At 68.1% G+C, this 57,671-nt stretch carries 50 protein-coding genes and 3 tRNA genes (2 of these 53 only partly in view); 37 read left to right on the forward strand and 16 right to left on the reverse strand.

Annotation, left to right across the window (positions count from 1 at the left end; translation table 11 throughout):
* Both AB5J53_RS28760 and AB5J53_RS28765 read left to right on the forward strand, forming a co-directional pair.
* Window positions 1-177, forward strand: the 3' portion of a protein-coding gene (locus AB5J53_RS28760) for a hypothetical protein (RefSeq protein ID WP_369248543.1). The gene continues 435 nt to the left of window position 1, outside the view; only the last 177 of its 612 coding nucleotides appear in the window; its start codon lies off the left edge, out of view; it ends in the stop codon at window positions 175-177.
* Window positions 178-181: 4 nt separating this feature from the next.
* Window positions 182-394 carry a hypothetical protein gene (locus AB5J53_RS28765; protein WP_369248544.1) on the forward strand — a complete coding sequence of 71 codons (213 nt, stop codon included), beginning with the start codon at window positions 182-184 and terminating at the stop codon, window positions 392-394.
* Window positions 395-523: 129 nt separating this feature from the next.
* On the opposite strand, the gene AB5J53_RS28770 is transcribed toward AB5J53_RS28765, so the two are convergent.
* Window positions 524-1,180 (reverse strand): SDR family oxidoreductase, encoded by a 657-nt coding sequence (locus AB5J53_RS28770; RefSeq protein ID WP_369248545.1) that lies wholly within the window; start codon window positions 1,178-1,180, stop codon window positions 524-526.
* A 65-nt stretch (window positions 1,181-1,245) separates the two neighbouring features.
* Between AB5J53_RS28770 and AB5J53_RS28775 the strand changes: the two genes are divergently transcribed.
* Window positions 1,246-2,373: a hypothetical protein gene (locus AB5J53_RS28775; protein ID WP_369248546.1), complete on the forward strand. Its 1,128-nt coding sequence runs from the start codon at window positions 1,246-1,248 to the stop codon at window positions 2,371-2,373.
* 223 nt (window positions 2,374-2,596) lie between these two features.
* On the opposite strand, the gene AB5J53_RS28780 is transcribed toward AB5J53_RS28775, so the two are convergent.
* Window positions 2,597-3,847 (reverse strand): amidohydrolase family protein, encoded by a 1,251-nt coding sequence (locus AB5J53_RS28780; protein WP_369248547.1) that lies wholly within the window; start codon window positions 3,845-3,847, stop codon window positions 2,597-2,599.
* Between the two features lie 403 nt (window positions 3,848-4,250).
* On the opposite strand from AB5J53_RS28780, the gene AB5J53_RS28785 reads away from it, so the two are divergent.
* The 8 genes from AB5J53_RS28785 to AB5J53_RS28820 all read left to right on the forward strand — a co-directional run bounded on the left by AB5J53_RS28785 (window position 4,251) and on the right by AB5J53_RS28820 (window position 9,495).
* Window positions 4,251-4,323: transfer RNA gene (locus AB5J53_RS28785), tRNA-Thr, on the forward strand.
* Between the two features lie 46 nt (window positions 4,324-4,369).
* Window positions 4,370-4,442 (forward strand) — tRNA-Met (locus AB5J53_RS28790).
* 87 nt (window positions 4,443-4,529) lie between these two features.
* A complete protein-coding gene (gene rpmG, locus AB5J53_RS28795) occupies window positions 4,530-4,694 on the forward strand; it encodes a 50S ribosomal protein L33 (RefSeq protein ID WP_004571794.1) in 165 nt (54 codons plus the stop codon).
* 159 nt (window positions 4,695-4,853) lie between these two features.
* Window positions 4,854-5,306 carry a MaoC family dehydratase N-terminal domain-containing protein gene (locus AB5J53_RS28800; protein ID WP_369248548.1) on the forward strand — a complete coding sequence of 151 codons (453 nt, stop codon included), beginning with the start codon at window positions 4,854-4,856 and terminating at the stop codon, window positions 5,304-5,306.
* 1 nt (window position 5,307) lies between these two features.
* Complete coding sequence (locus tag AB5J53_RS28805; protein ID WP_369248549.1) at window positions 5,308-5,736, forward strand: MaoC family dehydratase; 429 nt, start codon at window positions 5,308-5,310, stop codon at window positions 5,734-5,736.
* A gap of 343 nt (window positions 5,737-6,079) precedes the next feature.
* A complete protein-coding gene (locus AB5J53_RS28810) occupies window positions 6,080-6,649 on the forward strand; it encodes a TetR/AcrR family transcriptional regulator (RefSeq protein WP_369248550.1) in 570 nt (189 codons plus the stop codon).
* 97 nt (window positions 6,650-6,746) lie between these two features.
* A complete protein-coding gene (locus AB5J53_RS28815; protein ID WP_369248551.1) occupies window positions 6,747-8,186 on the forward strand; it encodes a DHA2 family efflux MFS transporter permease subunit in 1,440 nt (479 codons plus the stop codon).
* A 253-nt stretch (window positions 8,187-8,439) separates the two neighbouring features.
* On the forward strand, window positions 8,440-9,495 hold the full coding sequence (locus AB5J53_RS28820; protein ID WP_369248552.1) for a UDP-N-acetylmuramate dehydrogenase: 1,056 nt from the start codon (window positions 8,440-8,442) through the stop codon (window positions 9,493-9,495).
* A gap of 64 nt (window positions 9,496-9,559) precedes the next feature.
* Here AB5J53_RS28820 and AB5J53_RS28825 read toward each other — a convergent pair whose 3' ends face one another.
* Window positions 9,560-10,192 carry an NAD(P)-dependent oxidoreductase gene (locus tag AB5J53_RS28825; protein ID WP_369248553.1) on the reverse strand — a complete coding sequence of 211 codons (633 nt, stop codon included), beginning with the start codon at window positions 10,190-10,192 and terminating at the stop codon, window positions 9,560-9,562.
* A 115-nt stretch (window positions 10,193-10,307) separates the two neighbouring features.
* Between AB5J53_RS28825 and AB5J53_RS28830 the strand changes: the two genes are divergently transcribed.
* Window positions 10,308-10,919 carry a TetR/AcrR family transcriptional regulator gene (locus AB5J53_RS28830; protein ID WP_369248554.1) on the forward strand — a complete coding sequence of 204 codons (612 nt, stop codon included), beginning with the start codon at window positions 10,308-10,310 and terminating at the stop codon, window positions 10,917-10,919.
* Window positions 10,920-10,949: 30 nt separating this feature from the next.
* Window positions 10,950-11,624, forward strand: coding sequence for a hypothetical protein (locus tag AB5J53_RS28835; RefSeq protein WP_369248555.1), 675 nt, complete (start codon window positions 10,950-10,952; stop codon window positions 11,622-11,624).
* Here the strand turns inward: AB5J53_RS28835 and AB5J53_RS28840 are convergent.
* Entirely contained in the window at window positions 11,605-12,633 is a 1,029-nt protein-coding gene (locus AB5J53_RS28840) for an adenosine deaminase (protein ID WP_369248556.1), read from the reverse strand. The two genes, AB5J53_RS28835 and AB5J53_RS28840, sit on opposite strands and share 20 nt — an antisense overlap.
* Before the next feature lie 129 nt (window positions 12,634-12,762).
* Window positions 12,763-13,989 carry a pyridoxal phosphate-dependent aminotransferase gene (locus tag AB5J53_RS28845; RefSeq protein ID WP_369248557.1) on the reverse strand — a complete coding sequence of 409 codons (1,227 nt, stop codon included), beginning with the start codon at window positions 13,987-13,989 and terminating at the stop codon, window positions 12,763-12,765.
* 248 nt (window positions 13,990-14,237) lie between these two features.
* Here AB5J53_RS28845 and AB5J53_RS28850 point away from each other — a divergent pair.
* The 11 genes from AB5J53_RS28850 (at window position 14,238) to AB5J53_RS28900 (ending at window position 28,576) form a co-directional block, all read left to right on the forward strand.
* A tRNA-Trp gene (locus AB5J53_RS28850) sits at window positions 14,238-14,310 on the forward strand.
* Between the two features lie 108 nt (window positions 14,311-14,418).
* Entirely contained in the window at window positions 14,419-14,700 is a 282-nt protein-coding gene (secE, locus tag AB5J53_RS28855) for a preprotein translocase subunit SecE (protein WP_189190363.1), read from the forward strand.
* 77 nt (window positions 14,701-14,777) lie between these two features.
* The gene (nusG, locus tag AB5J53_RS28860) at window positions 14,778-15,638 is read left to right on the forward strand and encodes a transcription termination/antitermination protein NusG (RefSeq protein ID WP_369248558.1); all 861 of its coding nucleotides are present in this window, start codon (window positions 14,778-14,780) and stop codon (window positions 15,636-15,638) included.
* A 190-nt stretch (window positions 15,639-15,828) separates the two neighbouring features.
* Complete coding sequence (gene rplK / locus AB5J53_RS28865; RefSeq protein WP_016645192.1) at window positions 15,829-16,263, forward strand: 50S ribosomal protein L11; 435 nt, start codon at window positions 15,829-15,831, stop codon at window positions 16,261-16,263.
* Between the two features lie 76 nt (window positions 16,264-16,339).
* On the forward strand, window positions 16,340-17,065 hold the full coding sequence (gene rplA / locus AB5J53_RS28870; protein ID WP_369248559.1) for a 50S ribosomal protein L1: 726 nt from the start codon (window positions 16,340-16,342) through the stop codon (window positions 17,063-17,065).
* A 167-nt stretch (window positions 17,066-17,232) separates the two neighbouring features.
* On the forward strand, window positions 17,233-18,147 hold the full coding sequence (locus AB5J53_RS28875; RefSeq protein ID WP_369248560.1) for a hypothetical protein: 915 nt from the start codon (window positions 17,233-17,235) through the stop codon (window positions 18,145-18,147).
* 92 nt (window positions 18,148-18,239) lie between these two features.
* A complete protein-coding gene (locus tag AB5J53_RS28880) occupies window positions 18,240-19,100 on the forward strand; it encodes a DUF1396 domain-containing protein (protein WP_369248561.1) in 861 nt (286 codons plus the stop codon).
* Between the two features lie 300 nt (window positions 19,101-19,400).
* On the forward strand, window positions 19,401-19,931 hold the full coding sequence (rplJ, locus tag AB5J53_RS28885) for a 50S ribosomal protein L10 (protein ID WP_362018884.1): 531 nt from the start codon (window positions 19,401-19,403) through the stop codon (window positions 19,929-19,931).
* 113 nt (window positions 19,932-20,044) lie between these two features.
* On the forward strand, window positions 20,045-20,428 hold the full coding sequence (gene rplL, locus AB5J53_RS28890) for a 50S ribosomal protein L7/L12 (RefSeq protein WP_362065392.1): 384 nt from the start codon (window positions 20,045-20,047) through the stop codon (window positions 20,426-20,428).
* Between the two features lie 659 nt (window positions 20,429-21,087).
* Window positions 21,088-24,576, forward strand: a complete 3,489-nt coding sequence (rpoB, locus tag AB5J53_RS28895) for a DNA-directed RNA polymerase subunit beta (RefSeq protein WP_369248562.1) — start codon at window positions 21,088-21,090, stop codon at window positions 24,574-24,576.
* Window positions 24,577-24,676: 100 nt separating this feature from the next.
* A complete protein-coding gene (locus AB5J53_RS28900) occupies window positions 24,677-28,576 on the forward strand; it encodes a DNA-directed RNA polymerase subunit beta' (RefSeq protein WP_369248563.1) in 3,900 nt (1,299 codons plus the stop codon).
* A 67-nt stretch (window positions 28,577-28,643) separates the two neighbouring features.
* Here the strand turns inward: AB5J53_RS28900 and AB5J53_RS28905 are convergent, their stop codons facing one another.
* The 6 genes from AB5J53_RS28905 to AB5J53_RS28930 form a co-directional block, all read right to left on the reverse strand.
* Window positions 28,644-29,975, reverse strand: a complete 1,332-nt coding sequence (locus AB5J53_RS28905) for a M48 family metalloprotease (protein WP_369248564.1) — start codon at window positions 29,973-29,975, stop codon at window positions 28,644-28,646.
* Between the two features lie 24 nt (window positions 29,976-29,999).
* On the reverse strand, window positions 30,000-30,512 hold the full coding sequence (locus AB5J53_RS28910) for a Pycsar system effector family protein (protein ID WP_369248565.1): 513 nt from the start codon (window positions 30,510-30,512) through the stop codon (window positions 30,000-30,002).
* A complete protein-coding gene (locus AB5J53_RS28915; RefSeq protein WP_369248566.1) occupies window positions 30,509-31,921 on the reverse strand; it encodes a PE-PGRS family protein in 1,413 nt (470 codons plus the stop codon). Before AB5J53_RS28915 ends, AB5J53_RS28910 begins: the two co-directional genes overlap by 4 nt.
* 3 nt (window positions 31,922-31,924) lie before the next feature.
* Window positions 31,925-34,057 (reverse strand): hypothetical protein, encoded by a 2,133-nt coding sequence (locus AB5J53_RS28920; RefSeq protein ID WP_369248567.1) that lies wholly within the window; start codon window positions 34,055-34,057, stop codon window positions 31,925-31,927.
* Window positions 34,054-34,932, reverse strand: coding sequence for a hypothetical protein (locus AB5J53_RS28925; RefSeq protein ID WP_369248568.1), 879 nt, complete (start codon window positions 34,930-34,932; stop codon window positions 34,054-34,056). The genes AB5J53_RS28920 and AB5J53_RS28925 overlap by 4 nt, the downstream gene beginning before the upstream one ends.
* 255 nt (window positions 34,933-35,187) lie before the next feature.
* Entirely contained in the window at window positions 35,188-35,904 is a 717-nt protein-coding gene (locus tag AB5J53_RS28930) for a Crp/Fnr family transcriptional regulator (protein WP_369248569.1), read from the reverse strand.
* A gap of 455 nt (window positions 35,905-36,359) precedes the next feature.
* On the opposite strand from AB5J53_RS28930, the gene rpsL reads away from it, so the two are divergent.
* The 6 genes from rpsL to AB5J53_RS28960 all read left to right on the forward strand — a co-directional run bounded on the left by rpsL (window position 36,360) and on the right by AB5J53_RS28960 (window position 45,029).
* Window positions 36,360-36,731: a 30S ribosomal protein S12 gene (gene rpsL, locus AB5J53_RS28935; RefSeq protein ID WP_003948652.1), complete on the forward strand. Its 372-nt coding sequence runs from the start codon at window positions 36,360-36,362 to the stop codon at window positions 36,729-36,731.
* Between the two features lie 2 nt (window positions 36,732-36,733).
* Complete coding sequence (rpsG, locus tag AB5J53_RS28940) at window positions 36,734-37,204, forward strand: 30S ribosomal protein S7 (RefSeq protein ID WP_003998848.1); 471 nt, start codon at window positions 36,734-36,736, stop codon at window positions 37,202-37,204.
* Between the two features lie 39 nt (window positions 37,205-37,243).
* A complete protein-coding gene (fusA, locus tag AB5J53_RS28945) occupies window positions 37,244-39,370 on the forward strand; it encodes an elongation factor G (RefSeq protein ID WP_369248570.1) in 2,127 nt (708 codons plus the stop codon).
* Window positions 39,371-39,513: 143 nt separating this feature from the next.
* Window positions 39,514-40,707 (forward strand): elongation factor Tu, encoded by a 1,194-nt coding sequence (gene tuf, locus AB5J53_RS28950; protein ID WP_093905285.1) that lies wholly within the window; start codon window positions 39,514-39,516, stop codon window positions 40,705-40,707.
* Window positions 40,708-40,927: 220 nt separating this feature from the next.
* Window positions 40,928-43,936: a glycosyl hydrolase 115 family protein gene (locus tag AB5J53_RS28955; protein WP_369248571.1), complete on the forward strand. Its 3,009-nt coding sequence runs from the start codon at window positions 40,928-40,930 to the stop codon at window positions 43,934-43,936.
* Window positions 43,937-43,988: 52 nt separating this feature from the next.
* Window positions 43,989-45,029: an endo-1,4-beta-xylanase gene (locus tag AB5J53_RS28960; protein WP_369248572.1), complete on the forward strand. Its 1,041-nt coding sequence runs from the start codon at window positions 43,989-43,991 to the stop codon at window positions 45,027-45,029.
* A gap of 6 nt (window positions 45,030-45,035) precedes the next feature.
* Here AB5J53_RS28960 and AB5J53_RS28965 read toward each other — a convergent pair whose 3' ends face one another.
* The 4 genes from AB5J53_RS28965 to AB5J53_RS28980 all read right to left on the reverse strand — a co-directional run bounded on the left by AB5J53_RS28965 (window position 45,036) and on the right by AB5J53_RS28980 (window position 48,474).
* The gene (locus AB5J53_RS28965) at window positions 45,036-46,262 is read right to left on the reverse strand and encodes a cytochrome P450 (RefSeq protein ID WP_369248573.1); all 1,227 of its coding nucleotides are present in this window, start codon (window positions 46,260-46,262) and stop codon (window positions 45,036-45,038) included.
* A 133-nt stretch (window positions 46,263-46,395) separates the two neighbouring features.
* Window positions 46,396-46,992 (reverse strand): Uma2 family endonuclease, encoded by a 597-nt coding sequence (locus AB5J53_RS28970; protein ID WP_369248574.1) that lies wholly within the window; start codon window positions 46,990-46,992, stop codon window positions 46,396-46,398.
* 52 nt (window positions 46,993-47,044) lie between these two features.
* Window positions 47,045-47,893: a helix-turn-helix domain-containing protein gene (locus AB5J53_RS28975; protein ID WP_369248575.1), complete on the reverse strand. Its 849-nt coding sequence runs from the start codon at window positions 47,891-47,893 to the stop codon at window positions 47,045-47,047.
* A 245-nt stretch (window positions 47,894-48,138) separates the two neighbouring features.
* Window positions 48,139-48,474, reverse strand: a complete 336-nt coding sequence (locus tag AB5J53_RS28980) for an ATP-binding protein (RefSeq protein ID WP_369248576.1) — start codon at window positions 48,472-48,474, stop codon at window positions 48,139-48,141.
* Between the two features lie 169 nt (window positions 48,475-48,643).
* Between AB5J53_RS28980 and AB5J53_RS28985 the strand changes: the two genes are divergently transcribed.
* Both AB5J53_RS28985 and AB5J53_RS28990 read left to right on the forward strand, forming a co-directional pair.
* Complete coding sequence (locus AB5J53_RS28985; RefSeq protein WP_369248577.1) at window positions 48,644-53,194, forward strand: RHS repeat-associated core domain-containing protein; 4,551 nt, start codon at window positions 48,644-48,646, stop codon at window positions 53,192-53,194.
* Between the two features lie 66 nt (window positions 53,195-53,260).
* The gene (locus AB5J53_RS28990) at window positions 53,261-53,605 is read left to right on the forward strand and encodes a hypothetical protein (protein ID WP_369248578.1); all 345 of its coding nucleotides are present in this window, start codon (window positions 53,261-53,263) and stop codon (window positions 53,603-53,605) included.
* Between the two features lie 407 nt (window positions 53,606-54,012).
* Here the strand turns inward: AB5J53_RS28990 and AB5J53_RS28995 are convergent, their stop codons facing one another.
* Window positions 54,013-54,540, reverse strand: coding sequence for a hypothetical protein (locus AB5J53_RS28995; RefSeq protein WP_369248579.1), 528 nt, complete (start codon window positions 54,538-54,540; stop codon window positions 54,013-54,015).
* A 1,027-nt stretch (window positions 54,541-55,567) separates the two neighbouring features.
* On the opposite strand from AB5J53_RS28995, the gene rpsJ reads away from it, so the two are divergent.
* The 5 genes in view from rpsJ to rplB are tightly spaced (at most 39 nt apart) and all read left to right on the forward strand, a layout consistent with a single transcriptional unit that may run on beyond the window.
* Window positions 55,568-55,876 (forward strand): 30S ribosomal protein S10, encoded by a 309-nt coding sequence (gene rpsJ / locus AB5J53_RS29000; protein WP_003948644.1) that lies wholly within the window; start codon window positions 55,568-55,570, stop codon window positions 55,874-55,876.
* A 17-nt stretch (window positions 55,877-55,893) separates the two neighbouring features.
* Entirely contained in the window at window positions 55,894-56,538 is a 645-nt protein-coding gene (gene rplC / locus AB5J53_RS29005) for a 50S ribosomal protein L3 (protein ID WP_369248580.1), read from the forward strand.
* Between the two features lie 5 nt (window positions 56,539-56,543).
* A complete protein-coding gene (rplD, locus tag AB5J53_RS29010; RefSeq protein ID WP_369248581.1) occupies window positions 56,544-57,200 on the forward strand; it encodes a 50S ribosomal protein L4 in 657 nt (218 codons plus the stop codon).
* Complete coding sequence (gene rplW, locus AB5J53_RS29015; protein ID WP_369248582.1) at window positions 57,200-57,616, forward strand: 50S ribosomal protein L23; 417 nt, start codon at window positions 57,200-57,202, stop codon at window positions 57,614-57,616. Before rplD ends, rplW begins: the two co-directional genes overlap by 1 nt.
* A gap of 39 nt (window positions 57,617-57,655) precedes the next feature.
* A protein-coding gene (gene rplB / locus AB5J53_RS29020) for a 50S ribosomal protein L2 (RefSeq protein ID WP_099500625.1) crosses the window boundary here: on the forward strand, window positions 57,656-57,671 show its beginning. Its footprint extends 821 nt past the window's final position; 16 of the gene's 837 nt are visible here — the first part of the coding sequence; its start codon is at window positions 57,656-57,658; the stop codon falls past the right edge of the window.

A 57,671-nucleotide genomic window follows, 5' to 3' on the forward strand; every position in this document is an offset into this window, starting at 1 on the left:
CCGGGGTGGACTGTCGAGTTCTGGCGGGACCGGTGGGACGAGCACGTACGCGCGGCGAACGGACGCTTCGTGCCGCCGCCGGTCCGGATGCCGCGCTCCCTTGCGGAGGTATGGGAGGAAGCCCGGCACCACTTGAGCCGCGCGCCGAGGCGATCCGCTGCCCACGGGGCACACTGATCCCATGTCATCGCGTCGCAGGAGCTGCCCCGAGTGTCGTCGGGAGATTGCCGTCGTCGCGGGGCGGTTCGCTCGGCATGATCCGCCGGGTGCGCGGGGGAGCGGGGAGCTGGTCTCGTGTCCCGGGTCGCGCAGGCAGGCGCAGCTCGGGGCGGCTCAGCCGGCGCTGGACGGGTACGCCGTTCCGGAGTTTCCCGGGCAGATTCCGCTGTTCTGACCGGCCGAGCCGCCCCTGACAGACGGAAACCGCGGGCCCGCGGGCCCCCTGCCCGTCTTTCGGATGCCGCCTGGGTCGGGGCCTATGAGCCGTCGTCGGCTGAGACCGGCGTCATCCGAAAGACAGGCCCTAGTTCCCCGCCACCGCCTTGACCGCCACCGAGATCGGTGTCGAGCCGCTGATCGCCTCCAGGGTCAGGCCCGCCGTCGCCGGGGTGTCCACCAGTTCCGCGAGGATCGCGGCGACGTCGTCGCGCGGGATGGCGCCGCGACCCGTGGAGGCCTCCAGGCGTACGAGGCCGGTGCCGGCGTCGTCGATGAGGCTGCCGGGGCGCAGGATCGTCCAGTCCAGGCCCGTACGACCGCGTACGTACTCGTCGGCCTCGCCCTTGGCGCGTAGATACGCGTCGAAGACGTCGTCGCCCCGGTGTGCCGGGTCCGCGCCCATCGAGGAGACGACCACGTGACGGCGCACGCCCGCGCGCTCAGCCGCGTTCGCGAACAGGATCGCGGCGCCCTTGTCCACCGTTTCCTTACGGGCCACCCCGCTGCCCGGGCCCGCGCCGGCCGCGAAGACAGCCGCGTCCGCGCCCTGCAGATGCGCGGCGACCTCCTCCACGGAGGCCGACTCCAGATCGCACAGGACCGGCTCGGCGCCGGCGACCCGCAGATCGTCGCCCTGTTCGGCGCGGCGGATGATCCCCGCGACCTCGTCACCGCGCGCGGTGAGCAGCCGCTCCAGCCGCAGCGCGATCTGACCATGACCTCCAGCGATGACAATGCGCATGTTTCCGACCGTACGCCCGGACGGACGCGTTCGCCGCACAACCCTGTGGACAACTCACGTGTCACATGGGTGATCACTGTGAACGAGAGAACGAAAGTACGAGGGGATGTCGTGCGGCACCGCGCGGCGTCGTAGAGGAGAACACCATCAACGCCATACGCAAGACCGTCACCGCGGCCGGCTGCGCCGCCGTCGTCCTCGCCACGGCGGCCGCCTGCGGCACGGTCCAGAACCTCACCGCGGGGCAGAAGGTGGACCACGCCGTCGACCGGCTCGGCGAACAGAAGTCGCTCGCCTTCCAGTTGGACCTCGACGCCGACCCCGACGCGCTCACCGCGCTGGCGGGCGACGCGAGCTCCGAAGAAGCCCTCCCGCCGGAGTTCGCGAAGTTCCTCAGCGGGCTGCGCGTCGACGTCGCCGTCAAGTCGAAGAAGGCGCTGGCGGATTCGGGCGAGAAGGACCTCATCGGTACGAGTATGAAGATCACGGGGGCCGAAGGTGTCCTGGTCGAGTACCGGGTCGTCGGCGACTTCACGTACTACCGCGCCGACATGAAGGCCCTCGGCAAGACGATGGGCGTCCCCATGCCGTCGGCCGACGAAATCCCGGAGAGCGAGAAGGAGTTCAGGAAGGTCCTGGAGGGCGACTGGGTGAAGATGAACACCCAGGATCTCGCCAAGGCGCAGAAGTCCTCGGGGTCCTCGAAGGCCTCCAAGGGGGTGGACGGCGCCGGCGACATCGACGCCAAGACCCAGCGGAAGATCGTGGAAGCCGTACGCGGTGTCATCGCGCACGACGTCACCTTCCGCGCCGAGGGCGGCAGCGGCAGCACCGAACGGGTCGTCGCCAAGGCCGACTTCCGCGAATTGATCAGGGGAATCTTCGACAAGCTCCGGCCGCTGGAGGGCGACCTTCCGCCGGGCACGGACCTCCCCTCGGACAAGGACCTCAAGGACGCTCCGAACAAGAAGGTCGCGGTCGACTTCACGCTGAAGAACGGAGACCTCACCCAGGTCAAGGTCGACCTCTCCGTCCTCGCCGACGACCCGAAGACCCCCAAACTGCCGCTCATCCTGAAGTTCTCCGAGGCGGGCGACGTCAGCGCGCCGTCGGGGGCCACAGAGATTCCCGCGGACAAGATGCCCGGCGGCAACCCGCTCGCCGGTGGCCTGTTGGGCGGCGGCGAGCTCTGAGCATCACGAGCGCCGGCCACCGAACGCCGGTGCCTCAACAGCGGATGTCGTTCAACAGCAGCTGCCGAACGTCAGCGGCCGAAAACCGGTCTCCGAGCGCACCGGCTCACCGGTAGCACCAGCCAGCAATCGTCGCGCACGCGCGCGTGGACCTACGAAAACACCCACGCGCGCGTGGCATCCGGCAAAGACACGCCCGGACACCCCAGCGGGGGGAGCGGCCTCACGACAGCTCCCCCCGGCCCTGGCGAGGCAGGTCCAACCCGGCCGCGGCCGCCGAGTTGCAGTACTCCCGCACCGCGCTGGTCCGCGCCACCACGCGCCCCCGATGCACCACGATCCGGCTGTACGCCAACGACAGCGCCCCCGCGAGCCGGTCCCCGCGTACGGCGAGCAACTCGGCCGGAAACCCCGCCTCCACGCGCACCTCGGGCAGTCCGAGGACGGCCCGGGCGGCACAACTCACCGCGCCATAGGCGTCCTCGGGCCGCATCCCGTAGCGCGATGCCAGCAGATACGCGGCCTCCAGCGGATCCCCGCGCCCCACCGGGTTCGATACGTCCCGCAGGGCGCCGCTGCCCGCCGCGACCCGTACCCCGGCCGCCCGCAACAGCCGTACGGGAGCGATCCCGCGCCGTTCCACGGCACCGCAGCCGCCCTGCGGCAGACACACCACGGTCACGCCCGCCGCGGCGAGCTGGTCGGCCGCCCGGGAGGCCGTCTCGCCGGGCAACCGGCCGAGCGCGCCGCACGGGCCGAGCGTCACGCCGTGCCGCAGCCCACCGGCCATCGCCGTGAGCCGGGCGAGCCGGGCGGGATCGTCGCCGTCCGTGTGCAGGTCGACCGGGCAGCCGTGCTCGGAGGCGAGTTCCAGGATCGCCTCCACGTACCCCGTCGGATCGGGGTCGACGTCCGGGCAGCCGCCCAGCACGGAGGCGCCCATCTTCACGGCGTCCCGGAGCATCGCGAGTCCGTCGGCCCCGGCCACCCCGGTCAGCACCCGGGGCATCGCCACCGCCGTCAGCTCGGCGAGCCCGCGTAGCGAGCGGCGCGCCTGGAGCACCGCCGTCAGCGCGTCCAGCCCCTGTGCGTCGCCGACGCGGACGTGTGAGCGCAGCGCCGTGGCGCCGTGGCCGAGTTGCAGCAGCGCGGCCTCGGTGGCCCGGCGCTGGACCTCCTGGGCGTCGTACTCGAGGGGGCCGTCACCGTCGGCCGTCAGAGCCGTGTCGCCGTGCGCGTGCGGCTCGGCCGGGGCAGGCAGGAGGAGGTAGCCGTCGAGGTCCACCTTGGAGGCGAGGACCCCGGAGCTGCCCGCCGCCAGGCTCCCTGCGGTGCCGACCGCCTCGATGCGCCCGCCGCCCAGCCGCACGTCCACGGTCCGTCCGTCGGTGAGCCGTGCCCCGCACAGCAGGAGGGCGGCCGTGTCGGTCTGGCCCGACGAGGAGTGCGGCGGCTGCGGCTGACTGTCGGGCATCGCGCTCCTGGGGCTCGGGGGCGGCTGCGGGAGGGGCGACTGCGGAGAGTGGGGGCACAAGATCACGCAGCGTGAGTCGAGCCTAGGGTGGCGATCCGTCCTCGTCGGGGAGGAGCGCAATAGTCGTACCGGTGTGGTCCGTAGCCGTATCGGTGTGGTCCGGCGGCTCGCACGCGTGTGGTCCGGCGGCCCCCAACCGTGTGGTCCGCGGGGCGAGGAGAGGCCCCCGGCTGGACGGGATCCCGGCGGTGAATCCGTGGCGGTCCGTGGTGATCCGTGGTGTGCGAGGGACTCGTGAGCGGCTACGGGAACGGCCGGGGAAACGGCGGGGAACAGGCTGGGGCGGGTGCCGCGAAACGGATTTGGGCGATCGGCGGCCGACCGTGTAATGTCTTCATCGCTCGCCCCAATAGCTCAGTCGGCAGAGCGTCTCCATGGTAAGGAGAAGGTCTACGGTTCGATTCCGTATTGGGGCTCTGGTGTGAGAGGTTCCCGTCGCAAGGCGGGGCCCGATCGCATCTCAGCGGTGTAGCTCAGTCGGTAGAGCAAGCGGCTCATAATCGCTGTGTCACCGGTTCAAGTCCGGTCACCGCTACTGACAGTAGCCGATTGTGGGGTCGGTCCTTCGATCGGCTACTCTTCTATGCGTTAATGTCCCATCCGTTCGTCAAGGAGCACTCCTGTGGCTGCCACCGACGTCCGCCCGAAGATCACGCTGGCCTGCGTGGAGTGCAAGGAGCGGAACTACATCACCAAGAAGAACCGGCGTAACGACCCGGACCGACTGGAGATGAAGAAGCACTGCCCGCGTTGCAACGCGCACACTGCGCACCGCGAAACGCGATAAATCAGGCTCGTACACGAGGCCGTCCCCTTCGCGGGGGGCGGCCTCGCGTCGTTATAGAGCGAAGACAGTCCGTCCGACTAAGACGGTCAGTCCCAGCTGTGACAACCGGTCCAGTTGTGACAGCCAGTCCAGCGAAGACAACCAGGAGGTGCCGAGCCCATGGCGCTCGACCAGTCCTTCGTGGGGCGGTCCTACCCGCCCACCGACCCCTATGAGGTCGGCCGGGAGAAGATCCGCGAGTTCGCGGAGGCCGTGGGGGACAGCAACCCTGCGTACACGGACCCGGAGGCCGCCAAGGCGCTCGGGCACCCCGATGTGATCGCCCCGCCGACTTTTGTGTTCGCGATCACCTTCAAGGCCGCCGGCCAGGTCGTCCAGGACCCGCAACTGGGCCTCGACTACAGCCGCGTGGTGCACGGCGACCAGAAGTTCGCCTACACCCGCCCGGTGCGCGCGGGTGACCGGCTGACGGTCACCTCGACCATCGAGTCGATCAAGTCCCTGGCGGGCAACGACATCCTGGACATCCGTGGCGAGGTTCACGACGAGGCGGGCGAGCATGTCGTGACGGCCGTCACCAAGCTCGTGGCGCGCGCGGCGGAGGAGGGCTGACATGGCGGCGAAGATCTCTTACGCGGACGTCGAGGTCGGCACCGAGCTGCCGGCCCAGACGTTTTCCGTGACCCGTGCCACGCTCGTGCAGTACGCGGGCGCCTCCGGGGACTTCAACCCGATCCACTGGAACGAGAAGTTCGCGGTCGAGGTCGGTCTGCCCGACGTCATCGCGCACGGCATGTTCACCATGGCCGAGGCGATCCGCGTCGTCACCGACTGGGTCGGCGACCCGGGCGCGGTCGTCGAGTACGGCGTCCGCTTCACCAAGCCCGTCGTCGTCCCGAACGACGAGAAGGGCGCGACCATCGAGGTCAGCGCCAAAGTCGGCGCCAAGCTCGACGACAACACCATCCGCGTCGACCTCACGGCGACCAGCACCGGCCAGAAGGTCCTGGGCATGTCGCGGGCGGTCGTACGGCTGGCCTGAGCGGGTAGTGCCGAGTGCGCAGCGCGTGAAGTAGTGCGCAGTGAGTGAAGCAGTGCGCAGTGCCTGAAGTAAGGGGCGTTCTCCATTGTGGGGCGCCCCTTACTGGCGTGATGCCCCCTACCTGCAACAACGTTCTTTGTTTTTGCGGCGTTCCGGCGCCCGTACTGCGTTCCGGCAAGTGTGCGGCGCTCAGGCAACTGTGCGGCGCTCCGACACGTGGGCGGCGTTCCGGCACCTGCGCGACGTTCCGACATCGGGGCGGCGTACCGGCACCCCCGCGGCGTTTCCGCCCGGCTCCGACACCCCCTTGACGTAGTTAGTGATTGAGCACTAACTTACTCGCATGGTCAGGATGAGTGCAGAAGAGAGGCGCGAGAGCGTCATCCGCGCGGCGATGAGCGAGTTCGCCCGGGGCGGCTACCACGGCACGTCCACCGAGGCGATCGCCAAGCGTGTGGGTGTCTCGCAGCCGTACCTCTTCCGGCTCTTCCCGGGCAAGAAGGCGATCTTCCTCGCGGCGACCGAGCGCTGCATGGAGCTCTTCCGGCGCACCTTCGAGGAGGCCTCGGAGGGACTGGAGGGCGAAGAGGCCCTGCACGCCATGGCCAGGGCGTACATCAAGGTCATCGAGGAGGAGCCGGAGCGGCTGCTCATGCAGATGCAGACGTACGCGGCGGTGGCGGCGGCCGAGGAGGCGGGCGACCGAGAGTTCGGCGAGGCGGTGCGGGCCGGCTGGATGCGGCTCTGGGACACCGTTCACGTGCCCCTTGGGGCGGATGTCGACGAAACCGCGACCTTCATGGCGTACGGCATGCTCGTCAACTGCCTGGTGGCCATGGGGTTCCCGCCCGAGCACCGGGTCTGGGAGGGGCTGTACGCGTCGGCGCGGGTCACGGGTCGGCTGGAGAAGTAGGAGCAGGGAAGGCGGAGATCGGCGCCTTTTCATGGGCGTGAAAGTTAGTCAGCAATAACTAACCATGATCACCATCACGATCACTCCAGGGGGAGCGATGTCACAGCAGGCAGCACGTCGCGGGGGAGCGGCCTGGGCCCTCGTCATCACCAGCGTCGCCGGATTCATGGCGGCTCTCGACAATCTCGTCGTCACCACCGCACTGCCCTCCATCCGAAAGGACCTCGGGGGAGCGCTGGGCGACCTGGAATGGACCGTGAGCGCCTACACGCTCACCTTCGCCGTGTTGCTGATGTTCGGCGCGGCCCTGGGCGACCGGTTCGGGCGCCGTCGGCTCTTCCTCGTCGGACTCACTGTCTTCACAGGCGCGTCCGCCGCCGCGGCCATGGCGCCCGGCATCAACTCCCTGATCGCGGCCCGCGCGGTCCAGGGCGTCGGCGCGGCGATCATGATGCCGCTGACGCTGACCCTGCTGACGGCCGCGGTCCCGGCAGCCAAGCGCGGGCTTGCGTACGGGATCTGGGGCGCCGTGAACGGACTCGCCGTCGCCTCCGGACCCCTCATCGGGGGAAGCCTCACCGAGCATGTGTCCTGGCAGTGGATCTTCTGGCTGAACGTCCCGCTGGGCCTGGCCGTGCTGCCGCTCGCCCGGCTGCGGCTCGCCGAGTCCTACGGCACCGGCGCACCGCTGGACATAACCGGCACCCTGCTCGCCAGCGGCGGTCTCTTCGGCATCGTCTACGGCCTCATCCGGGGCAACATCGACGGCTGGACCAGCGGACCCGTGCTCACCGGACTGATCGCCGGCGGTGCGCTCCTCGTCGGCTTCGTCCGCCACGGGATCCGCGCCAAGAACCCGATGCTGCCGATGCGTCTCTTCCGCAGCCGCGCCTTCTCCGCGATCAACGCTGCGAGCCTGCTGATGTTCGTCGGGATGTTCGGATCGATCTTCCTGCTCAGCCAGTTCCTGCAGGGGGTCGTCGGCTACTCGCCCACCGAGGCGGGGCTGCGGATGCTCCCCTGGACCGGTATGCCGATGATCGTCGCCCCCATCGCCGGCTACCTCTCGGACCGGATCGGCGGCCGCCCGGTCATCACGATCGGCCTCGCCCTGCAGGCCGTCGGGCTCGGCTGGTTCGCCCTGGTCGTCGCCCCCGACGTGTCGTACGCCGCCCAGCTCCCCGCCCTGATCATCAGCGGGATCGGCATGGCCCTGTACTTCGCTCCGGCCGCGAACCTCGTGATGTCCAGCGTCCGCCCGTCCGAGCAGGGCATCGCCTCCGGTGCCAACAACGCCCTCCGTGAGGTCGGCGGCGCCCTCGGCATCGCGATCCTGGCCTCGGTCTTCTCGGCCCAGGGCGGTTACGAGTCCGCGCAGCGTTTTGTGAACGGGCTCTCGCCCGCGCTGTGGGTGGGCGCGGCGGTGGTCGGCGCGGGAGCGGTGGCCGCGGCGCTGTTGCCCCGGCAGCGGCCGGTGACCGGGGCTCCGGTGGCGTCCTCGGCCGAGGCCCCGGTTCTGGCGAACGCCCTGAAGTAAGTCCTGCCTCGACGGCGTCCGCCGACGAACTGCCCCCTCGACCGGGCGCGGGTGGCGCGGCGCTTCGATTGAGCCACGCTCGAGAAGGCACGGTCCCGCCCCCCGTCGGGCGGGGCCGTTCTCGTGCCTCGCCCACACGGGTGGTCGGGCGCGATCCCGCGGCGCGTGCCCACCGGCGGGCCCGGCGCGCGATCCCGTACCCCGTGCCCACCGGTGGCCGGGCGACCCCGTGCCTTCTCGTACTCTTGAGCCCGTGCAGGAACTCCACGACGCTCCGCTCGCCCCGCTGACCACCTTCCGGCTCGGGGGCCCGGCGACCCGGCTGATCACCGCCACGACCGACGCCGAGGTGATCGCCGCCGTGCGCGAGGCCGACGACGCCGGTACGCCGCTGCTGCTCATCGGTGGCGGATCGAACCTGGTCATCGGCGACAAGGGCTTCGCCGGGACCGCCGTGCGCATCGCGACGAGCGGCTTCGCCCTCGACGGTACGAGGCTGGAACTGGCGGCGGGCGAGGTGTGGACCGACGCGGTCGCCCGCACCGTCGAGGCCGGGCTCGCCGGTATCGAGTGCCTCGCCGGGATCCCCGGCTCCGCCGGCGCGACCCCGATCCAGAACGTGGGCGCGTACGGTCAGGAAGTGTCGTCGACCATCACCGAGGTGATCGCGTACGACCGAAAGGCGCGCGAGACGGTCACGCTGACGAACGCCGAGTGCGCCTTCTCGTACCGCCACAGCCGCTTCAAGGCCGACCCCGAGCGTCATGTCGTGCTGCGCGTCCGCTTCGAGCTGGAGGACGCGGCGGGACTGTCGGCGCCGATCAAGTACGCCGAGACGGCTCGCGCGCTGGGCGTGGAGCCCGGCGACCGGGTGCCGCTGGAGGCGGCCCGCGAGACCGTCCTCAAGCTGCGTTCCGGCAAGGGCATGGTGCTCGACCCCGAGGACCACGACACCTGGTCCGCCGGGTCGTTCTTCACCAATCCGATCCTCACGGACGAGGAGTTCGCCGCGTTCCACGCGCGTGTGCAGGGCCGGCTCGGCACCGGCGCCGTGCCGCCCGCGTACCCGGCGGGCGACGGCCACATCAAGACCTCCGCGGCCTGGCTGATCGACAAGTCGGGCTTCACCAAGGGCTACGGCAGCGGGCCCGCCCGGATCTCCACCAAGCACACGCTGGCCCTCACCAACCGGGGCGAGGCCACTACCGAGGATCTCCTCGCGCTGGCCCGTGAGGTGGTCGCCGGCGTCCGCGACGCCTTCGGGATCACGCTGGTCAACGAACCGGTGACGGTGGGCGTCAGCCTCTGAGGGGGCTCTCCTGGCGTCAGCCTCTGAGGAGGCTCTACGGAGGGGCGCTTTTCGACATCGGCCCCTAGTAGGCGACGCCTACGCCCTGCTTCACCGTCCCGGGGTCGTCGATCATCGCCAGCATCGCGTGCGCCACATCGGCGCGCGCGATGAACCGGCCCTTGAGCGGGAAGCCCCCGACGACCGTCCGGTACGAGCCGGTCACCGGCTTGTTCTGCAGCCTGGGCGGACGTACGACCGTCCAGTCCGTCGTGCTGCGGGCCAGCTCGTCCTCCATCTCCTCGAGGTCGGCGTAGACGTCCTTCAGGAGCCCCGAGATCAGTCCCCGCATGGCTCGGTCGACGAGGGCGGCGCCCTCCGGGTCGGGACCGACCGGACCCGCGCTCACCACCAGCAGCCGCCGCACCCCCTCCGCCTCCATGGCGCCCAGCACCGTGCGGGTCAGCCGGGCCGCGACCCCGGCGTCCTTACGGCTGCGGGCGCCGAGCCCGGAGAGGACCGCGTCCCGGCCCGCGACCGCCGCGCGCAGCGCCTCGGGGTCCGTGAGGTCCGCGCGGAACACCTCCAGGCCCCCGCCCGTGACGGTCAGACGCGCCGGATCCCGTACGACGGCCGTGACCTGGTGGCCCGACTCCAGTGCCTGCCGGACGATCTCCTGGCCGATGCCTCCGGTGGCACCGAAAACGGTGAGTTTCATGGTGTGCTCCCATCGAGTGGGTGAGTATTTACTCACCCTCGCCTGCTCCTAGAGTGAGTAAGTACTCACCCACTCGTCAAGCTTCATTGGACCGGCCATGGAATCCTTGCCTCTCATGCAGCAGAAACCGGCCCGGATCCGCCTCCTCGACGCGGCGCACGAACTCATGCTCACCGTCGGCCTCGCCCGCACCACCACGAAGGAGATCGCCAAGGCGGCGGGCTGCTCGGAGGCGGCGCTCTACAAGTACTTCGCGAGCAAGGAAGAGCTGTTCATCCGCGTCCTGGAGGAGCGGCTTCCCACGCTGGGTCCCCTCCTGGACAGACTCATGTCCGAGCCGGAGAAGCACACCGTCGAGGCGAACCTCACCGAGATCGTCCGCCAAGCGGCCATCTTCTATGAGCAGAGCTTCCCCATCGCCGCCTCCTTGTACGCGGAGACGCAGCTCAAGCGCCGCCACGACGAGGCCATGCGGCAGATGGGGGCGGGCGCCCACATGCCGATCCGGGGTGTCGCCGCGTATCTGCGCGTGGAACAGCGGGCGGGGCGCGTCCACCCCTGTGCCGACACGTTCGCGGCCGCCTCACTGCTGATGGGTGCCTGCGCGCAGCGCGCCTTCGCGTACGACGCGACGGCGGAGGGCAAGCCGCCTGCCCTGGACACCTTCGCCCCCGCCCTCGCCCGCACGCTCCTGCGCGGTATTTCGCTTGCCGGTGGCCCGGCCTGACGATCACCCTGGGGCCATGAGGCATCCCGAATGCGTCTGAAACTCCGCCAGTTCAGGCCCCGAACCGGCCCGCGCGAGCACCGTGTCGTGCAGCCCTGGACACCGCTGCGCCACACCTCGCTGCGCGACCCGGACCCGTACGGCGTGCTGATGGGCGACCATGACGGCCTGAACCGGCTCGCGGGCCTGTTCTCCTTCGCCGCGTATTCGAGGCACACGATCGTGCATGTGCCGCTGCGGGAGGGTCTCCCGCCCGACGAGGGCTGTGGCGACCTCGTGGACCTCGTCCTGGTCCACCAGTCCCTCGGTCTGCGCCCCAGCGCATGGCCGGAACTGCGCCGCAAACTGGTGCACGGCGCCCCGCTCACCGTCCGCACCCACGAGGCCCGCACCGCCCGCGACGCCGCGTCCTGGCAGCGCCGGCGCCACCACACGGACATGCGCGACCTGCTGCGCCACACCTCGCACGCGCGGACGTTCTTCCTCATCGGCAGCCGCGACGTCTTCGCCGACGCGGCCACGGCCTTCGCCTACGCGGCGGGCTGGGGCCCGCGCGAGAAGCGCGTCGTCAAAGGGCACTCAGCCCTGGTGACCGGGATCGCCGGCCTGATGCCGGACGGCGACGACATCTGGCGCAGTCCCGAGGTCCTCATCTGTTTCAAGCCGTATCCGCCGTACGCCCACTTCAAGCGGCCGGGCCGCTGAGCCAGTCGTCGACCCCGGCCAGCAGCTTCGCGCGGACATCCTCCGGGGCGGCCGAGCCGCGGATGGACTGCCGGGCCAGCTCGGCCAGTTCGGCGTCCGTGAAGCCGTGGTGGCGGCGGGCGATCTCGTACTGGGCGGCCAGGCGGGAGCCGAAGAGCAGCGGGTCGTCGGCGCCGAGGGCCATCGGGACACCGGCCTCGAAGAGCGTGCGCAGGGGGACGTCCTCCGGCTTCTCGTAGACCCCCAGGGCGACGTTCGAGGCCGGACAGACCTCACAGGTCACCCCGCGGTCCGCGAGGCGCTTCAGCAGCCGCGGGTCCTCGGCGGCCCGCACCCCGTGGCCGATCCGCGAGGCGCCCAGGTCGTCCAGGCAGTCGCGGACGGAGGCAGGCCCGGTCAGTTCGCCGCCGTGCGGCGCGGACAGCAGCCCGCCCTCCCGCGCGATCGCGAAGGCCCGGTCGAAGTCCCGCGCCATGCCCCGCCGTTCGTCGTTGGAGAGCCCGAAACCGACGATGCCCCGGTCCGCGTACCGCACGGCCAGGCGGGCCAGCGTACGGGCGTCCAGCGGGTGCTTCATGCGGTTCGCGGCCACCAGGACGCGCATCCCGAGGCCGGTCTCCCGCGCGGTCGTGTCCACCGCGTCCAGGATGACCTCCAGAGCCGGGATCAGACCGCCCAGACGGGGTGCGTACGACGTCGGGTCGACCTGGATCTCCAGCCATCCCGAGCCGTCCTTGAGATCCTCCTCGGCGGCCTCGCGCACCAGGCGCCGAATGTCCTCGGGATCTCTGAGACACGACCGCGCCGCGTCGTACAGCCGCTGGAAACGGAACCAGCCCCGCTCGTCCGTCGCCCGCAGCTTGGGCGGCTCCGCGCTGGTCAGCGCATCGGGCAGATGGATCCCGTGCTTGTCGGCCAGTTCCAGCAGGGTGGTGTGCCGCATCGAACCGGTGAAGTGCAGGTGCAGATGGGCTTTCGGCAGTTCAGAGAGATCACGTACGCGCTCCATTCCAGGATCCTGCCGTACGTTCCCGCCGTCCCGGTAGCGCTTTCCCCGTTAGTGGTCTTGCTCGCACGAAGAAGCGGGCCGCCTCCCCGAAGGGAAACGGCCCGCACACGCGCGCGGAGCACGAAAACGTCAGTCGCGGGCTTCCGCCAGCAGCTTCTGGATCCGGCTGACGCCCTCGACGAGGTCCTCGTCACCGAGGGCGTACGACAGACGCAGGTAGCCCGGCGTGCCGAAGGCCTCGCCCGGGACGACCGCGACCTCGGCCTCCTCCAGGATGAGCGCGGCCAGCTCGACCGTGTCCTGGGGACGCTTGCCGCGGATCTCCTTGCCGATGAGGGCCTTCACCGAGGGGTAGGCGTAGAAGGCGCCCTCGGGCTCCGGGCAGAGCACGCCGTCGATCTCGTTCAGCATGCGCACGATGGTCTTGCGGCGGCGGTCGAAGGCCTCGCGCATCCTGGCGACGGCCGTCAGGTCGCCCGAGACGGCGGCGAGCGCGGCGACCTGGGCCACGTTCGAGACGTTCGAGGTGGCGTGCGACTGGAGGTTGGTCGCGGCCTTGACGACGTCCTTGGGGCCGATGACCCAGCCCACGCGCCAGCCGGTCATGGCGTACGTCTTGGCGACGCCGTTGACGACGATGCACTTGTCGCGCAGCTCGGGCACCACCACGGGCAGGGAGTGGAACTCCGCGTCCCCGTAGACCAGGTGCTCGTAGATCTCGTCGGTCAGGACCCACAGGCCCTTCTCGGCGGCCCAGCGGCCGATCTCCTCGATCTGCTCGCGGGTGTAGACCGCGCCCGTGGGGTTGGACGGGGAGACGAACAGCAGCACCTTGGTGTTCTCGGTGCGGGCCGCCTCCAGCTGCTCGACCGAGACGCGGTAGCCGGTGGTCTCGTCCGCGACGACGTCCACGGGGACACCGCCGGCGAGACGGATCGACTCCGGGTACGTCGTCCAGTACGGCGCCGGGACGATGACCTCGTCGCCCGGGTCGAGGATCGCGGCGAAGGCCTCGTAGATGGCCTGCTTGCCGCCGTTGGTGACCAGGACCTGGGCGGCCTCCACCTCATAGCCGGAGTCGCGCAGGGTCTTGGCGGCGATCGCCGCCTTCAGCTCGGGCAGGCCGCCGGCCGGGGTGTAGCGGTGGTACTTCGGGTTCTTGCACGCCTCGATGGCGGCCTCGACGATGTAGTCCGGGGTCGGGAAGTCGGGCTCGCCCGCGCCGAAGCCGATCACCGGACGCCCGGCGGCCTTGAGGGCCTTGGCCTTGGCGTCCACGGCGAGGGTGGCGGACTCGGAGATCGCGCCGACTCGGGCGGAGACCCGGCGCTCGGTGGGAGGGATTGCAGCGCTCATGGGACCCATCGTTTCAGACCGGAAACGTCCCCGGCACGCGGGTTTCACAGACTGAACATCGGCAGAACATCCGTCCGGATCCACGCGGCTCACCAGTCGATCTTCGGCGGACAAGGCCCGTACGGACACTTTCTGTTCGACGACCGGCTCAGGACCACGTACACTCTCACCTCGTTGGCCTTCACCGGCCGCACTCACCCGGTGCACACCGAGCACTCGGGCGGATGCGGTACGTTGGGGGAAATCAAAGGGTCGTAGCTCAATTGGTAGAGCACTGGTCTCCAAAACCAGCGGTTGGGGGTTCAAGTCCCTCCGGCCCTGCTACACACGCCTTTCGCCAGGATGTGTGCGCATGTACGTACTGCAATGCACCGCCGTGCGGCTCAACCGGGCGCGGCACGGCCACGACCCGGAATCAGGTGAGGACGAGTGACGGACGCCGTGGGCTCCATCGACATGCCTGATGCCGAGGCGCCCGAGTCCAAGAAGAAGGCCCGCAAGGGCGGTAAGCGTGCCAAGAAGGGCCCGCTGAAGCGCCTTGCCACCTTCTACCGCCAGATCGTCGCGGAGCTCCGCAAGGTCGTCTGGCCGACTCGCAATCAGCTGACGACATACACCACAGTGGTGATTGTGTTCGTCGTCATCATGATCGCCCTGGTGACCGTGATTGACTATGGGCTCAACCACGCCGCCAAGTACGTCTTCGGCTGAGCCGAGAGCGAAGGGCGCCGTCACCGGCGCCCCATTTCGCGTGTTCCACCCCATGTATCCAGGAAGAAGCAGCCACCGTGTCTGACCCGAACCTGAACGACGCCAGCGAGTCGGTCGAGTCCGTTGACGACGAGCTCGACATCGTCGAGGGCGCGGACGTCGAGGACGAGGTCGAGGCTGCCGACGCTGCCGCCGGCGAGCCCGCCGAAGAAGCGGCCCTGCACGTCGAGGACGAGTCCGGTGAGGACGTCGAGGACGTCCCCGAAGAGGCCCTCGCCGAGGACGCCGACGAGGCGGAGGCCGAAGAAGAGGCCGAGCCGGTCGACCCCGTCACCGCCCTGCGCGAGGAGCTTCGCACCCTCCCCGGCGAGTGGTACGTCATCCACACGTACGCCGGTTACGAGAACCGCGTGAAGACCAACCTCGAGCAGCGCGCCGTTTCGCTGAACGTCGAGGACTTCATCTTCCAGGCCGAGGTGCCGCAGGAAGAGGTCGCGCAGATCAAGAACGGCGAGCGCAAGACGATCAAGCAGAACAAGCTCCCGGGCTACGTCCTGGTCCGCATGGACCTGACGAACGAGTCCTGGGGCGTCGTCCGCAACACCCCCGGCGTCACCGGCTTCGTGGGCAACGCCTACGACCCGTACCCGCTGACCCTGGACGAGATCGTCAAGATGCTCGCCCCGGAGGCCGAGGAGAAGGCCGCCCGCGAGGCCGCCGAGGCCGAGGGCAAGCCCGCTCCGCAGCGCAAGGTCGAGGTCCAGGTGCTGGACTTCGAGGTCGGCGACTCGGTCACCGTCACCGACGGCCCGTTCGCGACGCTGCAGGCGACCATCAACGAGATCAACGCCGACTCGAAGAAGGTCAAGGGCCTCGTCGAGATCTTCGGCCGCGAGACCCCGGTCGAGCTCTCCTTCGACCAGATCCAGAAGAACTAGCTCCTTCTGGTACATCTTCCGAACAGGTCAGACGGGCTCTCGTAGCCGGTCTGACCTGCTCGGTTTTTGGCCGCGCACGGATACCCGTTATCGTTGTGCGGTATGCCTTCATCCGGATCATTGGCTCGGTTGAAGGCAGCCGTCCGGGGCGACTCGGACGTAGGAAGGCGAAAACGAAAGAGGACCCGGAATGCCTCCCAAGAAGAAGAAGGTCACGGGGCTTATCAAGCTCCAGATCCAGGCCGGCGCCGCCAACCCGGCTCCGCCGGTCGGTCCCGCGCTGGGCCAGCACGGCGTCAACATCATGGAGTTCTGCAAGGCCTACAACGCCGCGACCGAGTCGCAGCGCGGTTGGGTCATCCCGGTGGAGATCACGGTCTACGAGGACCGCTCCTTCACCTTCATCACCAAGACGCCGCCGGCCGCCAAGATGATCCTCAAGGCCGCGGGTGTCGAGAAGGGCTCCGGCGAGCCGCACAAGACCAAGGTCGCCAAGATCACCGAGGCGCAGGTCCGCGAGATCGCCACCACCAAGATGCCCGACCTCAACGCCAACGACCTGGACGCCGCGTCGAAGATCATCGCCGGCACCGCCCGTTCCATGGGCATCACGGTCGAGGGCTGACCTCCCCCTTCGTAGAAACCGTGGCAGGGCCTGCTCGGCCCGTACCACGACTCCTCAGAACACATCAGGAGCAGTAGTGAGCAAGCGCAGCAAGTCTCTCCGCGCTGCGGACGCCAAGGTCGACCGGGAGAAGCTCTACGCCCCGCTCGAGGCCGTCCGTCTCGCCAAGGAGACCTCCACGACCAAGTTCGACGGCACCGTCGAGGTCGCCTTCCGCCTGGGTGTCGACCCGCGCAAGGCCGACCAGATGGTCCGTGGCACCGTGAACCTCCCGCACGGCACCGGTAAGACCGCCCGGGTCCTGGTCTTCGCGACCGGTGACCGTGCCGAGGCCGCACTCGCCGCGGGCGCCGACATCGTCGGCTCCGACGAGCTCATCGACGAGGTGTCGAAGGGCCGTCTGGACTTCGACGCCGTCGTCGCCACCCCGGACCTCATGGGCAAGGTCGGCCGCCTCGGCCGTGTCCTCGGTCCCCGTGGTCTCATGCCGAACCCCAAGACCGGCACCGTGACCCCGGACGTCGCCAAGGCTGTCACCGAGATCAAGGGTGGCAAGATCGAGTTCCGCGTCGACAAGCACTCGAACCTGCACTTCATCATCGGCAAGGTGTCCTTCGACGACACGAAGCTGGTGGAGAACTACGGCGCCGCGCTGGACGAGATCCTTCGTCTGAAGCCGTCGGCCGCCAAGGGTCGCTACATCAAGAAGGCCGCGATCAGCACCACGATCGGCCCCGGCATTCCGCTCGACCCCAACCGCACCCGCAACCTCCTCGTCGAGGAGGACCCGGCCGCCGTCTGAGCCCTCCCGCTCACCGCGCAGGCCGCGTCGCGACGCGTTTTTGACACGGGCCCCGCAACCTTTCGAGGTGCGGGGCCCGTCCCTTTGTGCGGACATCAAATCCGAATACGGGTGTCAGTGGGCTGCGCTAGCGTGCAGATCACAGAATTCGCATAGGGGTGGGACGAATGAAGAGCACGACCGTGCGCCGCGTGACCCTCTCGATCGCGCTGACGACCGCTCTGGCGGGGGTGGCCGCCTGCAGTTCCTCCGGCGGCTCGGGAAGCTCCGGCAAGGACGACAAGGCGGGGCACAAGGGCACGACGCACGTCAGCCCCATAGCCGCGCTGCGCTCCGCCGAGAAGTCCACCGACAACGCCGACTCCGCCAAGGTCGAGTCCACGACGACCATGGGCACGATGATGTCCATGAAGGCGGACGGCGTCATGGGCTGGGCCGACGGCCTCACCGGCACCATGACGATCACGTACACCGGCGGCACGATGGCCGACACGATGCGTCAGACGGGCAGCACGTCGATGCAGGCCCGCTATCTGCCCGACGCCTACTACGCGAAGATGAGCGACACGTTCGCCCAGCAGGCCGGCGGCAAGCACTGGATCAAGTACGCCTACGACGACCTGGCGAAGTTCGGCGGCAGCTCGGGCGCGTACCTGAAGGACCAGATGCAGAACACGACGCCGAACCAGTCGGTGAAGCTCCTGCTGGCCTCCGGCGACGTGACGAAGGTCGGCGAGGAGACGGTGCGCGGCGAGAGGACCACGCACTACTCGGGCACGCTGGACGTCGCCGATATGGCGACCAGGACCTCCAACCTCAGCGCGAGCCAGCTGGCCGACCTGAAGAAGCAGCTCACAGCGGCCGGCGTCAGCACCGAGAAGGTCGACATCTGGGTCAACGGCGACGACCTGCTGGTCAAAAAGGTCGAGAAGGGCGAGCTGTCGACCGGCACGATGTCCTCGACCGCGTACTACAGCGACTACGGGGTGAAGGTCTCCACCACGGAGCCCCCGGCGGGCGACACCGCCGACTTCAAGGACCTGCTGAAGTCGCAGGGCAGCACGGGCGGCACCACCTCCTGAGGTCCATGAGAATTCGGGAGACCGCCTGAAAACCCCCTGGGACACGCTCGCGGCCTCGCTGTGAGTCGATCATCTGTTCCCTGGGGGGAATCATGGAGTTTTCTGTACGTGGAGCCGTTCGGCACAGAGCGGCGGGCGCGACGCTCGCCGCCCTGGTCCTCGGCGGGGGTGCCGTCGCCTGTTCGAAGAGTGACGCGGGGGAATCGCCGAGGATGACGCCCGCCGCGGCCGTGGCCAGGGCGGCGAAGAAGACGGAGGACATCACGTCCCTCCGCTACCGGATGACCGGTGAGGTCCCGGAGGAGGGCCGCGTCAGCGGTGAGGCGGCGATGAGCATGAAGCCGCTGGCCATGAGCATGAAGATGACGGCCGAAGACCAGGCCACCGACGGCCAGGTGGAGATCCGGCTCGTCGACAAGGCGATGTACATCGGTGGGGGCGCGCAGGTCGCCAAGGAGATGGACGGAAAGAGCTGGATCAAGTTCGACATGTCCGCGATGGGGGCGGACAAGCAGCTCAACGCCGATCAGCTGGGTGGCGGACAGGCCGACAAGAACCCGGCTACCGAGTCCACTTTCCTCACCGGCTCCAAGGACGTGAAGAAGGTCGGAACCGAGACCGTCGACGGGGTGAAGACCACGCACTACAAGGGGACGGTCACCCTCGAGGACTTCCGCGACTCCCTCAAGGGCAAGGACAAGGCCACTCGTGAGAAGCGGGAGAAGAGCCTCGACCAGTACGAGAAGATGGGCATCGAGGCGCTCACGATGGACATGTGGATCGACGGCGACGACCACACCAAGCAGTTCCGCATGCGGGGCGATGCCGACAAGGGCAAGCTCGACATGACCATCACTTTCCTCGACTTCAACAAGCCGGTGACGGTCGAGGCCCCGCCCGCCAAGGACACGGCCGACCTGGCCCAGATGATGAAGGACGCCCAGAAGGGCTGATCTCGGGCCTGCCCCGGCGCCCAGGCGGATTTGCTTGACAGTGACCCATTCACGTACTGTTCTCCAGAAGCCAAAGACCGCTGGTCGTTGCCTTGCGCTCGCAAGAGGGCAGGGTGGCCGAAGGATCCGCTGAAACTGCGGACGACCCGCGTAGGTGACCGTGGATGTGCTCCCGGAGTTCGCTCGCCCAGCTTGCGGATGTACCGGTGGAGCTACGCCCCGTGCGCCTGCGCCGGGGCGTTTCGTTTTGCCCAGCCCCTTCCGAGCGGTCCTCATCACCCGGAAGGAGGCCGACGCTCTATGGCAAGGCCCGACAAGGCTGCCGCGGTAGCCGAGCTCGCGGACCAGTTCCGCAGCTCGAATGCCGCCGTGCTGACCGAGTACCGGGGTCTCACCGTGGCGCAGCTCAAGACGCTGCGTCGTTCGCTCGGTGAAGACGCCCAGTACGCCGTGGTGAAGAACACGCTGACCAAGATTGCGGCCAACGAGGCCGGGATCAACACGCTCGACGACCTGTTCAACGGTCCGACGGCGGTCGCCTTCATCACCGGTGACCCGGTGGTGTCGGCGAAGGGTCTTCGTGACTTCGCCAAGGACAACCCGAACCTCGTCATCAAGGGCGGTGTCCTTGACGGCAAGGCGCTGTCCGCCGACGAGATCAAGAAGCTTGCGGACCTCGAGTCCCGCGAGGTTCTGCTCAGCAAGCTGGCCGGTGCGTTCAAGGGCAAGCAGTCCCAGGCTGCCTCGCTCTTCCAGGCGCTCCCCTCGAAGCTCGTCCGCACCGTGGACGCTCTTCGTGCCAAGCAGGCCGAGCAGGGCGGTGCCGAGTAATTCGGCTCGCGCATTGACCGCCGCCGCCTAGGCAGTGGTCGCAGCGGGCCGAAAGTACGCCCGCCTCACATGTACATCCGGCACCAGCCGAATTAGTGGAAGGATCGCCCATCATGGCGAAGCTCAGCCAGGAAGACCTGCTCGCGCAGTTCGAGGACATGACCCTCATCGAGCTCTCCGAGTTCGTGAAGGCGTTCGAGGAGAAGTTCGACGTCACCGCCGCCGCCGCGGTCGCCGTTGCCGGTCCGGCCGGCCCCGCCGCCGCCGTTGAGGCCGAGGCCGAGCAGGACGAGTTCGACGTCATCCTCACGGGTGCCGGCGACAAGAAGATCCAGGTCATCAAGGTCGTGCGTGAGCTGACCTCCCTGGGTCTGAAGGAGGCCAAGGACCTCGTGGACGGCGCCCCGAAGCCCGTTCTCGAGAAGGTCGCCAAGGAGGCCGCCGAGAAGGCTGCCGAGTCCCTCAAGGGCGCCGGCGCCTCCGTCGAGGTCAAGTAACACCTCGCGGTCCGCACGGACTGCTCGCGAGCTTTCACAGCCGCTCCGGGAGCGCCGCAACGCGTTTCGGTAGAGCTGTAACGCTGACGCACTGAAGAGCGATCACCCATCTGGGTGGTCGCTCTTCGGCGTTCCAGGGGGTCCCCGTAGCGGCTGCCTTGCGCTGTCGGTCGCTGCGAGTATGGTGATCTTCGTTGTGCCTCCGGCCGAGCCCGTGGCGGGCTGCAAGACGGGATGCAAGACAGGTTGCACGTGACGATCGCGGCACTTGCTTTGGGCATGGGGGGCCTTGACGAACCGCACGCAGCGCGCAATTCTCAGGACGCGTCGTCACAACGATCCGGATCCGAGGCATGGATCGACGGCGAAGAGGGCAGTATCGATGTGCATTGAGGGCGTGGCTTGCCGCAGGTGTTGAGAACAACGAGGGTCTCAAAAACCGGGACTGGACATCAGTGGGCCGAGTGGCTACACTGACCCTTTGCGCTGCCTGTTAGCTGCCTCCTGCCCGTCACCAGGGGCATGCCCATGCTTGAGCACCGACGATTGAATCGTCCCTGACCTGGCCTTCTTCGGCTGATTTGGGAACGACCTGTCTCTGTGTCCAGCAGGGGACCGGTACGCGCGTAGTGAGTCCGAGCCCTCGGAAGGACCCCCTCTTGGCCGCCTCGCGCACTGCCTCGACCGCGAATACGAACAACGGCGCCAGCACCGCCCCGCTGCGCATCTCCTTTGCAAAGATCAAGGAGCCCCTCGAGGTTCCGAACCTTCTTGCGCTGCAAACCGAGAGCTTCGACTGGCTGCTCGGCAATGCCGCGTGGAAGGCTCGTGTCGAGGCGGCTCTGGACAACGGACAGGACGTCCCCACGAAGTCCGGTCTGGAGGAGATCTTCGAGGAGATCTCCCCGATCGAGGACTTCTCCGGGTCGATGTCGCTGACCTTCCGCGACCACCGCTTCGAGCCTCCGAAGAACTCCATCGACGAGTGCAAGGAGCGCGACTTCACGTACTCCGCGCCGCTCTTCGTCACCGCCGAGTTCACCAACAACGAGACCGGCGAGATCAAGTCCCAGACGGTCTTCATGGGCGACTTCCCGCTCATGACCAACAAGGGCACCTTCGTCATCAACGGCACCGAGCGTGTCGTGGTGTCGCAGCTCGTCCGCTCGCCGGGTGTCTACTTCGACTCCTCCATCGACAAGACGTCCGACAAGGACATCTTCTCCGCGAAGGTCATCCCGTCCCGGGGTGCCTGGCTGGAGATGGAGATCGACAAGCGCGACATGGTCGGTGTCCGCATCGACCGCAAGCGCAAGCAGTCCGTCACCGTTCTCCTGAAGGCTCTCGGTTGGACGACCGAGCAGATCCTCGAGGAGTTCGGCGAGTACGAGTCGATGCGCGCCACCCTGGAGAAGGACCACACCCAGGGCCAGGACGACGCGCTGCTCGACATCTACCGCAAGCTGCGTCCGGGCGAGCCCCCGACCCGTGAGGCCGCGCAGACGCTGCTCGAGAACCTCTATTTCAACCCGAAGCGTTACGACCTCGCGAAGGTCGGCCGCTACAAGGTCAACAAGAAGCTGGGCGGCGACGCCCCGCTCGACGCCGGCATCCTGACCGTCGAGGACATCATCTCGACGATCAAGTACCTGGTGAAGCTGCACGCCGGTGAGACCGAGACGGTCATGGGCGAGAACGGCGCCTCGATCGTCGTCGAGACCGACGACATCGACCACTTCGGCAACCGTCGTCTGCGCAACGTCGGCGAGCTCATCCAGAACCAGGTCCGCACGGGTCTGGCTCGTATGGAGCGCGTCGTCCGTGAGCGCATGACGACTCAGGACGTCGAGGCGATCACGCCGCAGACCCTGATCAACATCCGGCCGGTCGTCGCCTCCATCAAGGAGTTCTTCGGCACCAGCCAGCTGTCGCAGTTCATGGACCAGAACAACCCGCTGTCGGGTCTCACCCACAAGCGCCGTCTGTCGGCTCTTGGCCCGGGTGGTCTCTCCCGTGAGCGGGCCGGCTTCGAGGTCCGTGACGTGCACCCGTCGCACTACGGCCGCATGTGCCCGATCGAGACCCCTGAAGGCCCGAACATCGGTCTGATCGGCTCGCTCGCCTCCTACGGCCGGGTCAACGCGTTCGGTTTCGTCGAGACCCCGTACCGCAAGGTCACCGGTGGTGTCGTCACCGACGAGGTCGACTACCTGACGGCCGACGAAGAGGACCGATTCGTCATCGCGCAGGCCAACGCGCCGCTGACGGACGAGTTCCGCTTCGAGGAGTCCCGCGTCCTGGTTCGCCGCCGTGGCGGCGAGGTCGACTACGTCCCCGGTGACGACGTCGACTACATGGACGTCTCTCCGCGCCAGATGGTGTCGGTCGCGACCGCCATGATCCCGTTCCTCGAGCACGACGACGCCAACCGTGCCCTCATGGGCGCGAACATGATGCGTCAGGCCGTGCCGCTGATCAAGTCCGAGGCGCCGCTGGTCGGCACCGGCATGGAGTACCGCTGCGCGGTCGACGCCGGTGACGTCCTGAAGTCGGAGAAGGACGGTGTGGTCCAGGAGGTCTCCGCGGACTACATCACCACCGCCAACGACGACGGTACGTACACCACGTACCGCCTCGCGAAGTTCTCCCGCTCGAACCAGGGCACCTCTGTGAACCAGAAGGTCGTCGTGGACGAGGGCGCCCGGGTCGTCGCCGGCCAGGTTCTGGCCGACGGTCCGGCGACCGAGAACGGCGAGATGGCGCTCGGCAAGAACCTGCTCGTGGCGTTCATGCCGTGGGAGGGTCACAACTACGAGGACGCGATCATCCTGTCGCAGCGCCTCGTGCAGGACGACGTCCTCTCCTCGATCCACATCGAGGAGCACGAGGTCGACGCCCGTGACACCAAGCTCGGCCCCGAGGAGATCACCCGGGACATCCCGAACGTCTCCGAGGAGGTCCTCGCCGACCTCGACGAGCGCGGCATCATCCGTATCGGTGCCGAGGTCGTCGCCGGTGACATCCTCGTCGGCAAGGTCACGCCCAAGGGTGAGACCGAGCTGACCCCCGAGGAGCGTCTGCTCCGTGCGATCTTCGGTGAGAAGGCGCGCGAGGTGCGCGACACCTCGCTGAAGGTGCCGCACGGTGAGATCGGCAAGGTCATCGGCGTCCGCGTCTTCGACCGTGAAGAGGGCGACGAGCTGCCGCCGGGCGTGAACCAGCTGGTTCGTGTCTACGTGGCGCAGAAGCGCAAGATCACGGACGGTGACAAGCTCGCCGGCCGTCACGGCAACAAGGGTGTTATCTCCAAGATCCTGCCCATCGAGGACATGCCGTTCCTCGAGGACGGAACTCCGGTCGACATCATCCTCAACCCGCTGGGTGTGCCGTCCCGAATGAACCCGGGACAGGTCCTGGAGATCCACCTCGGCTGGCTCGCCAGCCGCGGCTGGGACGTCTCCGGCCTCGCGGACGACTGGGCGCAGCGCCTGCAGGCCATCGGGGCCGACCAGGTCACGCCGGGCACGAACGTCGCCACCCCCGTCTTCGACGGTGCGCGTGAGGACGAGCTCGCGGGTCTGCTGCAGCACACGATCCCGAACCGCGACGGCGAGCGCATGGTGCTCCCGACCGGTAAGGCGCCGCTGTTCGACGGCCGCTCCGGCGAGCCGTTCCCGGAGCCGATCTCGGTCGGCTACATGTACATCCTGAAGCTCCACCACCTGGTCGACGACAAGCTGCACGCCCGCTCGACCGGTCCGTACTCGATGATCACCCAGCAGCCGCTGGGTGGTAAGGCCCAGTTCGGTGGCCAGCGCTTCGGTGAGATGGAGGTGTGGGCGCTGGAGGCTTATGGCGCCGCGTACGCCCTCCAGGAGCTGCTGACCATCAAGTCCGACGACGTCACCGGCCGCGTGAAGGTCTACGAGGCCATCGTCAAGGGCGAGAACATCCCCGAGCCCGGCATCCCCGAGTCCTTCAAGGTGCTCATCAAGGAGATGCAGTCTCTCTGCCTCAACGTGGAGGTGCTGTCCAGCGACGGTATGTCCATCGAAATGCGTGACACCGACGAGGACGTCTTCCGCGCGGCGGAGGAGCTCGGCATCGACCTGTCCCGGCGCGAGCCGAGCAGCGTCGAAGAGGTCTGACGGGAGTTCGGCCGGGGGCTCAGCGATGAGCCTCCGGCCGGCCCCAGGACCCCCGTATCAGACCCCTAAGACTTACAACCCTGAGAGGGATTGACGCATAGTGCTCGACGTCAACTTCTTCGATGAGCTCCGGATCGGTCTGGCCACCGCTGACGACATCCGTCAGTGGAGCCACGGCGAGGTCAAGAAGCCCGAGACCATCAACTACCGCACCCTCAAGCCCGAAAAGGACGGACTCTTCTGCGAGAAGATCTTCGGTCCGACCCGGGACTGGGAGTGCTACTGCGGTAAGTACAAGCGTGTCCGCTTCAAGGGCATCATCTGTGAGCGCTGCGGCGTCGAGGTCACTCGCGCCAAGGTGCGTCGTGAGCGGATGGGCCACATCGAGCTGGCCGCTCCCGTCACCCACATCTGGTACTTCAAGGGCGTTCCGTCGCGCCTTGGCTACCTGCTCGACCTCGCTCCGAAGGACCTGGAGAAGGTCATCTACTTCGCGGCGTACATGATCACGTACGTCGACGAGGAGCGCCGCACCCGCGACCTGCCCTCGCTGGAGGCCCACGTCTCCGTCGAGCGTCAGCAGATCGAGAACCGTCGCGACTCCGACCTGGAAGCCCGCGCCAAGAAGCTCGAGACCGACCTGGCCGAGCTCGAGGCCGAGGGCGCCAAGGCCGACGTACGCCGCAAGGTGCGCGAAGGTGCCGAGCGTGAGATGAAGCAGCTGCGTGACCGTGCGCAGCGCGAGATCGACCGTCTCGACGAGGTGTGGACCCGCTTCAAGAACCTCAAGGTCCAGGACCTCGAGGGCGACGAGCTCCTCTACCGCGAGCTGCGTGACCGCTTCGGCACGTACTTCGACGGTTCGATGGGTGCCGCGGCGCTGCAGAAGCGCCTGGAGTCCTTCGACCTCGACGAGGAGGCCGAGCGCCTTCGCGAGATCATCCGCACCGGCAAGGGCCAGAAGAAGACCCGTGCGCTCAAGCGCCTCAAGGTCGTCTCCGCGTTCCTGCAGACCAGCAACAGCCCCAAGGGCATGGTGCTCGACTGCGTGCCGGTCATCCCGCCGGACCTGCGTCCGATGGTGCAGCTGGACGGTGGCCGCTTCGCGACCTCCGACCTGAACGACCTGTACCGCCGTGTGATCAACCGCAACAACCGTCTGAAGCGACTCCTTGACCTCGGTGCCCCCGAGATCATCGTGAACAACGAGAAGCGCATGCTTCAGGAGGCCGTCGACGCGCTCTTCGACAACGGCCGTCGTGGTCGCCCGGTCACGGGCCCCGGCAACCGTCCGCTGAAGTCCCTCAGCGACATGCTGAAGGGCAAGCAGGGTCGATTCCGTCAGAACCTGCTCGGTAAGCGTGTGGACTACTCCGCGCGTTCCGTGATCGTCGTCGGTCCGCAGCTGAAGCTGCACCAGTGTGGTCTGCCCAAGGCCATGGCGCTGGAGCTCTTCAAGCCGTTCGTGATGAAGCGCCTGGTCGACCTGAACCACGCGCAGAACATCAAGAGCGCCAAGCGGATGGTCGAGCGCGGCCGCACGGTCGTGTACGACGTCCTGGAAGAGGTCATCGCGGAGCACCCGGTTCTGCTGAACCGTGCGCCCACGCTGCACCGCCTCGGCATCCAGGCCTTCGAGCCGCAGCTGGTCGAGGGCAAGGCCATCCAGATCCACCCGCTCGTCTGCACCGCGTTCAACGCGGACTTCGACGGTGACCAGATGGCCGTCCACCTGCCGCTCTCCGCGGAGGCGCAGGCCGAGGCCCGCATCCTGATGCTGTCCTCGAACAACATCCTCAAGCCGGCCGACGGCCGCCCGGTCACGATGCCGACCCAGGACATGGTCCTCGGTCTGTTCTTCCTGACCACGGACGGCGAGATGCGGAACGTGAAGGGCGAGGACCGCTCCTTCGCTTCCGTGGCCGAGGCGATCATGGCGTTCGACGCCGGCGAGCTCTCGCTGCAGTCGCGCGTGGACATCCGCTTCCCGGTGGGCACCATCCCGCCGCGCGGCTGGACCCCGCCGGTGCAGGAGGAGGGCGAGCCGGAGTGGCAGCAGGGTGACACCTTCCGCCTGCGGACGACCCTGGGCCGCGCGCTCTTCAACGAGCTGCTGCCCGAGGACTACCCGTTCGTCGACTACGAGGTCGGCAAGAAGCAGCTCTCCGAGATCGTCAACGACCTCGCCGAGCGCTACCCCAAGGTCATCGTGGCGGCGACGCTCGACAACCTGAAGGCGGCGGGCTTCTACTGGGCGACCCGTTCCGGCGTCACCGTGGCCATCTCCGACGTCGTCGTTCCCGAGGCGAAGAAGGAGATCGTCAAGGGCTACGAGGCGCAGGACGAGAAGGTCCAGAAGCAGTACGAGCGCGGTCTGATCACCAAGGACGAGCGCACCCAGGAGCTCATCGCGATCTGGACCAAGGCGACCAATGAGGTTGCCGAGGCCATGAACGAGAACTTCCCGAAGACCAACCCGATCTTCATGATGGTGAACTCGGGTGCACGAGGCAACATGATGCAGATGCGTCAGATCGCCGGTATGCGTGGTCTGGTGTCGAACGCCAAGAACGAGACGATCCCGCGTCCGATCAAGGCCTCCTTCCGTGAGGGCCTGTCGGTGCTGGAGTACTTCATCTCGACTCACGGTGCTCGTAAGGGTCTGGCGGACACGGCCCTCCGTACCGCCGACTCGGGTTACCTCACCCGTCGTCTGGTCGACGTCTCCCAGGACGTCATCATCCGCGAGGAGGACTGCGGCACCGACCGTGGCCTCAAGCTGCACATCGCGGAGCGCGGCGCGGACGGTGTCCTGCGCAAGGCGGACAACGTCGAGACCAGCGTGTACGCACGTGCGCTGGCCGAGGACATCACCGTCGACGGCAAGGTGCTGGCCCCGGCCAACACCGACCTCGGCGACGTCCTCATCGACGAGCTGGTCAAGCACGGCATCGAGGAGGTCAAGACCCGTTCGGTCCTGACCTGCGAGTCCGCCGTCGGCACCTGCGCCATGTGCTACGGCCGTTCGCTGGCCACCGGCAAGCTGGTCGACATCGGTGAGGCGGTCGGCATCATCGCCGCCCAGTCCATCGGTGAGCCCGGTACCCAGCTGACGATGCGTACCTTCCACACCGGTGGTGTGGCCGGTGACGACATCACCCAGGGTCTGCCCCGTGTCGTCGAGCTCTTCGAGGCCCGTACGCCGAAGGGTGTCGCCCCGATCTCCGAGGCCTCCGGCCGCGTGCGGATCGAGGAGACCGAGAAGACCAAGAAGCTCGTCGTCACCCCGGACGACGGCAGCGACGAGACGGCGTTCCCGATCTCGAAGCGTGCCCGTCTGCTGGTGTCCGAGGGCGAGCACGTCGAGGTGGGCCAGAAGCTCACCGTGGGTGCCACCAACCCGCACGACGTGCTGCGCATCCTGGGTCAGCGTGCCGTCCAGGTCCACCTGGTTGGCGAGGTCCAGAAGGTCTACAACTCGCAGGGTGTGTCGATCCACGACAAGCACATCGAGATCATCATCCGGCAGATGCTGCGCCGTGTGACGATCATCGAGTCGGGCGACGCGGAGCTGCTGCCCGGCGAGCTGGTCGAGCGCTCGAAGTTCGAGACCGAGAACCGTCGTGTGGTCCAGGAAGGCGGCCACCCGGCCTCCGGCCGTCCGCAGCTGATGGGTATCACCAAGGCCTCGCTGGCGACCGAGTCGTGGCTGTCGGCGGCGTCCTTCCAGGAGACGACCAGGGTTCTGACGGACGCGGCGATCAACGCCAAGTCCGACTCCCTGATCGGCCTCAAGGAGAACGTCATCATCGGTAAGCTCATCCCGGCCGGTACGGGTCTGTCCCGCTACCGCAACATCCGGGTCGAGCCGACCGAGGAGGCCAAGGCCGCGATGTACTCGGCCGTCGGCTACGACGACATCGACTACTCGCCGTTCGGCACGGGCTCCGGCCAGGCCGTTCCGCTGGAGGACTACGACTACGGTCCGTACAACCAGTAAGCGAGTCGCTTTGCGGTAACTGAAGGGCGGTCACCCCGGGTTCGGGGTGACCGCCCTTCGGCGTCTCTCAGCGCGGCAGTTGGAGGTACGGCTCCAGGGCGCGGATGCGGGTGATGTTGTCGGGGTGGGTGGTCAGGAGCTTGGCCAGGCCGCCCGGCTCCTTGAGCTTCTTGCCCTGCGCGGCGGCGTACGCCTTCGCGGCGTTCTCCTCGGCCTGGAAGTGGTGGAGCACCTGGACCATCTCGGTCGCGAAACCGAGGGCGGCGGCCTGCTGGTCGGCGCGCAGCTCGCCCAGGCGGCCCGCGTAGGCGAGCAGGTAGGGCGCGATCACGAGAGGGATGGTGATGTACCAGGCGACGAGGAAGCCCATCACCAGGAACGCCCCCATGAAGAGGATGAGAAACCCCGTCGCGGCCGCGGAGAAGACACTGGCGACGGCGATCGCGATCCTGGCGAGTCCCCGGGTCAGGGCCCAGGCGATCCGGCCCGGCAGCGAGTACCAGTAACCGAGCAGGCCTGCCCAGGCGTGACCGCCGACGTGGTGACCGAGTTCATGGGCGAGTACGGCGGCGAGGTTGCTGCTCGGGATCTTGTTGAGCGAGTACGTGGTGACCCCGACGACGTGCCCGGCCACCGCGGACGCGTTCAGGTCGTCGCTGTTCTCCACCATCAGTTCGTACGTGTCCGCCTCGATGCCCGCGCGGGCGGTGACCTCGCGCCAGATCGGCTCCAGACGGGCGCGCTCCGTCGCCAGCGGTGCTCGCAGCTTGAAGGCGCGCCGGGCGAAGAGCAGCTCGGTGGGCCGGTGGAAGACGAGGGCCCCGGAGGCCAGCCAGGCCAGGACGACCAGCCAGCCCACGGCCGTGCCGAACATCGCCACGGCGACCGCCGCGACCACGGCGAGGCTCACCAGGAAGCTCGGGACCTGGGTCGCCAGCTGCCCTATGGCGGTGGCGTCGGCGCCGCGCTGGTGGGCCGCCACGTGCATGCGGCGGCCCTGGTGGCGGTAGTCGAGGTCGTCGGGGGCGACGGGCTGCTGCGGCACGAACGGGGCCGGCTGCGGGGGCTGGGCGGGGTACTGCTGCGCAGACGGGGCCGGGTGCCCCGGAGCGGTGCCCGGGTACGGGGCCGCGGCTCCGGGGTACTGCGGGGCCGCACCGGGATAGGCGGGTGGGGCCGCCGGGTACTGGGGCTGGGCGGGGGCGGGCTGCGGGTACGAAGGAGGCGTGGCGGTGGTCCCCGGGTACTGGGGCTCGGGGTACTGCGGCGGCGTGGGAGCGGCGGCGCCGGGGTACTGCGGCGGCGGCGTGGGAGCGGCGGCGCCCGGGTACTGGGGCGGGGGCGGGGCCGCGCCCGGGTACTGGGGTTCCGGATAGGCGGGGCCTGGTGGTTGGGACAAGTGGGGCTCCTTCGGGTGGGGACGTCAGCCGATGAGCAGAGCGGTGGGCAGCAGCGCCGTGCCGGTGCAGAAGGCGATCAGACCGGTGCGGATCCACTGGTGCTTGCGGGCGGCGATACGGCTGGTCTCGGTGAGGGCCGCCGTGAGTCCGGCGGCGGGGTCGCGGTCGGTGTCGGCGAGCGCGGCGGCCAACTGGCCTTCGTGCACGGCCTGTTGGATGTCGCCGAAGTAGCACAGCGGCTGCCCCGGGGCCCAGGAGCCGCTGCGGTAGCGGGGGAGTACGGCGAGGAGCAGCGCGAACAGGGAGAGCGCCAGGGCGGCGGCCCCGGCCCACCACAGGGCGGTCCCGGCCCAGGAGAGCTCCCCCGGCGTCCAGTCCCGCCCGGCCAGCAGCCCGCTGAACACTCCCGCCGTCATCCCGAGCGCCGCCACGAGCACGGACGCCTTGCTGTCGGCCCGGGCGATCTCGCCCCGCAGCTCGGTGAGCAGCCGCTCGGCGGTTCGGGCGCCGGTCCGGGTGTCGGGGGTGGTGGTCACGCGGACCCCGCCTCGGGGGAGTCCTGCGACGGTACGCCGGAGTCTGCGGGCTCGGCGGCGCCGGGAGCCGGGGGTACGGCGGGAGCGGGGCCCGCGGCCGCGTAGGGCGGTGCGGGCTGGGTGTACGGGGCGGCCGGCGCCTGCGGCGAAGAGGGCCGGCCGTAGGGGGCGCCCGGTGTCTGTGGGGCGGGCGGCTGACCGTAGCGGTCGCCCGGCGTCTGCGGCTGACTGTACGGGCCGCCCGGTGCCTGCGAGGTGGGCGGCTGACCGTACGGGTCGCCCGGCGTCTGCGGCTGGTTGTAGGGGGCGGCCGCGTACGGCGCCGGTGGCTGGTACGGGGGCGCGGAGCCGTAGGGAGGCTGGGCCGGCGGTGGAGGCGGGGTCTGGCCGGGGTCCGGCGGCTGAGGCGGTACGTACGGCTGTCCGGGCGTCGTCCCCGGGGGCAGCGCGCCCTGCTCGGGCGCCGCCTGCTGCTGGATCAGGTCGTTGATCTTCGGCAGCATGGAGCGGGCGGACTCCGCCTTCTGGAAGTCCTCCAGCGAGTCCCCGGCGATCAGTTCCAACTCGCTCTTGATGAAGGACAGCTGCTCCTTCTGGATGGAGCCGACGACCAGCTGGGTGTCCTCGGGGTGCTGGGCGAGATGCACCGCCCAGGCGCCCACACCGCCGTGCTGGAGGTGGTACTGGTAGAAGTTGATCTTCTCCGTCATCAGCTGCTGGTTCTGCTGCTGGCGCAGGACTTCCAGTTCGTGCTGCTGCCGCGCCTGGCGCAGCCGGAACTCGTGCTCGGGGTCGAGCATTTCGGACTCGTAGCGCAGGCTCCGCTGCCGCCGCCGGTGCGCGATCGCCTCGTCGTCTAGGCGAAGCCGTACGACACACGTCACGGCGAGGCCGATGCCCGCCGCGAAACCACCCGTCTCCACGGCCTGTTGGACCGCGTGCTCGGCGGACGGGCTGTCCTCGATGGAGAAGCGGCGGCTGACCGGCCGCGCGAACTGGTGGAGTTCGCGGGTCAGCCGGGTGGGCACATCACGCTCGCCGCTCGCCACGTACGCGATCGGATCGGCGACCCGCCAGGTCAGATCGGCGGTGGCGCCGAAGGAGAACGCGTCGTCGTCGCTGGGCAGCTCCAGGTCCAGCTGCACCGGGTGGCTGCCCATGTCCACCTCGTACACGGAGGTGTAGCGACGGGTCGCCGCGTCCGAGCGGCTCGGGCGGTGCGGCGGGATGTAGACGTCGTACGAGCCCTTGGCGGTGACGAAGACCAGCGCGTGGTCGATCGCGGTGACCGGCCGTCTGGCGGTGTAGTCGAAGCGGGCGATCGGCCGCACGGTGAGCACCGGGTCGATCAGCGCGCTGTGCCGGTTGGCGTCCTGCTGCCACTCCGGCTGACGGCGGAACTCCGCCATGGTTCAACTCCTCGATGGATCTGTGGTGGAGGGGGTCAGTACGCCGATCAGTCGATCGGCGATCGGTGGGCGCGGGCCGCCGTCGGGGGCGGGCAGATTGAGCAGCTCGTGGCTGAGGCGCTTGTGGTCGTCGGCCGTCACGACCAGCGCGGGGAGCAGATACTCCAGGGCCTGCGCCGTGTCCGCGCGGTGCTCGGCCATGTACACCCAGGTGTGCAGGGCGCTGAGGGCGCCGCGGGTGTGCGCGCGGTCGCCGAGCGCGGTGCGCCAGAGGGTGGCGAGATCGCGGGCCGAGTCCGGCTCGTACATGCCCGTGGTGGCGTACCACTCGACCAGGGCGTCCTCCTCGTCGTTGTCGCAGGCGCGGACGAACGCGGCCAGCGCCAGCGCGCGGACCGAGGCCGTGTCGTGGTGAAGCAGACGCACCAGCTCGGAGAGCATTTCGCCGCGCCGGGCCCCGACCGAGAGCAGCAGGGCCGTGGACTCGATCAGGTTGTTCGCCTCGGCCGGACTGCTGCCCCCGGCACGGGCGCGGGCGGCGAGCGCGCTCAGCGCGGGGCCCGCCAGGTCGGGGCGGAGCGGTGTGAGCAGCCCGAAGGCGCGGATGGCGGTCCAGCGGCGGGCCCAGTGGGAGTCCGTGCACCACTGGGTGAGCAGGCGCAGCACGACGGGCGCGTCGAGGAGCTGGGCGAGCGTGAGCGTGTTCGCGGCGGTGACGCGGGGGCCGAAGGACTTCGAGACGGCCCAGCCGTCGATCAGCAGCGCCACCGCCGAGGGCAGGTCGGCGCGCGCGAGCAGCGCGGTGGCCGCGGCGGCCCGGGTCCGTACGACCGGGCGGCCGTCGCGGGCCAGCTCCTTCAGCCAGGCGACCAGCGCGGGCCGGGCAGACGGATGGCCCGTCCACACCTCGGTGAGCAGGACGCCCGGGGTGTTCTCCTTGCGGAAGTACGCCGTGAACTGTGGCACCGAGCCCCATTCGGTCGCCTCGTCCCGGACCTCTCCCCCGGCCCGCGCGCGCTCCAGGCGGGTCTCGGCGGCGAGCCCGAACACCGGGATCTCCGGGGGCTGTTCGGGATGCTGCAGCCGCTGGAAGTGCACGAACAGCTTGTCGGCGAGCTCGGCGGCGAGGACGTACGGCGCCTGGTCGAAGACGGCGAGCGAGATGAGGAACGCCTTGTCCCGCAGGGTGGCTTCGGGGTCGCTCAGCCACTCCCGGCACTGCTGCTCGACCGCGGCCTGCCCGAAGTCCGCGAGCCGCGCCGCCGCTTCCTCGCTGCCGTCGTAGCCGGCCACTTCCGCGGCGAACTTGGCGGCCTCGGCGGGCCGGTGGGCCCCACGCAAGAGGAAGTCCCGTACGGGGCCCAGGGAAAGGAGGCCCTCGATGTCCTCGCCGCGCCGGTGGTCGGACAGATGCGCGCGCAGCACGGCGGCCGGCTCCGGCGGCTCCCACCGGGATGGAGTGGCCCCCAGCAGGAACGGGGAGTTCTCGATGGTCACCACCAGATACCCGTCGACCTTCTTGAGCTGGTCGCGGGCCGCGTGCAGATGGGGATCCCGCAGCGGCCGGTTGCGGGTCAGCGGCAGATCGCGCAGGACATGGCCGCCGGGCGCGGCGAGCTGGGCGGCGAGGGCCGCGGGGCTCGTCTCCGAGGAGAGGGCGTGCACGGCGGGGACACCGAGGCGGTGCAGGAGCATGAGCGCGGCGGCGTTGCGGCCGGTGGCGTGGGCGCCCGCGAGGACGAGGACGCGTTCCTCGCGCAGGCGTGCCAGGGCGGAGGCGAAGACGGGGCCCTCGACGAAGACCGCGGACAGCGCCTCGAGGTCCGCCCGCGGGATCTCCCCGGACGCGTACGCCGCCGAGGCCGCCGCCGCTGTGTGGTGGTGGATCTCCGTCTTGCCGCCCATGAACACATCACGGGCTACGCCGCCGGACACGCCGTGCTGGGCGCCGCCGACCAGGCTGCCGCCGAACGACGCGGCCTCGCTGAAGATGAACCCCGGGGTGTGCGCGACGAGTTCGCGCTGCGCGGCCCGGGCCTCCTGGGTCCGCTCCTGCTCCTCGTCCTCGGCGGCCGGGTGCGGTTCTCGCTGCGGTACGTCGTCGGGGGCCGGCCCCGGCGATGGGGGCACCGTCACGCCGACTCACCCCCGGACCCGCCCAGGTGGACGTCGCCGGTGACCCGGCCGCCGGAGACGCCGTGCTGGTCGCCGCCGACGAGGCTGCCGCCGAAGCTGGGGGAGCCGCCGTTGAAGTTGAAGACGACGCCGCCGGGCGGGGTGGCGAGACGGGCAGGGGCGGCGGGGTCGGCGGGCTTGCCCGACCCCGCCGCTGGCGCCGCCCCCGGCGCCGGGCTCTCCCCCGAGTCGCCCGGCGCCGGGGTTCCCCCCTTTTCACTGTGGTCGTCGGTGCCCTGCTTCTCACCGTGGTCCTCGGTGCCCTGCGGTACCGGGCCGTGCAGCCAGGCCCGCAAGGGTCCGTTCTTGCTGTCCACCGTCACCGGGTGGAAGTCCTCCGCCGGGATGCCGGGGTGGCTGTGGCGGACGATCCCCGTGTGCACGCCCTCCGAGACGCACAGGGCGAAGTCGTTCGCCCGCTCGCGCAGCGCCGCGCGCAGGAGCTGGGCGTCGAGGAGGCGGCAGGCGTGGTTCAGGTCCGAGCCGACCCAGCCGTCGTGGTCGTCCACGGCGACGTATCCCGTGGCGACCACGCCCCGCAGCCGGATCTGGGCGGAGCTGGAGGCCATGCGGTTGATCGCCCGGAGCTGGGCGGGGACCTCGGTGAGCAGGGCGCGCAGGAGTGCGGTGACCGAGGCGTTGGCGTCGATCAGCTCCATCACGGAGTCGCCGCGGTCCGCGCGGAGGCGGAGGCGCTCGTCGATGCCGGCGGTTTCCAGCGCGCGGTCGGTGATGTCGTACAACATGCGCCGCAGATAGGCCTGCTCGACGTCGTCCCGGTCGCTGTACTTCTCGATGTCGAGCAGGAGGATCGTCCGGCTCACGGGGTCGGTCATGGTCGCCTGGTCGCCTTTCGGTGGGGGCCTTGCCTGGCAAGCAGGTTGGCGGTCCCGGCGGGCGGGGTGTGAGGGCGGATGACCCACTTCAACTGTGACCGTGTGCACAGAAGGCGGGTTTCGCCCCCTCCGCCCCTGCCCATTCCCGCACCTGGGGGCCTTCGCCCCCAGACCCCCTGAGTTGTTCTTTCGGTGCGGGCCGGTGGGCTTGTCGCGCAGTTCCCCGCGCCCCTTACGGGGCGCGGCCCCCAGCCCTCAGCCCCCCGCCCCCTCCGCCCGAGCAATCCGCCGTAGTACATCCATCCGCACGATCACCATCGCCCGCCGGCCCGTCACCACGGCCCCGCGCTCCCGGAGCTCCTTCAGCAGTCGCTGGACCATTTCCCGGGAGGCGCCGACGGAGCCCGCGAGTTCCTGCTTGCTCAAGGGGACCGACAGCTCGATGCCCTCCTGCGTACGGCGGCCATTGGTGCGGGCGAGATCGAGGAGGAGGGCCGCGAAGCGTTCGCGGACGCTCATGGAGGCGAATTCCAGGCGGCGGCGGTCGGCCGCGCGGGTGCGGTCGGAGGTGAGGCCGAGGAGGGCGAAGGAGACGGCGGGGGAGCGGGCCAGGAAGTCGGTGAAGTGCTCGCGGACGACCGCGACGGTGCGGACCGGTTCCAGGGCTGTCACGGTCGCCGAGCGTGGGCGGCCGGTCAGGGCAGCCGACTCGCCGATGATGTCGCCGGGGCCGCGCAGCGCGAGCAGCGCCTCGTAGCCGTTGGCTGCGGCCGCGGTCACCTTCGTCCAGCCGTGCGTGACGATCAGGACGTGCGAGGACGGCTCGCTCTGGTGCAGGAGCACCATGCGGGGGGCGAAGGACAGCTCGTGGCCGAGGGACAGCAGCGCGGAGCGGTCCGCGCTCTCCAGCCGGGCCAGGAACGGCACCCGGTCGTCCAGCCCCTCGTCACCGGGTAAATGCGCGCCCGTCATGAATCCCCCGTCCCCCGATGTCCCCGATCGGCGCCACGGCCGATGCAGCACAGCGACCGATCAACGTACTCAACCGGTGATTGCCACGGGCACCGAACCATCGAGAAATCGCAGAGAATCACCGACATTCACAGGTTGTTGACGACAAGGGCCGGGAACGCCCCCGGAGAGCCCTGAAGAGCCCCCAGAAGAAGCGTGACAAGTCCGGCGTGTCGGGCCCCACGGCATTTGTTTTGACCGAAGTCCTTGAGGTAGGTACGCTCAGACCTTGTGCCTGGGGTGTGCCCTGGCTCCCGTGCGTGCCTTCAAACCGCAAGCGGAGCCGTAACTGGCCGCCGTAATCTGCGCCCTTTTCGCCTCGCGGCGGGAGTCTGCAGCTTCGACACACCCGACCGCGTGGGTCGGCGATGTTCCAGGTTAGCTTCACCATTCGGCACACAGAAACCGGAGAAGTAGTGCCTACGATCCAGCAGCTGGTCCGGAAGGGCCGGCAGGACAAGGTCGAGAAGAACAAGACGCCCGCACTCGAGGGTTCCCCTCAGCGTCGCGGCGTCTGCACGCGTGTGTTCACGACCACCCCGAAGAAGCCGAACTCGGCCCTGCGTAAGGTCGCGCGTGTGCGTCTGACCAGCGGGATCGAGGTCACCGCTTACATTCCGGGTGAGGGACACAACCTGCAGGAGCACTCCATCGTGCTCGTGCGCGGCGGCCGTGTGAAGGACCTGCCGGGTGTTCGCTACAAGATCATCCGTGGTTCGCTCGACACCCAGGGTGTCAAGAACCGCAAGCAGGCCCGCAGCCGCTACGGCGCCAAGAAGGAGAAGTAAGAATGCCTCGTAAGGGCCCCGCCCCGAAGCGCCCGGTCATCATCGACCCGGTCTACGGTTCTCCTCTTGTCACGTCGCTCATCAACAAGGTGCTGCTGAACGGCAAGCGCTCCACCGCCGAGCGCATCGTCTACGGCGCCATGGAGGGCCTGCGCGAGAAGACCGGCAACGACCCGGTCATCACGCTGAAGCGCGCTCTCGAGAACATCAAGCCGACCCTCGAGGTCAAGTCCCGCCGTGTCGGTGGCGCCACCTACCAGGTGCCGGTCGAGGTCAAGCCCGGCCGCGCCAACACCCTGGCGCTGCGCTGGCTGGTCGGTTACTCCCGCGCCCGTCGCGAGAAGACCATGACCGAGCGTCTGCTCAACGAGCTTCTCGACGCCTCGAACGGCCTCGGCGCGGCCGTGAAGAAGCGCGAGGACACCCACAAGATGGCCGAGTCCAACAAGGCCTTCGCGCACTACCGCTGGTAGTCGCTACCCCCATCGAGACCGAGAGAAGACTGAAGCCTTATGGCTACCACTTCACTTGACCTGGCCAGGGTCCGCAACATTGGGATCATGGCCCACATCGACGCGGGCAAGACGACCACCACCGAGCGGATCCTCTTCTACACCGGCGTCAGCTACAAGATCGGTGAAGTCCACGACGGCGCTGCCACCATGGACTGGATGGAGCAGGAGCAGGAGCGTGGCATCACGATCACCTCTGCTGCCACCACCTGTCACTGGCCGCTTGAGGACAACGACTACACGATCAACATCATCGACACCCCGGGCCACGTCGACTTCACGGTCGAGGTGGAGCGCTCGCTGCGCGTCCTCGACGGTGCCGTCACGGTGTTCGACGGTGTCGCCGGTGTCGAGCCGCAGTCCGAGACGGTGTGGCGTCAGGCCGACCGTTACGGCGTGCCGCGCATCTGCTTCGTCAACAAGCTCGACCGGACCGGCGCGGAGTTCCACCGCTGCGTCGACATGATCTCGGACCGCCTTGGTGCGCAGCCGCTGGTCATGCAGCTTCCGATCGGTGCCGAGGCCGACTTCAAGGGCGTTGTGGACCTGGTCCGCATGAAGGCGCTCGTGTGGTCCGCCGAGGCGGCGAAGGGCGAGATGTACGACGTCGTCGACATCCCGGCCACGCACACCGAGGCAGCCGAGGAGTGGCACAACAAGCTCATCGAGGCCGTCGCGGAGAACGACGAAGAGATCATGGAGCTGTACCTGGAGGGCCAGGAGCCCACCGAGGAGCAGCTGTACGCCGCGATCCGTCGCATCACCATCGCGTCCGGCAAGTCCAGCGACACCACGGTCACCCCGGTGTTCTGTGGCACCGCGTTCAAGAACAAGGGCGTCCAGCCCCTGCTCGACGCGGTCGTGCGCTACCTTCCGACCCCGCTTGACGTCGAGGCCATCGAGGGCCACGACGTGAAGGACCCCGAGGTCGTGGTCAAGCGCAAGCCGTCCGAGGACGAGCCGCTGTCCGCACTCGCGTTCAAGATCATGAGCGACCCGCACCTGGGCAAGCTCACCTTCGTCCGGGTCTACTCGGGCCGCCTGGAGTCCGGCACCGCCGTGCTGAACTCCGTCAAGGGCAAGAAGGAGCGCATCGGCAAGATCTACCGCATGCACGCCAACAAGCGTGAGGAGATCGAGGCGGTGGGCGCCGGTGACATCGTCGCCGTCATGGGCCTGAAGCAGACCACCACCGGTGAGACGCTGTCGGACGACAAGAACCCGGTGATCCTGGAGTCCATGGACTTCCCGGCGCCGGTCATTCAGGTCGCCATCGAGCCCAAGTCCAAGGGTGACCAGGAGAAGCTGGGTGTCGCCATCCAGCGCCTCGCGGAGGAGGACCCCTCCTTCCAGGTTCACTCGGACGAGGAGACCGGCCAGACCATCATCGGTGGTATGGGCGAGCTGCACCTCGAGGTGCTGGTCGACCGTATGCGCCGTGAGTTCAAGGTCGAGGCCAACGTCGGCAAGCCGCAGGTCGCATACCGTGAGACGATCCGTAAGGCCGTCGAGCGCGTGGACTACACCCACAAGAAGCAGACCGGTGGTACCGGTCAGTTCGCCAAGGTGCAGATCGCGATCGAGCCCATCGAGGGCGGCGACGCCTCGTACGAGTTCGTGAACAAGGTGACCGGTGGTCGTATCCCGAAGGAGTACATCCCTTCGGTCGACGCCGGTGCGCAGGAGGCCATGCAGTTCGGCATCCTCGCCGGGTACGAGATGACGGGCGTCCGCGTCACGCTTCTCGACGGTGCCTACCACGAGGTCGACTCCTCCGAGCTCGCGTTCAAGATCGCCGGTTCGCAGGCCTTCAAGGAGGCCGCGCGCAAGGCCAGCCCCGTGCTGCTCGAGCCGATGATGGCCGTCGAGGTCACCACGCCCGAGGACTACATGGGTGAGGTCATCGGCGACATCAACTCCCGCCGTGGTCAGATTCAGGCCATGGAGGAGCGGGCCGGTGCCCGCGTCGTGAAGGGCCTCGTGCCCCTCTCGGAGATGTTCGGCTACGTCGGAGACCTCCGCAGCAAGACGTCGGGTCGCGCAAGCTACTCGATGCAGTTCGACTCCTACGCCGAGGTTCCGCGGAACGTCGCCGAGGAGATCATCGCGAAGGCCAAGGGCGAGTAACGCACCCCGTTTACACGCTTTAGGCTTGACACCGACCGCCGGGGTCGGACCACACGGAAAAACCCCGGCGGGCGGCACCCCAGCAAAGATCACCTGGCGCCGATGAGTAAGGCGTACCAGAACCACTCCACAGGAGGACCCCAGTGGCGAAGGCGAAGTTCGAGCGGACTAAGCCGCACGTCAACATCGGCACCATCGGTCACATTGACCACGGTAAGACGACCCTCACGGCCGCCATTACCAAGGTGCTGCACGACGCGTACCCGGACCTGAACGAGGCCTCGGCCTTCGACCAGATCGACAAGGCTCCTGAGGAGCGCCAGCGCGGTATCACCATCTCCATCGCGCACGTCGAGTACCAGACCGAGACGCGTCACTACGCCCACGTCGACTGCCCCGGTCACGCGGACTACATCAAGAACATGATCACGGGTGCGGCGCAGATGGACGGCGCCATCCTCGTGGTCGCGGCCACGGACGGCCCGATGCCGCAGACCAAGGAGCACGTGCTCCTGGCCCGCCAGGTCGGCGTTCCGTACATCGTTGTCGCCCTGAACAAGGCCGACATGGTGGACGACGAGGAGATCCTGGAGCTCGTCGAGCTCGAGGTTCGTGAGCTGCTCTCCGAGTACGAGTTCCCGGGCGACGACCTGCCGGTCGTCAAGGTCTCGGCGCTCAAGGCCCTTGAGGGCGACAAGGAGTGGGGCCAGTCCGTCCTCGACCTGATGAAGGCCGTCGACGAGAACATCCCGCAGCCCGAGCGTGACGTCGACAAGCCGTTCCTCATGCCGATCGAGGACGTCTTCACGATCACCGGTCGCGGTACGGTCGTCACCGGCCGTATCGAGCGCGGTGTCCTGAAGGTCAACGAGACCGTCGACATCGTGGGCATCAAGCAGGAGAAGACCACCACCACGGTCACCGGCATCGAGATGTTCCGCAAGCTGCTCGACGAGGGCCAGGCCGGTGAGAACGTCGGTCTGCTGCTCCGCGGCATCAAGCGCGAGGACGTCGAGCGCGGCCAGGTCATCATCAAGCCGGGCTCTGTCACCCCGCACACCGAGTTCGAGGCGCAGGCGTACATCCTGTCCAAGGACGAGGGTGGCCGCCACACGCCGTTCTTCAACAACTACCGTCCGCAGTTCTACTTCCGTACGACTGACGTGACCGGTGTTGTGACCCTCCCCGAGGGCACGGAGATGGTCATGCCGGGCGACAACACTGAGATGAAGGTCGAGCTCATCCAGCCCGTCGCCATGGAGGAGGGCCTCAAGTTCGCCATCCGTGAGGGTGGCCGGACCGTGGGCGCCGGCCAGGTCACCAAGATCAACAAGTAAGTCTTGTTGGCTTGATTGCCTGGTAGCTCCTCAGGGCTACAGAAGGGGCCCGTACGACTTCGGTCGTACGGGCCCCTTTGCCGTGCCCGGGGGCTCCGGGTGTCCGGGGCGCTCCGAAACTATTCGACGCCGACGACCCATTCCCCCCGGCCGACCCTCCCTCCACTATTTGTCATGCCGCTGAGCAAATTCGGTCGAGGGGCGTTCCGAGGGGTGAGGCATGTCTGGACACGTGAGCCGTAGAGCCGTTCTGGGTGCCGGTCTCGCGGCGTTGCCGGCGCTGTCGGGGGTGGCCTGGGCGGCCCAGGGGCCTCGGGCGACCGACCCGGGGGCGTACATCTCGTTCACCGGTGGCGCCTTCTCGCTCGTGGGTGCGCCGGTGGTGGTCTCTCCGGACGATCACCCCGGAGTCGTACGGGTAGCAGGCGACCTCCGCGGCGACATCGAGCGGGTGACGGGGGTACGGCCCGGCGACGCGATGGCGCGGGAGGTCGTCCTCGTCGGGACGATGGGGCGCAGCCCGCTGATCGACGGGCTGATCGCCTCCGGGAAGCTGGACGTCACGGGGGTGCGGGGGAAGTGGGAGACCTCGCTGCAGACCGTCGTGGAGCGGCCCATGCCCGGCGTCGACCGGGCCTTCGTCGTCGCGGGCAGCGATCCGCGCGGCACGATCTTCGGGGCGTACGACGTCTCGTACGGGATCGGGGTCTCGCCCTGGTACTGGTGGGACGATGTGCGGCCGGTGCGGAGGGATGCGCTGTACGTGCTGCCGGGGCGGCACACGCAGGGCACGCCGGCGGTGAAGTACCGCGGGATCTTCGTCAACGACGAGAACCCGGCGCTCGGCACCTGGGCCCCCGCGTACTTCGGCCCTGGCAAGGCGCCCGGCTTCCCCGGCGGCTTCAACGCGGACTTCTACGCCAAGGTCTTCGAGGTTCTGCTCCGTCTGAAGGCGAACTACCTGTGGCCGGCGGTGTGGGGCCGGGCCTTTGCCGAGGACGACCCGCTCAATCACAAGCGGGCGGCGGAGTATGGGATTGTCATGGGCACGTCTCACGAGGCGCCCATGATGCGGGGAATCGAGGAGTGGAACCGGCACGCGGTGCCCGCGGTGCGCGACGGCAGCGGTGCCGTCGTGACGCCCGGGCATGACCCGTACGGCGGTACGGGGGAGTGGTCGTTCCGGCGCAACGCCGACGCCATCAAGGCGTACTGGCGCGAGGGCATCCAGCGGATGGCCGACCAGGACTTCGAGGGCGTCGTCACGCTGGGCATGCGGGGGAACGGGGACACGAGCCTGCCGGACGGCGACGGTGTCGAGCTGATGCGGGAGATCATCGACGCGCAGCGGCAGATCATCTCCGAGGTCACGGGTGGTGACGCGGCTGCTGTGCCCCAGGTGTGGACGCTCTACAAGGAGGTCCAGCGGTACTGGGACCGTGGGCTTCGGGCGCCGGACGACGTGACCGTCGTCCTGACCGACGACAACTGGGGCAACATCCGCAAACACCCGGACCCGGCCGAGCCCGCGCGGGCCGGCGGCTACGGCCTCTACTACCACTTCGACTACGTCGGCGTCGGCCGCAACTACAAGTGGGTCGACACGACGTCCCTCCCGAACATGTGGGACCAGCTCCGCCAGGCCCACGCCTACGGAAATCGCGGGCTGTGGGTGACGAACGTCGGGGACCTCAAGGGCAATGAGCTGCCCACCGAGTTCTTCCTCGATTACGCCTGGAATCCCGAGCGTTGGGGGCTGTCGTCGCTCGGCGAGTGGGAACGGCGCTACGCCCGGCAGAACTTCGGCCCGGCGCAGGCCTCGGCCATCGCCGACGTACTGGCGACGTACGGGCAACTCCAGTCCCGCCGCAAGCCCGAGCTGCTCAACCGCCGTATCACGGGGAGCGGTGCGGACATCGCGTACGACGACCAGGCCACGCCCTTCTACGGGCGCGAGCTGGAGCGGGTCACCGAGGAGTGGCGGGAGCTCGCCGAGCGGGCCTCGCGCATCGCCCGGAGGTTGCCGGACTCGGCGCAGGACGCGTGGTTCGAGCTGGTCGGCTACGAGGTGCTGGCGACGGCGAATCTGTACGAGCTGCGCGCGGCGGAGTTCACGAATCTGCTGTACGCGGCCCAGGGCCGGGCGGCGACGAACGACCTGGCGGCCGCGGCGGAGGCGGGCCTGGAGCGGGACTTCGCGCTGGCCGACCGTTTCAACTCCCAAGTGGCGGGCGGCAAATGGCGCGGCTTCCAGACTCAGCCGCACATCGACTACGGGGACGTGGAGCGGTACGGGCCGAACGCGGGGTGGCAGCAGCCGGAGCTGAACAATGTCGCCCTGCCCGATGTGCTCTTCCCCGCGGTGAAGCGCATCTCGCTTCCGGACGCGGCCGAGCTGGGGGTGTCCGTCGATGAGGCGGTCGTGCTGAGCCCTTACCGGACGGGCCCGGCGCCGTACATCGAGGTGTTCAACCGGGGCCGGGAGAGCTTCGACTACCGGATCGAGGCGTCGGTGCCGTGGATCACCGTGGACCGGCCGCGGGGGAGGGTCTCGGACCAGCTGCGGACGGTGGTGAAGGCGGACTGGGCGCGGGCGCCCCGGGGCCGTACGGACGCGGAGATCACCGTGCGAGGTGCGGGTGCTTCCGTGGCCGTCCCGGTGACCGCCGAGAATCCGGCGCCGCGGGGACTGCGCGGTTTCGTGGAGGCGGGCGGGTACGTGGCGCTGGACTCGGAGCACTACGCGCGGGCCGTGGGCGACTGGCAGCGCATCGACCGGATCGGCCGTACGGGGGCGGGGCTGACACCACTCCCCGTGACGGCGGCGCGCCAGACGCCGGGGCGTGCGGACTCGCCTCGCCTGGAGTACGAGGTCAGCCTGCTGACGCCGGGCGAGGTGACGGTCTGGGCGTACCTGTCCCCGCGCAATCCGGCGCTTCCGACGGGCGGCCTGTGCTACGCGCTCTCCTTCGACGACGCACCGCCGCAGACGGTCGACATCCACGCGGCCACGGGCGCGGACGACGGCCTGATGAATAAGCAGTGGGCCCGCAACACGTCGGACAACGTGAACGTGACGTCGACGAAGCATTCCCTGACCTCGCCCGGGGTGCACCGGCTGACCTTCTGGATGGTCGACCCGACGGTCGTGCTCCAGCGGCTGGTGATCGATACGGGCGGGCTGACACCGACGTATCTGGGCCCGCCGGAGAGCCATCGCGTCGGCTGACCCCCACGCCATTGCCGTACCTACGAAGGGATCGCACATGATGAGTTTCCGCATGCCCGCAGCCGTACTCGTGAGCGCAGCTCTGCTGGTCACAGGTGTCGCGCAGACGGCGTCGGCCCACGAGGCCCCGCTCCGGACACTCGCCGGCCGCGCGGACGTCCGGATCGGCACCGCCGTGGACATGACGGCGCTGGCCGAGGACTCCACGTACCGCCGCACGACCGCGCGTGAATTCAACTCGGTGACGGCCGAGAACGTCATGAAGTGGGAGTCGGTCGAACCGCGGCGCGGGGCGTACGACTGGTCGAAGGCGGACGCGTTGGTGCGCTTCGCCCGCGCCCACGGCCAGGCCGTACGCGGTCACACACTGCTCTGGCACAACCAGCTGCCCAGCTGGCTGACGACGGGTGTCGCGGACGGATCGATATCCGCGGCCGAGTTGAGGGGCATCCTCCACGACCACATCACCACCGAGGTGAAGCACTTCAAGGGCGAGATCTACCAGTGGGACGTGGTGAACGAGGTCTTCGACGACGACGGCACGCTGCGGAACTCGATCTGGCTCCAGCAGCTCGGCCCGTCGTACATAGCCGACGCCTTCCGCTGGGCCCACGCGGCGGACCCGAAGGCGAAGCTCTTCCTGAACGACTACAACGTCGAGGGGATCAACGCGAAGTCGACGGCGTACTACGAGCTGGCGAGCCGGCTGCGCGCCGAGGGCGTACCGGTGCAGGGCTTCGGCATCCAGGGCCACTTGGGCATTCAGTACGGCTTCCCGGGCGATGTCTCGGACAACCTGGCGCGCTTCGCGGAGCTGGGCATGCAGACGGCGTTCACGGAGGTGGACGTACGGATGATCCTGCCCGCGGATGCCGAGAAACTGGCGACCCAGGCGACGTACTTCCGCGGCCTGCTGGACGCCTGCCTCGCCACCCGCGGCTGCAAGTCCTTCACCGTCTGGGGCTACACGGACAAGTACTCGTGGGTGCCGGGCGTCTTCACGGGCCAGGGGGCGGCGACGCTGATGGACGAGGGCTTCGTGACGAAGCCGGCGTACGCGGCGGTACGGGAGGGGTTGGCGTCCGGTCGGTAGGTCCGGTCACCAGGCGATCGGCAGGGAGATGGGGCCGCGGATCATCGTGCGCTGCCGGAAGGGGACCTCATCGGCGGATACGGCGAGGCGGAGGTCCGGGCAGCGCTCCAGCAGGGTGTCGATCAGCAGCTCGATCTGCATACGGCACAGGACGGCGCCCGTGCAGAAGTGCGGCCCGTTGCCGAACGCCATGTGCGCTCCGGCGTCCCGGTCGACGTCGATCCGGTCGGGGTCGGGGAAGACGTCCGGGTCGCGGTTGGCGGCCAGGTAGGAGACGTAGACAGGGTCGCCCGCGCCGATGCGGACGCCCTGGATGACGACGTCCTCCAGGGCGACGCGGGGCAGGCCCACGGCGGTGCGGTGCGGGATGTAGCGCAGGAGTTCGTCGATGACGGCGGGGCGTGCGGCGGGGTCGTTGCGCACGCGGTCCATCAGCTCGGGCCGGGTCATCAGGAGGTAGAACATCTGGCCGCTGTTGTTGGTGAGCGCCTCGCCGCCGATCTGCAGCGGGCCGGCGACGCTGATCGCCTCCTCCTCCTTGAGCTCACCGCTGCGCACCGCGCCGCCGAGCAGCGACAGGACGTCGTCCCCGTCGCCGTCCTGACGATCGCGGATGGCCCGCGCGATCCACCCGAACAGGCCCTTCTTGGCGCGCTCGGAGGCCTCGGCGCCGCCCGCGGTGGAGATGATCTCCCGCGTCCAGGCGTGCACCTTCTGCCGCTCGTCGGCGGGCACGCCCATGACCTCGCAGACGACGGAGATCGGAAAGGGCTCGAGGACCCGCTCGATCAGATCGGCGGGCGGCCCGTCCTGCACCATGGCGTCGACCAGCTCGTCGAGCATCTCCTGGGCGCGGGGGCGCAGCCGCTTCACCGCGCCCACGGTGTACGCGGTCGAGGCGGCGCGGCGGAGCCGGTTGTGGTCGGGCTGGTCGGCCCACGCGAGAGCCCCCGGCCGCGGCGCGAAGTGCGGCGCCAGCCGCGTGAACTGCCGCACGGAGGCCTCCCTGCGGCTGAACCGGGGATCATTCGTGATCATCTTCACGTCGTCGTACCGCGTCGCCAGCCACGCCCACTCCTCCTCCCCATGAGGAAGCCGAATCCGCGTCAGCGGCCCTTCCCGCATCAACTCCGCGAGCACCGGGTCGAACTCGGTCCCCTGCACACCGACGTCGGGCCAGTCCCGTACGGGGGGAGGGGTCTGCTCGGCGAGGGTGGTGGTGTCTTCTGCCATGGGTCCACGATCAGGTGCCTGCGGGGGGCTGTCGCGCGGGAGTGCTCCGGACGGCGGGTGGGGCGTGGCCGTGTTCCTGCCAAGGCCGGCGTCACAGACCCGAACGCATGTCTTTCCCGGCGGAGGCTTGGCCTCAGCCCTCTGGGTAGCGTGGCAGGCCCTCGGTAGAGATCGTCCAGTCGGCGATGGTGATGTCCTCGCCGTACACGAACTCCTTGCGGGTGGCGTAGCGCGGGCCGTGCGGCGTCTGGTGGATGTCGGAGAGCACTGCCCCCGAGCCCGTGCGCGGATCGAAGATCACGTACAGCGGGATGCCCAGCAGCGGGTAGTCCCGTACTTTGCTCACCCAGTCGTTGTCCGGGTTGGAGCGGGACACGACTTCGACGGCGGCGATGAGCGTGCGCGGGTCGAAGGAGCCGTCCCCCTCCATGTCGGCCTCGGCGATCAGCATCACGTCGGGGTGGCGCATGATGCCCTCGGGTACGTCCTCCACGTCCGGGGTGCCCGTGTGAGCCACGAGGTCCTCCGGCATGACCTTCTCGAGGCGTTTCCGGACGCGCAGCGCGGTGAGTTCGTGCTGCTTCACGGGCGACATCATGTCGTGAACGATCCCCTCCTTGGTGATCTCGAACTTGCCGGGAAGGGTGTCGTCCATCGACTGAACGAAATCCCGCATCGTCCGGTACAGGTGGTGGGTGTCCCGCCGCGCGTCGTCCGGGGCGATGCTCATGGCGTGCGCTCCTCGTCGTCTCTGCCCAGGGGCAAGGGTCGTCACGTTCATGCTAGGCGGCCTCCACGAGGTCGGATCGGCAGTCGCGGCAGCGACCGGGTTCGGGGGCGCGAAAGGCACGGTCGCAGCCCTCGCAGTTCTGGAGGGGGTGCGGGCGTAGCACGACAGGGGCTGCGGGCAGGGGCGGCGGCAGCAGTTCCGTAAGGCGGTGCGCGAGGAGGGCTGCCGGGCGGTGGAGGGGCTCGCAGGGGAGGCTCGCTGTCAGGGTGCGGCGTACGGCACGGGGGTCGGCGCCGCGTTCCAGCCACGCGGTGACGGCCGGGGCGAGGCGGTGCACGTCGCGTTCGGGGAGCAGGAGGCGGGGGTCGTCGCGGTGCAGGCTCGCCAGGAGTGCGGTGGCTGTGCGGTGGTGGGCCAGGTCGTGGGTACGGGGTTCGGGCAGTGGGGGCTTCGGGCGGGACTCGACGCGCGGCGTCGACGGAATCTCGACGACGGGCCGTACGGGGGCGGGGACCGGCTCTTTCCTGGGGGCGGGCCGGGGTTGCGAAACGCGTGCCGGCTGGTTGTACGACACCGTGTGCGTGACGACGCGACCACTCGGGAGACGTTCGCGCCTGCGGGCCAGATAACCGTGCGCCTCCAGCTCCCGCAGCGCCGCCGCGATCCTCGTCTCGCCCTCGGGGAAACGGGCCGCGAGCGTCTTGATGTCGACGCGGGCACCGGCGGGCAGCGACTGGATGTGGGCGGCGAGGCCGATCGCGGTGAGGGTCAGCTCGCGGTGCTGGGCGAGGTGGTTGCCGATCACCGTGTAGCGGGTGGTGTGGCGGACGTTGATGTGGGTGATGCCCCGCGGATTCCGGGGCTGGGCGCACGGGGGCGCGCTAGGGTGCTGCGTATCCATCGGGAAGCCTCTGTCTCTTCCTCGTTGGTCAGGCCCTCGATCGGGATGCCAGTCCCGGCCGGGGGCCGTCGCATGTCTGCGGTTGTGGTGCTTGTGGTCGCGAGCATATGCGTGCCAACGGGCGGGAAATCCAGCTGAGTTGGTGATCGTCACCCTTGCGAGTGACGGGAGGCTGGTGGGGTTGGGAGGGGTTTTCTCCCCGGGGAATTCAAAAGCTTTGATGTCGCTACCGCCCGCTTCGCGGTTCACCGGGACGTGGCGGGCCGCGTTCCGGTGAGAGCCCCATCGCGTCGGAGAATCGGCTCGGCCCAGACCGTCTTGCGCGGCGGCGGGCCGGTCGTCACGCCCCACCGGTCGGACAGCGCCTCGACCAGGACGAGGCCGCGCCCTGACTCGCCCTGAGGGGCGGCCGGTTGAGCGCGGGGCAGCCGATCACCCCGCGTTTCCGCCACCTCGACGCGGAGGACGCTCTTCGTCGCCGTAAGGCTGAGGTGGAAGTCCCGCCCCGGTGCACGCCCGTGGGTCGCGGCGTTGGCCGCCAGCTCCGCGACGATGTGAACCCCCAGGGCTCGCGTCTCCACTTCGCGCCCGCCGTGTGGGCCAACTTCGTGTCGTACGCCTCTCAGAGCTGATCCACGTCTCTCGCCCACCTCCGGTAAATTCGCTGAAGCGTACGAGAGTTACTGAGGCGAACGTGACGGGGGTTGCGGCGTGGCGGGGAACCGGCCGAAGGATTGGCATGTCCTGGACTTGGACAAGGACCCCACTCCCGGTGACCCGGACCGGGTCCGGCACCTGGCCAAGAACCTGCACGACTTCGCCGATGACGTCGGGGACGCGCTCCGCCTGATCAAGGGGATGGCGGACGAGGACGCGGTCCTGAAGTGGGCCGGCAAGTCCGCGAAGGCGTTTCAGGACGAGTTCTCGGGTGTGCCGAAGCAGCTGAAGAAGCTGAAGAAGTCGTACGAGATGGCGGGGGATGCCCTCACTGACTACTGGCCGAAGCTGGAGCGCGCGCAGGCGCTGGCGGACAAGGCCCTGGCGAAGGGCCGCGAGGCGCAGTCGGACCTCTCCTCGGCCAAGTCCCGTCTGTCGTCGGCCGATTCGTGGGTGACGAAGGCCAACAAGGAAGCGGACAAGTACAAGGACGACCCCACCGGCAGCAAGGACACCGAGAAGCCGGACGAGGCGAAGGTGCGGGCCGCCACCCGGGACGCGCAGCACGCCAAGTCGGCGCAGACTTCGGCCCAGTCGGATGTGACGTCCGCGAACGGCGCGTTGGACGCGGCGAAGAAGATGGCCGAGGACGCCCGCAAGATGCGGGAGGAGGCGGCGAAGACCGCCAAGGACAAGATCGACGAGGCCTCGGACGCGGGGATCCGCAACCGCAAGTGGTGGGAGGAGGTCGGGGACTGGTTCTCCGACAACTGGGACACCATCGTCGCGGTCTGCAAGGTCGTCGTAGCGGTGGTCGGCATCATCGCGATGATCATCGGTGGCCCGATCCTGGGCGCCATCGTGCTCATCGCAGCGCTCGTCGTCCTTGCGGACACGCTCAACAAATACGCGAAGGGCCAGGCCTCGCTGTGGGATGTGGCGTTCGCGGCGCTGGACTGCATACCCGGGATGAAGGGGATCACCACCCTGGGCGGTCTGGCGAAGGGGCTCAAGGGTGGGATGGCCGCCCTCAAGGGCATCAAGGGTGGGCTGAAGGGTCTGGGCCTTGCCGCGAGCGGGCTGGGCAGGTCGGCCCGCGGTGCCCTTGCGGACGGAGCGAAGGGCGCTTACAACCGGCTCAAGAGCGTGGTCCGTTCCAAGGGCAGCGACCCGGTGGACATGGCCACCGGCGCGATGTTCCTGCCCCAGACAGACATCATCCTCCCCGGTACCTTGCCGTTGGCTTTCACCCGCCGAGTCGCCTCCGACTACCGCACTGGCTGGTGGTTCGGCCCCACCTGGGCCTCCACCATCGACCAACGCCTCGAAGTAGACGAGAACGGCATCGTCTTCGTCACCGAGGACGGCCTGCTCCTCGCGTACCCCCATCCCATAAGCCCGGAGACCCCGGTCCTGCCCGAGGCCGGCCCCCGCTGGCCCCTGATCCTGCTCGACAACGGCGGTTACCGCATCGACGATCCGCTCCTGGGACATGGCCGCCACTTCTCCCTCCCAGCAGACGGCATCGCCCTGCTCACCCGCATCTTCGACCGTAACTCCAACACGATCAGCTTCGACTACGACGAGCACGGCACTCCCCTCGCCATCCGCCACTCCGGCGGCTATCACCTCAAACTCACCACCGACGAAGGCCGCGTGACCACCCTGGCCCTGGCTGGAGCCGCGGAAGACGGTTCCGACGGCATTGTCAGGGCGTATACCTACGCCGACGGAGTCCTGACCGCCGTCATCAACGCAACTGGCCACCCGCTCAACTTCACGTGCGACGAGCGGCAGCGCATCACTTCGTGGACCGACAGCAACAACTGCAGCTACACGTACGCCTACGACAGTCGCGACCGCTGCATCGCTGAAGGAGGCGAGGGCGGCCACCTCACCATCACCCTCGACTACGACGGTGCTGACCCTGCCTGGCCCGACTGCCGTGTCACGACCCTCACGACGGCCGAAGGCGCAGTGTCTCGCTTCGTAGTCAATGACAGCAGCCAGGTAGTAGCCGAAATAGACGCCCTCGACGGGACGGTCCGCACCGCGTACGACGAGCATCACCACCTGCTGACACGAACCGATGAACTTGGCCACACCACACGGTTCATCAACAACGACCTAGGGCAGCCCGTCGAAGTCTCTCTGCCCGATGGTTCAGTCTTCCAGTACGCGTACGACGCAATGGGTCAGCCCACAGAAGGCCATCTGCCTGATGGCACTGCCTGGTACCGGGAGTACGACGAACGAGGAAACTGCACGGCTGTCACGGATGCGGGCGGGGCAACGTACCGATACGAGTACTCCGTCGCGGGGCATGTCTCGGCGATCACCGACCCAATGGGGTACGCCACGACGTTGGAGTGCAATTCCGCAGGACTGCCCTTCCGCTCGATCGATCCCCTCGGGACCACGAGCCGGTGGGAGCGCAACGCGGCAGGGGCACTGGTCACCTATGTAGACCCCCTGGGCCACTCAACCCATTTCAAATGGACCGCTGAGGGGCTGCTCCAGAGTCGCACGACACCGGATGGTGCCACCGAGGCCTGGAACTACGACGGCGAGGGCAACTGCACCAGTCATACCGACGCAGTCGGCGCGACAACCCACTTCGAATACACGCACTTCGATCTACTGGCCGCCCGCATCAACCCGGACGGTGTCCGATACGCATTCGAGTACGACACCTCCTTGCGGCTCACTCGGATTCGCAACCCGCAGGGACGGGAGTGGCAGTACACCTATGACCCTGCTGGTCGCCTGGTCGCGGAGACCGACTTCGATGACCGAGTCGTCACGTATACACGCGATGCGGTCGGCCGACTCGCCTCGCGCGCAAATACTCTGGGTCAAGTCGTGCACTACACGCACGATGTTCTGGGCCGGGTGACGCGCAAGAACGCGGATGGCCAAATCACCGACTTCACCTATGACCACAGCGGTCAACTGGTCCACGCATCCAACAGCTATGCCGAGCTCAAGTTCCGCCGAGACGAAATGGGCCGAATTGTCGAGGAGAGCGTAAACGGCCGCGCTATCCTCAACCGTTACAACACCCTCGGGCAACGAACGCAGCGCATCACCCCTTCGGGTTCGAGTACCCTCTGGACGTATGATGCCGCCGGTAATATAGGGGAATTGAACGCATCCGGCCGCGTGATTCGATTCGATCGCGATCACGCCGGTCGGACAATCAGCCAACGTGTCGCGTCAAATGTACACTTGACGAACACCTTCGACGAAGTCGGCCGCCTTACCGCGCAGAATGTGATATCTCCCGGTCTACCGGATAATCTGCATCGCTCCTATTCCTATCGTCCGGACGGGTATCTGATCCGTCTCGTTGATCACGCAAACGGGATACGTGACTTTGATCTTGATGTGGCCGGCCGTATTATTTCTCTTCGCTCCCCAAACTGGTCCGAGCGGTACGCGTATGACGAAGTCGGCAATCAAATCGAAGCGGATTGGCCCGGCTCGCACCCGGGTCAGTCCGCCGTAGGTGCCCGCAGTTATGCCGGCACGCGAGTAATGCGTGCGGGCAACACCCGCTACGAATATGACGATCTAGGGCGCGTGACGCTGCGTCAAACAGCACGAATATCTCGCAAACCCGACTCCTGGCGGTACAAGTGGGATGCCGAAGACCGTCTGGTTGAGACGGTAACCCCTGACGGGACCCATTGGTGTTACGAGTATGACGCTCTCGGGCGACGTACCGCGAAGCAGCGTCTATCAGCTGATGGTGCATCAGTCGTTGAGGAAACCAAGTTCACCTGGGACGGCTCATTCCTGTGTGAGCAGGCGACATACACTCGGGATCTTCCTCACGTCATCACTCTCACCTGGGATCACGAGAACCTCCACCCGATCGCTCAAACTGAACGCATCGCCTCAGTCGACACGCCGCAGCGTGAAATCGACTCGCGCTTCTTTGCGATCGTCACTGATCTGGTAGGAACACCGAGTGAGCTCATCGACGAGGCAGGTGCCATCGCCTGGCGAGCGCGCTCCACGCTCTGGGGGAAGACGGCATGGGCAACTGATTCCGCGGCGTACACACCTCTGCGTTTCCCCGGGCAGTACTATGACCATGAAACAGGGCTTCACTACAACTATTTCCGCCACTACGACCCCGAGACTGCCCGCTATCTCAGCCCCGACCCGCTGGGCATAGCGCCGGCCCCTAATCCGGTTACGTACGTCAGTAACCCCCACCGATGGACCGACCCGCTTGGGCTTTCTCCATACGTGGCTGTAGATACCAATCCCATGATTGACGCACTCAATGGTTCGCGGACCGCCGAAGTGGATGCTGCTTTGGCTGGCAGGACGCCGGTCCTCTCGCCGCAGGCGCACCGTGAACTGATCGAGGGCGGGCATTCACCTGAAGCCATCAGTAACTGGCTGGCAGAACGCGGTGGCCGAATGGGGCCGGAAGCCACGGCGGAGGGGGTCTCGGACATTCAAGGGCGACTTAAGGCCATGTGGAAGGGGAAGTCCTTCAATCCCATGATTCGTACGGACGATGCCAAGGTTCTGCATTCCGCGGCGCAGGAAGGGCTGTCGCTCATTACGAATGATAAGAAGTTTTATCAGAATGCGGAGAGGCTCGGCTATACGACTGAGCGGTATTAGCAGCAGGTCGGTGAAGGCTGCCCATGATCACTGAGGAGGGAATCTGTCATGCATGAGGGTGGAAGCATGCCGGATGAAGAAGTCGGGCAAGAAATCGATCTCGACGAAATTGAAGAGGTATGTTCTGCGGCTACGCCGGGTCCATGGTTCGTCAGGAGCTTGGACGACGACTATGCCATGAATCTCGTAGCGGTGAGCACCGTGGAAGATACGGGACAGGGGGAGAGATGGCCCAATTTCGACCACCGCGAGATGATCGCTGCGACATTGGTACAACATCCCCGTTACGTCGATTGTGCAGATGAACGCTGGGATGAGAATGCGGCGTTCATCGCGATGGCAAGGGAAGCAGTGCCACAACTCGTGAAGGAGATCAAACGTCTTCGGCGTTTGCTTTCTTCTGCCGAGTGAGGCTCGGTTTCGCTGGCAGCGCGTGCTTGAGTAACGACGCTGCGGTTCGCGTCCGGCGCAGCTGCGAGCGCCTGAGGCGGTGGAGGCGATCCGCGCTCTTGTACATGTTCCGGGCGGCAGGGCCGTGTAGCCCGAGCTGCTCACGACGACCGTATCCGCTCGGTCCTGACGCAGAGTCAGGGAGGAGTGGGCTGTTGGGGCCGGTTGAGCTGTGCGCGTGGCAGCGTCGTGGGTCGACCGGTTCGGGTTCCGGTTGGTGACGGTGAGCGTGACCCGGTCGAACTGGTAGTTGGACGAGTGGGGCCCGGGATGTCCCGGGCCCCATTACTTCGCGGCGGCGGGTTCGTGAACGTGGCCACGCCCTGCCGCCGGGCGGGCCGGTCCCGCACTACCGGCCCTCAGTGCTGTCAGGTGGTGCCCCCGCCGTAGTTGCTGGGGGTGAAGCAGAAGTCGGCGTGGCTGACCGCGGGGAGCTGGCCGCCGTTGTTGAGCGGGGAGATGAGCCCCGTGTCGAACGCAATGCCGTTGGGGAAGCCGGTCACGGCGTTGTAGAGGTAGCGGTTGGCGTCGTCCCCGCCCTTGACGGTGACCTGGCTGACCGCGATGGTGCCCGTGGTGGTGAAGCTGACCCGCCTGGGACCGTCGCCGACATTGTCGCTGAACGTGACGGTGACGGAGCCGGTTCCGTCGTTGGGGATGGTGACCGGGATCGTCTGCGGGTTGGTGCTGGGGGACACTCTGATCGCGTTCGAGCGGTCGGGACAGCTCCCTTTTTCGGTCGGATTGTCCGCCACAAAAATGGGCGGCACCGCCGCGGCCGCCGCGGGTCCGGCGCTGATGCCGACCGCCGCGGCCGTGGCCAGGCCGGCGCCGAGAAGCCGGGCTCCCCATCTCGTGCGTCGCGACCGGGTCTTTACTCGGGTGGCTACTCGCATAACGAGCACTCCTCCTTGTTTTCTGGGTGTACCGGACCTGCCCTCGCGGACGCTCGCGCCTTTTCAATCGGCAGTTCGAGTTTTGAAGAACTGTCCGTCACCGGGCGTCACATCATTTGCATGATCGGACCGCCATCACGCCGCACGACTCCATTTCCTGAGCCGTTCGGGCTTCAAATGGGGGCCGGAAAGGTGAAGCGCGGCGTCGCGGCGCCGCGAGAAATCGAGGCGCGATCCGCGCCGGCCCGGCCCGGCCGGCCCCCGAGTGGCGAGCTGACGCCCGAGCTGTACGCCGAGGGACCCCGCGGCTTCCCCGACCGACGCCATCGACGACACGCCGACGTTCGAGCCGTTTCGGAAGCTGCCGCCGTGGTTCAAGTGGCGATGGATGCCGACAGCGGTGTGGGGCACCGTGCGGGGCTGGTGGGGCGGCTGCGGACCGTGGACGTGGTCGGCGGGGCCAGGCGGACCCGGCGCGGACGCGGCTCCTCAGGGAGGCGGGCAGCCTGTATGCGGTCGGTGTCCCCGGCTGGGCGGGCTGGTGGGTGAGGGCGGGACGTGACCCAGGTGCGGCCCCTTGGAGGTCCCAGTCCCGCGATCCCGGCCGGCCAGGGTTTGACCTGCGTCACCCTCGGGGTACGATCCTCGGCTCGATTGGCCAGCCCCCTGCCCCGTATGGCAGACTAACGGGGTTGCTCGGTCGAGTGCCGATGCTGCGCGCCTCCCGCCGGGAGGACTGGAAGCGAGTCCCACAGTACTCGTCGCTCAATCTGCCGGAAGGCAGCGCTGGGGCGGACGTACGGGAATCTTCCGGGAAGTGTCAGCGGGGTGCAGACCAGGCGCCCGGTGGGTGTTCAGCCCCCGGTCCAGCGGTTGTTTTTGGGCCGCGTCCCTCGGTAGGGAAATCCGTAACACGGATATCTCTGTCAGCAGGAGCGCGACACGCCCGACCGCGTGGGTCGGAGGTAAGGGACGCGGACCCCCGGGTACCAGAGCGTTTTACGAGACAAAGGACTACTGAGTAGCCATGGCGGGACAGAAGATCCGCATCCGGCTCAAGGCCTACGACCACGAGGTCATCGACTCCTCGGCGAAGAAGATCGTCGAGACGGTGACGCGCACTGGTGCGTCGGTCGCGGGCCCGGTGCCGCTGCCCACTGAGAAGAACGTGTACTGCGTCATCAAGTCGCCGCACAAGTACAAGGACTCGCGCGAGCACTTCGAGATGCGCACGCACAAGCGCCTGATCGACATCCTCGACCCGACGCCCAAGACCGTTGACTCTCTGATGCGACTCGACCTCCCGGCCGGTGTCGACATCGAGATCAAGCTCTAGGGATCGGTGATCTGAGAATGGCTAAGCAGATCAAGGGCATCCTGGGCGAGAAGCTCGGCATGACGCAGGTGTGGGACGAGAACAACCGTGTTGTTCCGGTCACCGTCGTCAAGGCCGGCCCCAACGTCGTCACCCAGGTCCGTACGAACGACACCGACGGCTACGAGTCGGTCCAGATCGCCTTCGGCGAGATCGACCCGCGCAAGGTGAACAAGCCCCTCAAGGGCCACTTCGCCAAGGCCGACGTCACTCCCCGTCGTCACCTCGTCGAGATCCGTACCGCTGACGCCAGCGAGTACACCCTCGGCCAGGAGATCACTGCCGAGACCTTCGAGGCCGGCATCAAGGTGGACGTGACCGGCAAGAGCAAGGGCAAGGGCTTCGCCGGTGTCATGAAGCGTCACAACTTCAAGGGCCTCGGCGCCGGTCACGGCACCCAGCGCAAGCACCGCTCTCCCGGCTCCATCGGTGGCTGCGCCACCCCGGGTCGTGTGTTCAAGGGCCTCCGCATGGCGGGTCGTATGGGCAACGAGCGGGTCACCACCCAGAACCTGACCGTTCACGCCGTTGACGCGGAGAAGGGCCTGCTCCTTATCAAGGGCGCGGTTCCTGGTCCGAACGGCGGCCTCGTCCTGGTCCGCACCGCGGCCAAGGGGGCCTGAGGACTATGAGCACCATTGACATTCTGTCGCCCTCCGGCGACACCGCCGGGACTGTTGAGCTCCCGGCCGAGATCTTCGACGTAGAGAAGATCAGCGTTCCGCTGCTTCACCAGGTCGTCGTCGCACAGCTGGCCGCCGCCCGTCAGGGCACGCACAAGGTCAAGCGTCGTGGCGAGGTCCGCGGTGGCGGTAAGAAGCCTTACCGTCAGAAGGGCACCGGCCGCGCGCGCCAGGGTTCGACCCGTGCGCCGCAGTTCGCCGGCGGTGGCGTTGTCCACGGCCCCACGCCGCGTGACTACTCGCAGCGGACCCCGAAGAAGATGAAGGCCGCGGCCCTGCGCCACGCCCTCACCGACCGGGCCCGCAACGCTCGCATCCACGTCATCACCGGCGTGATCGAGGGCGAGACCCCCTCCACGAAGGCCGCGAAGAGCTTCCTCGGCAAGGTCAGCGAGCGCAAGAACGTGCTCCTGGTCATCGAGCGCTCCGACGAGGCCGCGCTGCTTTCCGCGCGCAACCTGCCCCAGGTCCACATCCTGGAGCCGGGCCAGCTGAACACGTACGACGTTCTCGTCTCGGACGACGTGGTCTTCACCAAGGCCGCTTTCGAGTCCTTCGTGTCTGGCCCCCAGGCCGCTGACACCGAAGGGAGCGAAGCCTGATGGCTACGCGTCACCCGAGCATCGCCTCGAAGGCCGCCAAGGCCAAGAAGGTCGCGCGCGTCGCCAAGGCGAAGCGCCACGAGGCCGAGGGCAAGAACACCGTAGAGACGCCGCTGAGCAAGAGCTTCACGGATCCCCGTGACGTCCTCCTCAAGCCGGTCGTCTCCGAGAAGAGCTACGCGCTGCTCGACGAGGGCAAGTACACCTTCGTCGTGGACCCGCGGGCCAACAAGACCCAGATCAAGCAGGCCGTCCAGGCGGTCTTCTCGGTCAAGGTCACCGGGGTCAACACGATCAACCGCCAGGGCAAGCGCAAGCGCACCCGCACCGGCTTCGGCAAGCGTGCGGACAGCAAGCGCGCGATCGTGACCCTCGCTGAGGGCGACCGTATCGACATCTTCGGCCAGGCCTCCTAACGGAGCGCCCTGGTCCGAATATCGGACGAGGACTGAGAAATGGGAATCCGCAAGT

Source organism: Streptomyces sp. R41, from assembly GCF_041053055.1.
Taxonomy (GTDB): Bacteria; Actinomycetota; Actinomycetes; order Streptomycetales; family Streptomycetaceae; genus Streptomyces.

Coding starts and splice junctions, on each gene's coding strand:
- AB5J53_RS28765 (WP_369248544.1), top strand. CDS start 182: ATGTCATCGCGTCGCAGGAGCTGCCCCGAGTGTCGTCGGGAGATTGCC.
- AB5J53_RS28770 (WP_369248545.1), bottom strand. CDS start 1,180: ATGCGCATTGTCATCGCTGGAGGTCATGGTCAGATCGCGCTGCGGCTG.
- AB5J53_RS28775 (WP_369248546.1), top strand. CDS start 1,246: ATGGGTGATCACTGTGAACGAGAGAACGAAAGTACGAGGGGATGTCGT.
- AB5J53_RS28780 (WP_369248547.1), bottom strand. CDS start 3,847: ATGCCCGACAGTCAGCCGCAGCCGCCGCACTCCTCGTCGGGCCAGACC.
- AB5J53_RS28800 (WP_369248548.1), top strand. CDS start 4,854: ATGGCGCTCGACCAGTCCTTCGTGGGGCGGTCCTACCCGCCCACCGAC.
- AB5J53_RS28805 (WP_369248549.1), top strand. CDS start 5,308: ATGGCGGCGAAGATCTCTTACGCGGACGTCGAGGTCGGCACCGAGCTG.
- AB5J53_RS28810 (WP_369248550.1), top strand. CDS start 6,080: ATGGTCAGGATGAGTGCAGAAGAGAGGCGCGAGAGCGTCATCCGCGCG.
- AB5J53_RS28815 (WP_369248551.1), top strand. CDS start 6,747: ATGTCACAGCAGGCAGCACGTCGCGGGGGAGCGGCCTGGGCCCTCGTC.
- AB5J53_RS28825 (WP_369248553.1), bottom strand. CDS start 10,192: ATGAAACTCACCGTTTTCGGTGCCACCGGAGGCATCGGCCAGGAGATC.
- AB5J53_RS28830 (WP_369248554.1), top strand. CDS start 10,308: ATGCAGCAGAAACCGGCCCGGATCCGCCTCCTCGACGCGGCGCACGAA.
- AB5J53_RS28835 (WP_369248555.1), top strand. CDS start 10,950: ATGCGTCTGAAACTCCGCCAGTTCAGGCCCCGAACCGGCCCGCGCGAG.
- AB5J53_RS28840 (WP_369248556.1), bottom strand. CDS start 12,633: ATGGAGCGCGTACGTGATCTCTCTGAACTGCCGAAAGCCCATCTGCAC.
- AB5J53_RS28845 (WP_369248557.1), bottom strand. CDS start 13,989: ATGAGCGCTGCAATCCCTCCCACCGAGCGCCGGGTCTCCGCCCGAGTC.
- rplK (WP_016645192.1), top strand. CDS start 15,829: ATGCCTCCCAAGAAGAAGAAGGTCACGGGGCTTATCAAGCTCCAGATC.
- AB5J53_RS28875 (WP_369248560.1), top strand. CDS start 17,233: ATGAAGAGCACGACCGTGCGCCGCGTGACCCTCTCGATCGCGCTGACG.
- AB5J53_RS28880 (WP_369248561.1), top strand. CDS start 18,240: ATGGAGTTTTCTGTACGTGGAGCCGTTCGGCACAGAGCGGCGGGCGCG.
- rplJ (WP_362018884.1), top strand. CDS start 19,401: ATGGCAAGGCCCGACAAGGCTGCCGCGGTAGCCGAGCTCGCGGACCAG.
- rplL (WP_362065392.1), top strand. CDS start 20,045: ATGGCGAAGCTCAGCCAGGAAGACCTGCTCGCGCAGTTCGAGGACATG.
- AB5J53_RS28915 (WP_369248566.1), bottom strand. CDS start 31,921: ATGGCGGAGTTCCGCCGTCAGCCGGAGTGGCAGCAGGACGCCAACCGG.
- AB5J53_RS28925 (WP_369248568.1), bottom strand. CDS start 34,932: ATGACCGACCCCGTGAGCCGGACGATCCTCCTGCTCGACATCGAGAAG.
- AB5J53_RS28930 (WP_369248569.1), bottom strand. CDS start 35,904: ATGACGGGCGCGCATTTACCCGGTGACGAGGGGCTGGACGACCGGGTG.
- rpsG (WP_003998848.1), top strand. CDS start 36,734: ATGCCTCGTAAGGGCCCCGCCCCGAAGCGCCCGGTCATCATCGACCCG.
- fusA (WP_369248570.1), top strand. CDS start 37,244: ATGGCTACCACTTCACTTGACCTGGCCAGGGTCCGCAACATTGGGATC.
- AB5J53_RS28955 (WP_369248571.1), top strand. CDS start 40,928: ATGTCTGGACACGTGAGCCGTAGAGCCGTTCTGGGTGCCGGTCTCGCG.
- AB5J53_RS28960 (WP_369248572.1), top strand. CDS start 43,989: ATGCCCGCAGCCGTACTCGTGAGCGCAGCTCTGCTGGTCACAGGTGTC.
- AB5J53_RS28965 (WP_369248573.1), bottom strand. CDS start 46,262: ATGGCAGAAGACACCACCACCCTCGCCGAGCAGACCCCTCCCCCCGTA.
- AB5J53_RS28970 (WP_369248574.1), bottom strand. CDS start 46,992: ATGAGCATCGCCCCGGACGACGCGCGGCGGGACACCCACCACCTGTAC.
- AB5J53_RS28975 (WP_369248575.1), bottom strand. CDS start 47,893: ATGGATACGCAGCACCCTAGCGCGCCCCCGTGCGCCCAGCCCCGGAAT.
- AB5J53_RS28990 (WP_369248578.1), top strand. CDS start 53,261: ATGCCGGATGAAGAAGTCGGGCAAGAAATCGATCTCGACGAAATTGAA.
- AB5J53_RS28995 (WP_369248579.1), bottom strand. CDS start 54,540: ATGCGAGTAGCCACCCGAGTAAAGACCCGGTCGCGACGCACGAGATGG.
- rpsJ (WP_003948644.1), top strand. CDS start 55,568: ATGGCGGGACAGAAGATCCGCATCCGGCTCAAGGCCTACGACCACGAG.
- rplC (WP_369248580.1), top strand. CDS start 55,894: ATGGCTAAGCAGATCAAGGGCATCCTGGGCGAGAAGCTCGGCATGACG.
- rplD (WP_369248581.1), top strand. CDS start 56,544: ATGAGCACCATTGACATTCTGTCGCCCTCCGGCGACACCGCCGGGACT.
- rplW (WP_369248582.1), top strand. CDS start 57,200: ATGGCTACGCGTCACCCGAGCATCGCCTCGAAGGCCGCCAAGGCCAAG.